This window comes from Metabacillus bambusae (assembly GCF_017497975.1).
Classification (GTDB): domain Bacteria; phylum Bacillota; class Bacilli; order Bacillales; family Bacillaceae; genus Metabacillus; species Metabacillus bambusae.
In genome coordinates, this window is record NZ_JAGDEL010000012.1 from 1 (window position 1) to 57,671 (window position 57,671).

Genomic DNA, 57,671 nt, shown 5'->3' on the forward strand with positions numbered 1-57,671 from the left:
GAGTTGACGAAGAGATTTGAAGCTTAACGGAAGCCGAAAACTAAATGGCTCGGTAGCTCAGTTGGTAGAGCAATGGACTGAAAATCCATGTGTCGGCGGTTCGATTCCGTCCCGAGCCACCATTTTTAAGATTAGACTTAGCTCATGTGGCGATTGTGGCGAAGTGGTTAACGCATCGGATTGTGGTTCCGACATTCGTGGGTTCGATTCCCATCAGTCGCCCCATTTACCTTGCGGGTGTAGTTTAGTGGTAAAACCTCAGCCTTCCAAGCTGATGATGAGGGTTCGATTCCCTTCACCCGCTCCAAATTTTAAAATGGGCCTATAGCTCAGCTGGTTAGAGCGCACGCCTGATAAGCGTGAGGTCGATGGTTCGAGTCCATTTAGGCCCACCATTTCATATTTTTATTCCGCAGTAGCTCAGTGGTAGAGCTATCGGCTGTTAACCGATCGGTCGTAGGTTCGAGTCCTACCTGCGGAGCCATATATATGGGGAAGTACTCAAGTGGCTGAAGAGGCGCCCCTGCTAAGGGTGTAGGTCGTGTAAGCGGCGCGAGGGTTCAAATCCCTCCTTCTCCGCCAGTTTATTAATATAGTTTAAGGCCCGTTGGTCAAGCGGTTAAGACACCGCCCTTTCACGGCGGTAACACGGGTTCGAATCCCGTACGGGTCATCAACAAAAAACACTGCAGATACGCAGTGTTTTTTTTGTTGGAATTTTTTAATGTGTTGGTGGCAATATAGCTGACCGTGGTCAGTCATTATTTAAAAAGACAAAAAACTAACAACTCACTTTTTCATTTTGATACCTTTAAGTTGGCAATCAAGGGTAAGGGACCTAATGCACGACGAACAGAATCCTTAAAACAATGGGTAAATCCATAACTACTACTTGTACTCTGCCTACATTTCATAGTTTGAAGTAATTCTCTATGGTCTTGCTACATCTAATAGGTATGATATTTATGACTTTCTTATTTTTAGCATCTACAATAATCGTTTGAAATTTCTCCTTATCTGCATTTCCCTAAAACTCATCAATCACAATTATCTATTTAAAGAACACGTTTAGCAGGTGCAATCCTTTTATCAAAAAACGTAAAACTAAGGAAGATGAGTGCATGACCACACTCACTTCATAATAAAAGAGACTGTTATTATTTTTCATGTGGATTTAGCATCATCAAATTTGGCAGAGAACCTCCAAAAGATCTCATTCCAAAAGCTTTTGGTTTCTATTTTCTATGCTATTAGAAGTGGTTTAAGCTTGAACAAATTGGGCTATGTATGAAAAGGTACAAGCTTAAATGTTGACTTGTCAATTGATAAACTATTATATTCAATTGTAGTTGCTCTATAAAAGTTAATTCTATTTTTCTCTGTAAATACAATAGATTTTCATACGCAAAATACATCTTATTTTTCTCAAAGCAAAAGTGAATGATAAGCACTTTCTTGATTTATTTATTTCAATCTTAAAATAAAGATTACCTCAAAATAACCCATATGCTATTTATTTCGAAAATCCTTCTTTTTTTTCTAAAAAAAACTTTCAACAAAAACCAACAAAAAGTCGAATAAAATATTTTTCTAATATAATGTTAGGTATTACAACTTGTCCACAATTCTACTAATTTAAACGCTTTCCTTACCTTAAATTAAATTATTCCAATTTCATCGACCATATTTCATACTACTAGTGTTTTAGTGCCTTTTTCGCCCGTTTATTAAATTTTCCTTTAATTTTTTTATATTTTAAAAGTATAACATTTAAATATTAATTTCATCTCATTGTAGGTTTATGTCGTAAAAAAGAAGCGTTTACATAAAAGGAATCTACGTGTAAGTCTTGAATGTTTAGCATAGAGATAATAAGAGAAAGGGTGACCTATGTGACTCTCATTTGTCCAACAGACTATGATATTCATTTATTTCATGAAGGACAGTCATTTGAAAGCTATGGGTTTTTAGGAGCTCATATACAGGAGCGAGATGGATTAATTGGTACAAATTTCTGTGTATGGGCACCAAAAGCAAAAGGAGTTAATGTTGTTGGTGATTTTAATGGTTGGTTTGGTCAAAATCATCAAATGGAGAAAATTAATGGGGAGGGGATTTGGAGCATATTTATACCTCATTTAGTAGATGGAGAGATATACAAGTATGAAGTTATTACAGCTTCTGGAGAGTCGTTATTGAAAGCTGATCCATATGCCTTCTTTTCAGAAGTTAGACCGAACACTGCATCCATTGTTCATGATTTATCAGGATATGTGTGGAACGATCAAAAGTGGAAGAGAAGAAAGCGTCAGAAGCCACCATATGATCGACCAATGTCTATTTATGAAGTGCATTTAGGAACTTGGAAAGTAAAAGACGATGAAGAGTTGTATAGCTACAAGGAATTAGCAGGGGAACTAATACCCTATGTATTAGATCATGGTTTTACCCATATTGAATTACTTCCTATTATTGAACATCCATATGACCGTTCTTGGGGATATCAAGGAACGGGCTATTTTTCTGCAACAAGTCGTTTTGGTAAACCGCAAGATCTAATGGAATTTATTGATGCATGCCATCAAGAAAATATCGGTGTCATTATTGATTGGGTTCCAGGTCATTTTTGTAAGGATGAACATGGGCTATATATGTTTGATGGTCAACCAACCTATGAATACAACAATTATAATGATCGTGAAAATTTGGATTGGGGAACAGCGAACTTCGATTTAGGTAAACCTGAGGTTCAAAGCTTTTTGATATCAAATGCGATTTTTTGGATTGAACATTTTCATGTAGATGGTTTCCGTGTTGATGCTGTTGCTAATATGCTGTACTGGCCAAATTCAAATGAGCTAGTAGAGAACCCATTTGCAGCAAGCTTTTTAAGAAAACTGAATGAAGCTGTCTTTGCAAAAGATCCAGATATCTTAATGATTGCTGAAGATTCAACTGATTGGCCAATGGTAACTGCTCCTACCTCGTCAGGTGGTCTAGGCTTTAACTACAAATGGAATATGGGTTGGATGAATGACATTCTTACCTATATGGAGGCTTCTCCAGAACATAGGAATGAACTCCACCATAAAGTAACATTCTCCCTATTATATGCTTTTTCAGAAAATTTCATTTTACCGTTTTCTCATGATGAGGTTGTGCATGGGAAAAAATCATTGTTAAATAAAATGCCAGGTGATTATTGGCAGAAGTTTGCTCAATTAAGGCTGCTTTATGGATATATGATCGCACACCCTGGAAAGAAGCTACTTTTTATGGGTGGTGAGTTTGGTCAGTTTGATGAATGGAAGGATTTAGAACAGCTTGATTGGTTTTTAGAAGATTATGAGATGCATAATAAAATGCGTGTCTTTTTTAAAGAATTGCAACAGGTCTATCAAAAGCAAAAGCCATTGTATGAATTAGATCATTCAGAAGAAGGTTTTGAATGGATAGATGTTGACAATAGGGATCAAAGTATTTTCTCTTTTATACGTAAAAGTCAAAAGGAAAATGATCTCTTAGTGGTAATTTGTAATTTCAAACCAATTGTTTATCACGACTACAAAGTTGGGGTTCCAATCGATACAGAATATGTAGAGATTTTAAATAGTGATGCAGGTGAATATGGTGGTTCAGATCAATTGAATAAAAAGAATTTGAAGGCATTAGAAGGTGAATATCATGGCAGACCATATCACCTATCTATGACAATCCCACCATATGGAGTTGTTATTTTACGTACAGTTAAAAAAAGAGGGGAGAATAAGAATGGGAAGAAAAAAGTGCGTCGCAATGTTATTAGCAGGGGGTAAGGGTAGCCGATTAAGCTCCCTTACAAAAAATCTAGCGAAACCTGCTGTTCCCTTTGGGGGCAAATATCGAATCATTGATTTTACATTAAGTAATTGTACGAATTCAAGTATTGATACAGTAGGGGTGCTTACACAGTATCAACCTCTTGTCTTAAACTCATATATTGGTATAGGCAGTGTATGGGACTTAGATCGTAAAAATGGCGGCGTAACAGTTCTTCCCCCTTATACAGAATCATCTGAGATGAAATGGTATAAAGGGACAGCTAGTGCAATCTATCAAAATATTAATTACATCAAGCAATATGACCCTGAGTATGTATTGATCTTATCAGGAGATCATATTTACAAAATGGATTATTCGAAGATGCTAGATTACCATATTGAAAAAAATGCTGATGCATCTATTTCAGTTATTGAAGTGCCTTGGGATGAAGCGAGTCGTTTTGGCATTATGAATACGAATGAACAGATGCAAGTTGTTGAATTTGATGAAAAACCTGCTAAACCGAAAAATAATTTAGCTTCTATGGGTATCTATATTTTTAAATGGTCAATTTTGAAAGAATATCTTGAAATGGATGAGAGAAATCCATATTCAAGTCATGACTTTGGAAAAGATATTATTCCTTTATTACTAGATGAAAAACGCAATGTTATAGCATATCCGTTCAAGGGCTATTGGAAGGATGTAGGTACGGTTAAAAGTCTTTGGGAAGCGAATATGGATCTTTTAAACGATGAATCAAAATTAAATATATTTGATCGCGATTGGAAGATCTATACAGTTAATTCCAATCATCCTCCTCAGTTTATTTCTGATGATGCAATAGTAACAGATTCCTTTGTAAACGATGGCTGTGTCATTATGGGCAATGTGAATCATTCTGTATTATTTCAAGGTGTAACAGTTGGAAAGAATACGGTTATTAAAAATTCTGTGTTAATGCCAGATGCAGTAATTGGAGAAAATGTTTATATAGAAAATGCGATTATCCCTAGTGGAATTGAAATTCCAAATGGTACAATTATTTGCCCTGATGCAAATTCAGAGGAAATTCTCCTTGTAACAGAAGAAATTATTGAAGAACTTAAAACACTTGTTGATAGCAAAATTATTTAATGTAGAAATATTTAGGATAAAGGCTTTGAAGTTATAAATCTACTATCATAGTATGGAATAAAGTTGGTTGGAGTATTAGCTTGTCTTACCAATAGGGTTACTGGATAAAATCATTTTGAATCCTAGTTGTGTAAGCTTGTTTTGTTGCTCTGACCTCTTTTCCACAAAAGGGGAGAATGGAATTGAATCAGAAAATGCTTGGTGTTATTGATGCAACAGCCTATAAACCGGAAATTGAAGATTTAACAGTACATCGTTCTTTAGCAGCGGTTCCTTTTGCTAGTCGTTACCGATTGATTGATTTTGTCCTTTCAAATATGGTGAATTCTGAAATTGAAAGTGTTGCGATTTTTCCTAAATACCAATATCGTTCATTAATGGACCATCTTGGTTCTGGAAAACAATGGGACCTAAACCGTAAAAAGGATGGATTATTCTTTTTTCCGTCTCCTCACTTGCATAACGAGTACGATGAGTTTGGATCATTTCGTCAGTTTTCAGATCATATCGATTTCTTTTTAAGAAGCACACAAGAATATGCTGTTATTACAAATAGCTATACTGTTTGTAATATTGATTATAAAAAGGTATTGTCATACCATCTGGAAAATGGCTGCGACATTACAGAAGTAAGAAAAGATGGAAAGTCATTACAAATGTATGTCATGTCTACAAAACTTCTTATAAATCTCATTGATGACAAAGAACAGACTGGTTCTAAGACTTTAACAGATGTGATTATTGAAAATCGAAATAATTTAACAATCTGTGATTATGAACATACAGGTTATGCTGCAGTTATCGATTCGATTAGTAGTTATTATAAGCATAGTATGGATATGCTTAATCCAACGATTTGGAATGAAATTTTTAAGAATAACCGTCCTATTTTAACAAAGGCAAAAGATGAGCCTCCTACGAAATATGGCAAAACTGCTCTAGTTAAAAATTCATTAATTGCAAATGGCTGTAAAATCGAGGGGCATGTAGAAAATAGTATCATTTTTAGAGGGGTTCATATTGGAAAAGATACAGTCATTAAAAATAGTGTGATAATGCAAAAGTCACAAATTGGAGATGAATGTTTATTAGACAATGTAATCGCGGATAAAGATGTCAAGGTAGAGCAATCGGCTGTAATTAAAGGGTCAGCATTATTACCATATATATTAAGAAAAAGAACGATTCAAGGAGCGTTGATGAACTCGTGAAAGTATTATTTGCAGTTTCAGAATGTGTACCATTTGTAAAATCAGGTGGGTTAGCCGATGTAGCAGGTGCCTTACCAAAGGAATTGAAAAAACTAGGAATGGATGTTCGTGTTATCCTTCCTAAATATAGTTTAATAGCAGAAAAGTTAAGAGATAAAATGGAAAAAATAGAGGAGATTACCGTGCCTGTAGGCTGGAGGCAGCAATTTTGTGGAATCGAATCTTTGGAATATGAAGGGATCACATACTACTTTCTTGATAATGAGTACTATTTTTATCGAGACTCACTTTACGGACATTATGATGATGCAGAAAGATTCTCTTTTTTCTGCAGGGGTGTTCTAGATTCATTGAAAGCAATTGACTTTCAACCTGATCTTATTCATTCACATGATTGGCATACAGGAATGATTAATTTCTTGCTGAAGGAGGAATATCAACAGCAACCATTCTATAAACATATCAAGAGTGTGTTTACCATTCATAATCTACAATTCCAAGGGATTTTTCCTTTTTCTATTTTAAAAGATCTCCTGAACATTGAAGAGGAAAAGTTCTTTGAATTGGAATTCCATGGACATGTGAGCTTTATGAAGGGAGCAATTGTTGCTTCTGATACCATTACAACGGTTAGTCCTACATATATGGAAGAGATTCAAACAGCTTATTATGGAGAAAGATTGGATGGTTTATTACGATCAAGGGCGTCATCTTTAGTAGGTATCCTAAATGGGATAGATGATGAATTATATAATCCAGAAACTGATCCAGTGATAGATGAACCATATACTGTTGACACTCTTAGCAGTAAAGCATTGAATAAAGCTGCTTTGCAGTCGGCATTTGGACTTCCAGTAGAAGAGGAAATTCCGCTAATATCGATGGTGACGAGGTTAACAAAGCAAAAGGGCTTTGATTTAGTTAAACGAGTTCTTGATGAAGTATTAAGCAAAGATGTTCAAATGATCGTTCTTGGAACTGGTGAAAAAGAATTTGAAGATTTCTTTAAACATATGGAATGGCTTTATCCTACTAAATTTAAAGCATACATAGGATTTGATGAAAGATTAGCACATCGCATCTACGCGGGCTCTGATCTTTTCTTAATGCCGTCAAAGTTTGAACCATGTGGATTAGGACAGCTCATTGCATTAAGGTATGGTACCCTCCCGATTGTAAGAGAAACCGGTGGATTAAACGATACAGTTTTCTCTTATCAAGAGGATACAGAGGAGGGGAACGGATTTTCATTCAGAAATTTCAATGCACATGACATGTTAAATACCATTTATCGTGCTGTAGATATGTATCAACAGAAAGATGTTTGGCAAGGAATTGTAGAAAATGCCATGAAACAAGATTATAGTTGGACACAATCTGCTTTGAAATATAGCCAGCTGTATGCTGATTTAATGACTAGGAGTGAAGAGCATGTTCTCCAACAAGGATCGGTTTAAGGAAAGCTTTCTAAAAAGATTAGAAAGTATGTGTGGCAAAGGATTTGAAGAATCTACAAAGCGTGATCAATATCATACATTAGGCAATATGGTAAGGGAATATATTAGTTCGAAATGGATTGAAACGAACGAGTTATACAGGTCGGAAAATAAAAAACAAGTTTATTATTTATCAATTGAATTTTTACTAGGCCGTCTGCTTGGTCAGAATTTGCTAAATCTAGGTATTAAAGAGATTGTTGAGGAAGGACTAAGTGAGCTAAATATCACATTAAGTGAAATTGAAGATTGTGAATCTGATCCAGCTTTAGGTAATGGTGGCCTCGGACGTCTTGCAGCATGCTTCTTAGATTCACTTGCAACGTTAAATCTACCTGGACATGGATATGGGATCCGCTATAAGCATGGGCTGTTTGATCAAAAAATAGTGGATGGTTATCAGGTCGAGCTTCCTGAGCAATGGCTAAGACATGGTAATGTTTGGGAGGTTCGAAAACCTGACGAAGCGGTTGAAGTTTCATTTTGGGGAAGTGTTGAAACAAGCTGTGATAACAAAGTTCTCTCCTTTAAACAAGTTGGTGATCAAAGGGTTTTAGCTGTTCCTTATGATATGCCTGTCGTTGGTTTTCATGTCAATACAGTTAATACGCTAAGACTATGGAATGCTGAACCATCCTCCTTTGGTCTCAATCAAGATATCCTGTCGTATAAGCGTGAAACTGAAGCGATTACTGACTTTTTATATCCCGATGATACACATGATGAAGGGAAAATATTAAGATTAAAGCAGCAATATTTTCTTGTTTCTTCAAGTATTCAAAGCATTTTAGCTTCCTATAAAAAGGAAAACTCAAATGTGAGAGAGCTACACCATTCTGTTGCGATCCACATTAATGATACACACCCAGCTTTAGCTATCCCTGAATTGATGAGGATCTTAATGGATGTTGAAGGATTGACATGGGATGAAGCATGGGAAATTACAAGTCATACAGTATCTTATACAAATCATACCATTTTATCTGAAGCGTTGGAAAAGTGGCCAATTTATTTATTTAAACCGCTTTTACCAAGAATCTATATGATTATTGAGGAGATTAACGAGCGCTTCTGTGCAGAGCTTTGGGATCGTTATCCAGGAGAGTGGCAACGTATAGAACATATGGCGATTATTGCACATGGATTAGTGAAAATGGCTCACCTCGCCATCGTTGGAAGTTGTAGCATTAATGGGGTTGCAAAAATTCATTCAGATATATTGAAAAACCGTGAAATGAAATCATTTTATGAGTTATACCCTTGGAAATTTAATAACAAAACGAATGGTATCACCCATCGCCGTTGGTTATTAAAGGCAAATCCAGAGCTAACAACGATAATAAAAGATGTAATTGGTGATGAATGGATAAAGCAACCAGAAAAATTGATAGATTTAAAGAGACATATTTATCATCCTGCTTTAAAAGAGAATTTTGCAGCTGTTAAAAGGAAAAGAAAAGAGATTCTTGCGAAAAAGATAGCTGAAAAGAATGGGATTATCGTAGATATTGATTCGATTTTTGACGTTCAGGTTAAGAGATTACATGCATATAAACGGCAATTATTAAATGTTTTACACATTTTGTATTTATATAATCGCATAAAAGAGGATGCGAATTATACGATCACACCTCGTACATTTATTTTTGGTGCCAAAGCGTCACCAACGTATTATTATGCAAAAAAAGTGATCAAATTAATTCATTCCTTAGCAGATAAAGTTAACAACGATCCAAGAGTCTCGAAAGTTATAAAAGTAGTCTTCATGGAAAATTACCGTGTTTCACTTGCCGAAGATATTTTTCCTGCTGCAGATGTAAGTGAGCAAATTTCAACGGCAAGTAAAGAGGCATCTGGAACAGGGAACATGAAGTTTATGATGAATGGAGCTCTAACGGTAGGAACTTTAGATGGAGCAAACATTGAAATCATGGAGGAAATTGGACGTGATAATATCTTCACTTTTGGATTAACCGCTAGCGAGGTTCTAAAATATGAAGAAAACGGTCGTTATCGATCGATGGAATATTATCACCATGATTTAAGAATTCGCCAAGTTGTCGATCAATTAACAAATGGCTTTTTCTCAGAAGATGAAGGGGAATTCGAATCAATCGCAGATTCACTATTGGTTCAAAACGATCAGTACTTCGTTTTACGTGATTTTGCTTCATATATAGAGGTGCAAGAAAAAGTTGGAGTTGCCTATCAAAATACTGATAAATGGCTTGAACAAGCATTAATCAATATTTCACACTCAGGCTTCTTTTCGAGTGATAGAACCATCCAACAATATGCCGATGATATTTGGAAAATTGGACCTGTTGCTTTAAAAATGTAAATATAAAAAATGGTGCTGCCTCGTTTGGGCTACACCATTTTTTGTTCGTTTTAGGAAATAAAAAGAGAAAAACGCATGTTGACTTAGCGCAAGATGTCAAAATCTTTTTCTCTACGTCGCTGATCAAAGCTCCCTAAGCTTTAGTTCTAATCAATCACCATCTAATAATCTACCTAAGCCACCAAGTAAACTTCCTTCTCCACGACCTTCTCCCCCAGAGGATGGTGCACTAGCCATAACACGATCTGCCAAACGGCTAAATGGAAGTGTTTGGATCCATACAGTACCTGGGCCTTGAACGGTCGCAAAGAATAAACCTTCTCCACCGAAGAACGCTGTTTTTACTTTACCTACAAATTCAATATTATAATCTACATCTTTTGTTAAAGCGACAAGACATCCAGTATCAATACGAAGCTTTTCTCCAGGCTGCAAATCTCTTCTAATAATTGTCCCGCCAGCATGTAAAAATGCTAACCCGTCACCTTCAAGTTTTTGCATAATAAAGCCTTCGCCACCGAAAAATCCAGTCCCTAGTTTCTTCTGGAAGTCAATGCCGATCGAAACACCTTTAGCTGCACATAGGAAGGAATCCTTCTGACAGATTACTTTGCCTCCAAGTTCACTTAAGTCAACAGGTATGATTTTTCCTGGATATGGAGCAGCAAAGGAAACACGTTTCTTACCTAATCCGTTATTTGTGAAAACGGTCATGAATAAGCTTTCACCAGTTATCACACGCTTGCCCGCGCCGACAAGTTTACCTAGAAAGCCTTTTTGGTTATTATCCCCATCACCGAAGATTGTTTCCATATCAATGCCATCTTCCATCATCATCATGCCACCAGCTTCGGCAACAACACTCTCTTTTGGATCTAATTCGATTTCAACACACTGCATATCGTCACCATGCAGTAAATAATCAATATCATGTGCGTTCAACAGGATCCCCCCAATTATGTAAATAACAGTTCAAAAGTAACTGTATCAGTTTCTATTTTACAGGTTTTTTACATTTCATAGAAGTCAATTTTGTTTTCTTTAACGAATGTTTTTGCCTTCAATCTCTAGTAAATACATACCTGTTCTTTTTCTATTAAAACAAAAGAGAGCCTCAAAGCTCCCTTTTGTTTTAACCTTTATGAGATTTGTCATTAGCTATGTCAGTACTAGTTTGAGAATCAGCCTTTTTCCCCCACCATGTAGCAAGGAGCGGTCCGGAAATATTATGCCACACACTGAAGATTGCACTTGGTACTGCCGACAATGGTGAAAAATGGGCAACAGCTAAAGCTGCACCTAAACCCGAGTTCTGCATTCCTACCTCAATCGAGATTGCTTTTTGATCTGCAAAATTCAGCTTTAACAATTTCGCTAAAACGTACCCTAAAAGAAGTCCTAACACATTGTGTAAAACAACAATTGAAAAGATTAAAAGTCCAGTTTCAGCAATTTTACCTGAATTAACAGCAACAACAGCTGCAGCCACTGCTACAATCCCAACAACTGAAATTAGTGGTAATACAGCAACACTTTTTTCGACCTGTTTACGGAATAATAATTTAACAACAATTCCTAAAACAATTGGTACTAACACAATCTGGACAATTGATAAAAATAACGAACCAGCAGATACCGGTAACCATTTACTTGCGAACAACAATGTAAGTGCAGGTGTTAAAATTGGTGCTAATAATGTTGAAACAGAAGTAACTGCAACAGACAATGCTGTGTTCCCTTTCGCTAAAAATGTCATAACGTTTGAAGCAGTACCACCTGGGCAACAACCAACTAAAATGACTCCTACAGCTACCTCTGGTTCTAATTGAAATAACGTAGCAAGACCGAACGCCAACAATGGCATGATCGTATATTGTGCTATCACTCCAACAATAACGCTTTTTGGTGCTTGAAACACTGCTTTAAAATCCTGTAGGGATAAAGTTAAGCCCATACCAAACATTATAATGCCTAATAAAAGTGCAATATGAGGGGCGATCCAAGTAAAGCCTCCTGGGATAAAAAACGCTAAAATGGCAAAAACAATAACCCATACAGCAAATGTGTCGCCAGCTTTTTTACTTAACTTCTCTAAAAAATTCATGTTTTCTCAACCTCCTTTTAAGAATTATATAATAGTATTCTGAAATTTCAATGTTTATTTATAAAGCGGGAAATTATTGCAAGTAATTTGTAAGGGATTGTTACAGGTTTTATAAAAGGTTTGAAAAAACAGGAAGGCATCGTCATTCTGGTTAGTGCTCGTTAATGTTAGATTGATCTCACCAAATTTAGCCTTTGACCCGCCAAATTGGAAGGGTATTCCGTAAAAGTAGAAAAGTCTAACTAATTTAAAAAGACTCCTCATAGAGGAGCCCGTCATCACACTTCATCTTCCGTATATGGATCTTTTTCATAACCAGGCAAATCACCAAAAATGGTCATCAATCCTTCTTCATCAAGCATATCTTCATACTTCTCATGCTGATTAGAAGGGTACACAGTGATTTCTTTTCCCTCAATATCAGTACCTACAAAATTTTCATAATCCTCTACATAGCCATCGGGTTCTTCTGATTCCATATACATATCGTTGTAGTGATCTTTTGGGTATGTTAAATCGGATGGTGTTTCAGATGAACCAAAGCTATTGACGATTTGATAAGCATCTTCGGCATCAAAGGCGACATTTTCATCTTGATCATCATAGTTGAATTTTCCGAATGGAGGCATAAGGACACCTTCTTCAATCGGTCGATTATGAGAGACAACCTGTTCTGGTGCATGCTCTTTACATGTTGTAGCTGTTGGTATTGCATCAAGTCGATCAAGCGGGATATCCATTCCGCATACTTCACATTTGCCATAAGTTCCGTTATCAACAGCCTGGAGAGCACGGTCTATATCAGTTAATTCCTCTTCAGTATGCTCATTTAGTGCAATGTCTTTTTCGCGCTCATATAATTCGGTTGCTTCATCTGCTGGGTGGTTGTCATAGCTTGAGAGCTCACCAACTGATTCATGTGCATGTCCTTCTTCTAAGCCGTAATGTCCATTCATTTCAAAGCGTTGTTCAATCTCATCCTTCATTTTTAATAGCTGTGAACGGAAGGTCTCTAGTTGTTGTGAACTTAGCATGCCATCCACGCTCCTTCCTTAATTATATTTCTACTACCTATTATGAGCAGTTAACATGAAATCATGATTGTAAATAATTACACACAAAAAAACACGGCTTTAATCCGTGTTTTTCATGTATTAGAAATAATGACCTATAAATAAACCGAGTGCTAACAAAAATCCAAATTGTACATTTGTTTGTGCCGTAGCCTTCATTGCTGGCATCATTTCTATTGGACGAACTTTTCCAATAAACTGCTTCACTGCTGATATAGCTTTTGGAATGCTTAACAATACAGCTAATGACCAGAAAGTAGCCAAACCGCTTAAGACTAGGATCAAGGTGATGATATAGGAAGCAATAAACATAAGAGCTAGAAAACGAATTGAATTTTTTCTTCCTAATAATATAGCTAGTGTTTTTCGTCCATTTTCTTTATCACCATCTAAATCGCGAATATTGTTAGCAGTTAAAATTGCTCCCACTAAAATCGCAATTGGAACAGAAAATAAAAAGATCGTAAATAAAAAGGTTTCTGTTTGAATAAAATAGGCAATTAATATGATAACAGTACCCATAAAGAAACCAGCAACAAGTTCGCCAAAAGGTGTGTAGGCAATGGGAATAGGTCCCCCTGTATAATAGTATCCTGCTGCCATACATACGATACCTATTAAAGCAATCCACCATGAAGACATCATGCAAATATAAATACCAATAACTGTTGCGATCGAAAGGAAAATAATAGCTAAGTATAGAACTGTTTGTGCCTTGATTCCATTACGAACAATGGCACCACCAATTCCTACAGATGATTCATTATCTAAACCGCGTTTATAATCAAAGTACTCATTAAACATATTTGTTGCTGCTTGAATAAGAATTGATGCAATTAGCATGGCAATGAATAATGTGAGCTTTATTGATCCTTCGTTCAAAGCTAACACAGTTCCAATTGTAACCGGGATAAATGCAGCAGATAATGTATGTGGACGAAGAAGTTTCCACCATATCCTCCAGCCTTTGTCCTGATTTATAGAAGGAACTTGCGGCGTTGTCTGAGGTTGCATATAATTACTCCTTTTTTGAAAGATAAAAAAGTATAAGTTTTTATACAATTGTTCATGTCTAGCGCTAGGAGACATCGGCATGTTCTATGTTTGTCTTACAAGTTTTATTTAAAAGTAACGACTCCCAAACAATAGTTTAGAAAAATAACATAGGGGTGTCAATCCTTTTCGGTACAACATTCCTAGCTTATTATTACCAGTAATACCTATAAAATGATTGTTCATTTCAATACGTTTTCATTTTAATCCTGAACGACAAGATATATAATAAGGATATATTACGATATTAAAGACAAATTTCATAAGACGAATCCATTCTATTGACACACCTATTCTGTAGGTGTATCTTAGTATAAGCAATTTTCGGTGTCGGGGGGATAAGCTTGATAACAACTTTGGATCATACAATAAAAGAATATATACAACATGCATTGGAAGAGGCAAAACAAACGAATCAATCGGTGATCGTTAGCCATATTAAAGAAGTGGATGCAATTGACCCCCTCCATTTTTTTGCCTTAGGTGAAGAAATATACTTAGGAGAACGTTTCTTTTGGTCTACGCCAACTGCAGATTTTACAATGGTAGGTTTAGGAAACGAGCTTGTGCTTGAAAATGAAATTCACACATCTGATCGGTTTCAGAAAATTGAAAAAGAATGGAAGCGTTTTAATAAGAAGGTAATTGCAGATCATAAGAAACAAGTTGGGACAGGCCCTCTTTTATTTGGTGGTTTTTCTTTTGATCCAATTAAAGAAAAGGATGAGCTTTGGGATGCATTTTCTGAAGCAAAATTTGTATTGCCTACGAATATGTTAACCGTTTTTAAAAACAAAACATATATCACAATAAATAAATTAATTACACCAATGGATCACTTGGACACGTGTATCAAACATTTCGAGCAGGTAGGTGAAAAGGAATTTACTCTGTTTCCTTATCAAATAGATTGTGAAAAAGGTAACGAATTCGCCTCGATCGAATTAAAAACAACTGAATGGGTAGAAGCAGTTCAACGAGCAACGGCTGATATTCGAGCTAGTGAAATAGACAAGGTAGTGTTAGCGAGAGAAGTTCATCTAGAATTTACTGAAAGAATCGATCCATATCAAGTAGTGGGGCGTCTACAAAAAGAACAACCTACAAGCTTCATTTTTGAATTCGAAAATGGTCTTCAGCATTTTGTCGGTGCTACACCTGAGAGATTAATTAAAAAAGAAGAAAATCAAGTTCTTTCTACATGTCTTGCTGGATCAATTAAAAGAGGGAAAACAAAAAATGAAGATAAATTGCTCGGTAACCAGCTATTACATGATGATAAGAACTTAATAGAGCATGATATTGTTGTGAAAATGATTAAAGATGCGTTTGAACATTGTTGCTTTGAGGTAAGTGCGCCTGAAGCTCCTGCTTTATTAAAAACAAAAAATATCCAACATTTATATACACCTGTTAAAGGCTTTGCAAAGAAAGGTCATACTTTGCTTTCTATGGTTGAAAGGTTGCACCCTACTCCAGCTTTAGGAGGATTTCCAAAGGAAAAGGCGATCGAAAAAATACGAGAACTAGAACCTATGCATAGAGGATGGTATGCTGCACCTGTTGGATGGATCGATCATGAAGACAATGGTGAATTTGTTGTTGCGATACGTTCGGGGTTGATTGAAGGCAACCGAGCAGCCTTATTTGCGGGTTGTGGTATTGTAGAAGAATCTGATCCAGAATCGGAATACTTCGAAACAAAAATGAAATTAAAGCCAATGTTATCAGCGTTAGGAGGGGTAGAAAATGAATGAAGTTGATTCATTTACACAGTATGTAGCAAGCTTTGTTGATGAATTAGTAAGCTCTGGTGTAGATAAGGTTGTTATTAGTCCAGGTTCACGCTCTACACCCTTAGCTATCCTAATGGCAGAGCATCCAGAGCTTAAGTGTTACATTAATATTGATGAGAGATCAGCAGGCTTTTTTGCACTAGGGATCGCCAAGTCGCAAAAAAAGCCTGTTGCCTTGCTTTGTACATCAGGAACCGCTGCTGCCAATTATTATCCAGCAATTGTAGAAGCACATTATGCTAGGGTTCCACTACTAATATTAACTGCAGACAGACCTCATGAACTAAGAGATGTTGGTGCACCTCAAGCAATCGACCAACTTCATATGTATGCTAACTACCCGAAATGGTTTGTTGACCTTGCATTACCAGAAGAACAACCTAATATGCTCCGGTATGCAAGAACAGTGGCAGCGAGAGCAGTTGGAACAGCAAAAACAAGTCCTGCTGGAGTAGTTCATTTAAACTTTCCATTTCGAGAGCCATTGATTCCTAATTTAAACATTCCTAACTTGTGGAGTAAACATGATTCAAGAAGTACCTATTTACATATATCACCGACAAATCCAATTTTACCAGAGGGTGAAATGGATAAAATTGCGAATCTTTTTGAAGAAACATCCAATGGCTTAATTATTTGTGGGGAACATTATGATCAGGAGTTTGTTGAGAATGTTCGAAAACTATCAGAGTATTTGAATTTTCCTGTTTTAGCAGATCCTTTGTCACAATTGAGAGCTGGTGTGCATAATAAGCGGGGGATTGTGGATAGCTATGACTCAATCTTAAAGGACAAAGAATTAGTAGAAGAGCTCAAGCCTGAAGTTGTCATTCGCTTTGGGGCAATGCCTGTGTCAAAACCACTTATGCTAATGTTGAAAAATAATCCTGATATTATCCAAATTGTCGTTGACCAGGGTGGAACCTACCGAGATCCAACGCTCAACGCTTCACACTTGGTAACATGTGATGAAAACGTTTTTTGTCAGAGCATAATCAGGAAAGTAAATAAAAAACAGGCTTCTCGTTTTTATCAATCCTGGATCCAAAGTGATAAGTTATATTGGGAAATGATAAACCAATTATTAGAACAAATAACAGAGTTGTTTGAAGGGAAAATTGTTCGAGAGCTTCAGCAGTTTTTACCAGATCGAAGCACACTTTTTGTAGGAAATAGCATGCCCATTCGCGATGTTGATACATTTTTTGGACATACTAACAAGGATATTACGATTATGGCAAATCGGGGAGCAAGTGGCATTGATGGGATCGTGTCGACTGCACTAGGAGCTAGTGTAGATGCGGAACAACCAACGTTCCTATTAATCGGTGATTTATCTTTTTATCATGATTTAAACGGACTTTTAGCTGCAAAAATGAACAATCTCGATCTAACGATTCTTTTGATTAATAACGATGGTGGCGGAATTTTCTCCTTTTTGCCACAGTCTAATGAAGAAAAACATTTTGAAACATTGTATGGAACGCCAATTGGTTTAGACTTTTCCAAAGTTGTTGACATGTATGATGGTTCATATCTAAAAGTCGAAAGCTGGGAAGAATTACATACATCTCTTCATTCAACCATGTCCAAGAAGGGTCTAAAGGTAATCGAAATACCAACAGATCGAAAAACTCGTGTCAAAGTTCATCGGGAATTGTTAGATCATGTTTCCCAGGAAATAAGAAAAGTGTTGAAATAATGAAAATAAGGGGCATACATTACCACGTAGATGTTTATTCTGAAGGAGAACCACTGGTTTTACTTCATGGTTTTACAGGATCTTCTCATAACTGGAAGACCGTTATGAATGATTTAAGGAATTGTACCTTTATATTGATCGACATTATTGGCCATGGGAAAACAGAAAGTCCTGAAGCTCCTTCTAGATATAGAATGGAGGAAGTTGTAACGGACATTGCAAGTATTTTAGACGAAATAAAGATCGAGAAAGCAAATTTCCTCGGCTATTCAATGGGAGGGCGGCTTGCTTTATCCTTTGCAGCAACCTATCCTAACAGAGTAAATAAATTAATTTTAGAGAGTAGTTCACCTGGTTTAAAGATTGTAGAAGAACGGGAAAAGCGGAAACTTAAAGATGAAAAGCTAGCTAGTGAAATTGTTAGAGAAGGTATCGTCAAATTTGTTGAAAGCTGGGAAAACATTCCGCTATTTGCTACACAAAAACGATTACCGATACAGCAAAGAAGTTTGATTAGGCAGCAAAGATTACAAAACTCACCTCTTGGCTTGGCAAATAGTTTGATTGGGATGGGGACTGGTGCTCAAGGTTCTTTGTGGGAAGAGCTTACGAATATAAATATTCCAGTTCTCCTCTTGTGTGGAGAATTAGATAAGAAGTTTTGTAATATAGCTAAAAACATGGACGAGCTTCTTTCTAAATCAGTCGTAAAACAAATAAATGACGCTGGTCATGCAATTCATGTGGAACAACCGCGAATTTTTGGTAAAATAGTAAATGAGTTTTTAAATACAGATGAGTCTGTTAACTAGGAGGATTAAATATGGCAATTGAATGGGTTACCGAACGCAAGTATGAAGAAATTATCTATCAAACATATAATGGAATTGCAAAAATCTCAATTAATCGTCCACACGTACATAATGCTTTTACGCCAAAAACAGTTATGGAATTAATTGATGCATTTGCATATGCTCGTGATGATGAGAACGTTGGAGTGATTATCTTAACGGGTGAAGGTGGAAAAGCATTTTGTTCTGGTGGAGATCAGAAAGTTAGAGGACACGGTGGATATGTAGGAGATGATCAAATCCCACGTCTAAATGTTCTCGATTTACAACGCTTAATCCGAGTAATTCCAAAACCTGTTATCGCAATGGTCGCTGGATATGCAATCGGTGGCGGCCATGTATTACATATTGTTTGTGACCTAACAATTGCTGCAGACAATGCAGTATTTGGACAAACAGGTCCGAAAGTAGGAAGCTTTGATGCGGGTTATGGTTCAGGCTATCTTGCAAGAATCGTTGGTCACAAGAAAGCTCGTGAAATTTGGTTCCTATGCAGACAATACAATGCACAAGAAGCGTTGGATATGGGATTAGTAAACACTGTAGTTCCACTCGATCAATTAGAAGCAGAAACAGTGCAATGGTGTGAAGAAATTTTGGAGAAGAGCCCAACAGCGATCCGCTTCTTAAAAGCAGCATTCAACGCTGACACTGATGGACTTGCAGGAATTCAACAATTTGCTGGTGATGCGACATTACTATACTATACGACAGATGAGGCAAAAGAAGGTCGTGACGCATTTAAAGAAAAGCGTACTCCAGACTTTAAGCAATTCCCTCGTTTCCCTTAATAAGCTAAATAATATGTGTTTGACAGCTTGATGATTAGCGACTCATCAAGCTGTTTTTATTAAAATTCTTTTCAAAATGTCTAGAGCCTTGAGTCTTGAATTAGTTTTTGTTTTAAAAGCAATCTCTTAGAAATCAGCCTTTTATTAAAGATTAAACAGAGAATTTACGCATTACTTATATTTGGTGGTGGAAACATGAATCAATTTATGCCTAATTGGTTAAAGCAACGTGCAGAGCTTACACCTGATCGACTCGCAATAAAAACAGATGAAGATGTGCTTTCCTTTCAGCAACTTTATACTAGAGTAAAACAACGTGCACACCTGTTATCATTATCTGGTGTTAAGTCAGGTCATCATACTGCAATATTAATGAAAAATAGTATTGAAATGGTTGAAACAATTTATGCGGTTATGTTTATTGGGGCAGTGGCTGTTATGTTAAACACTCGTCTATCAGATCATGAATTAGAATGGCAGGTTCTTGATGTAGAAGCAATTCATATAATTTGTAACCAAGTATTTCTGGATAAAATAAATGGTCTGAAGGACATGAAAAATATCATTGTAAGTGAAGATATTCATAAAGTAAATAATGAAGTACAAAGTGTCATAAATTTTGATGAAGATTATTCTCCAGACCAAGTAGCCACAATTATGTATACATCTGGAACAACAGGGAATCCGAAAGGCGTAATGCAAACATTCGGAAATCACTGGTCAAGTGCAATCGGTTCTGCTTTGAATTTAGGGTTACAGTCTAATGATCGCTGGCTGTTAGCAGTTCCACTTTTTCACATTAGTGGCTTATCAATTTTAATGCGTAGTGTGATTTATGGAATGGGGATTATCTTACTCGAACGTTTTGATGCTAATAAAATGAATGAAGCCATTATCCAGGATAAGGTTACAATTGTTTCAGTTGTTACAACGATGCTCCAACAGATGCTTGAAAAGTTGGACAAACAGCAATATCCTGATTCATTTCGTTGTATGCTTGCAGGTGGTGGTCCTGTCCCCAAAAGCTTACTTGAGGAATGTCAAAGACGACAAATCCCAGTCTATCAAACATATGGAATGACTGAAACCTCTTCACAGGTGGTCACTTTGACTCCTGAGCATAGTATGAAAAAGTTGGGATCTGCAGGAAAGCCATTATTTTCGTGTCAGATAAAAATTGTGAAAGACGGAAAAGAATGCCTAGCAAATGAAGAGGGAGAAATACTTGTTAAAGGTCCCAACATAACAAAAGGCTATTGGAAGAGAGCAGAAGCAACGGAAGAAGCTATTCAGGGTGGCTGGCTCTATACTGGAGACCAAGGATACAAAGATAACGACGGCTTTTTATTTGTACTTGACCGTCGTTCCGATTTAATCATCTCTGGTGGGGAAAATGTCTACCCTGCTGAAATTGAAGCAATATTGCTCTCACATCCTAAGATTAGGGATGCAGGGGTAGTCGGTGTTGAAGATGAAAAATGGGGGCAGACCCCATTTGCATTTGTAGTTTTATATGAAGAGCTATCTAAAGTAGAACTTGTAGAATATTGCAAAGAGCGTTTAGCCGCTTACAAAGTACCAAAAGATTTCAAGATAATGGATGAACTTCCAAGGAATGCGTCAAATAAGCTACTCCGTAGAGAATTAAAAGATTGGCTAAATAAGGGATGAAGCGATGAAATGATAAAAATTAAAACAGTCACGTTGCATCACATCATTCAAACTTTAAAAACTCCTTTTACCTCTAGCATTGGTCATGTTACCGATCGAGAGAGTATTCTAGTAGAAGTGACAGATCTTGATGGGATAAGTGGATGGGGAGAAGTTGTTGCATTCTCTACTCCTTGGTATACAGAAGAAACAATTTCTACAGCTTTTCATCTTTTAAAAGATTTATTAATTCCGTTACTAATGAAAGAATCCATTTCACATCCAGATCATCTTCAACACATATTTCACAATGTAAAGCGTAATTATATGGCAAAAGCTTCACTTGAAGGTGCGATCTGGGATTTATATGCAAAAAAACAAGGCGTATCTTTAGCGATTGCATTAGACGGTGAAAAGTCTGAAATTGAATGTGGAGTGGTTGTTGGTATATCCTCGATTTCTAAAATGACTGAGCAAATTAGCCAGTATGTAGAGGATGGGTATAAACGTTTTAAAGTGAAGATTTCCCCTGATCAGGATATTGAGTTAATTGAGGGGATACGAAAAAAATTCCCAAGCCTGCCTTTAATGGCGGATGCAAATTCTTCCTATTCATTAAATGATATCGACAGACTGAAAGAGCTAGATCAATTTGGGTTAATGATGATTGAACAGCCACTAGCTGCGGATGATATTATCGATCATGCGAAGCTCCAACAAAAGCTAACCACCCGTATTTGTTTGGATGAGAGCATTGTAACAAGTGAAGATGCTAGAAAAGCAATCGAACTTGGGAGCTGCGGAGTCATAAATATTAAACCAGGACGTGTTGGCGGGTTGTCAGAATCAAAAAAAATTCATGATCTTTGTAAAGTTAACAATATTCCGGTATGGTGTGGTGGTATGCTTGAAACTAGTATATCTCGTGCGCATAATATTGCACTTGCTTCACTTGCAAACTTTTCAATCCCCGGAGATATTTCTTCGTCCTCAAGGTACTGGGAGGTAGATCTCGTTTACCCAGAAATTAAAGCAGTAGATGGGAAAATAACAGTTCCTAGGGCTGAAGGAATAGGCTTTCATGTGCAAATGGACATTGTGAAAAAATATCGGGACTCAGTAACAGTAATTAAAAATTCTTACATTTAGTTTGAATTATTGAGTAAATTAAAAGTATATTTTTAACTGTGAAAATTAAAATATCAGTGTAAACTACAGATTAAAATGCAATTTCTTCAGGTGGTTAAAGGTCAAATTTAACCGTATACTTTTACTGAAAGGAATACTTTCAATATGTAAGAATAGTTTCTCTTTCTGCTCAGTATGCAATCCAGCCGTTAAGGCTGGATCTTTTTTTTGTCGATATAAAATAGTTGACAATGATGAAGATATGCATTAATTTTGTACTAGGGAAACTTTTTTAGATATATAAACAAAAAGTGCAATAAACTAAAATAGTGGCACATATACTAAAAAAGTTACATAAATTATTTCAATTACAATAGTTGAAAAAATTTTTTACAATAAAAGTTGCCTTAGGGAAACATCTTAAAGAATGAATGGAGGAGAAAAGGATGAAAAAGTGGTTTGCAAGTGTAGTAGCATTAGTAGCTATTTGCTTATTAGCAGCATGTGGTAGTGACCAAACAAATGGTGAAGTAAAAGACAAAGTTCATGTGACAACAACAACAGGTCAAGTTGCAGATGCTGTAAAGAGCATCGGTGGTGATAAAGTAGAGGTTGTTTCTTTAATGGGTCCTGGTGTTGATCCTCATCTTTATCAAGCTTCCCAGGGGGACATTCAAAAGTTAAATAAAGCAGACATCATTTTTTATAGTGGGCTTCATTTAGAAGGTAAAATGGGTGAAATTTTTGAAAAGATGGCTGATGATAAACCAACTGTGGCAGTTGCAGATTCCATACCAGAAAGTAAGTTGTTAAATGCAGATGGTTCAACATCATCACATGATCCACATGTATGGTTCGATATTCAAGCTTGGCTCTATGTCGTTGATTCAATTGAACAAGAGCTTACAAAACTTTCACCAGAGAATGAAAAACTGTTTAAAGAAAATGCATTAGCTTACAAAAAAGAGCTAGAAGAAATGGATCGATATGCAAAAGAACAAATTAAATTGATTCCAGAAGAAAGTCGAGTACTTGTCACTGCTCATGATGCCTTTAAATATTTCGGTCAGGCATATGGACTTGAAGTGATGGGATTACAGGGATTAAGTACAGATTCAGAATATGGATTAAAAGATGTTCAAGCACTAGTTGACACATTAGTAAATCGTAACATTAAAGCTGTATTTATAGAGAGTAGTATTTCGGAAAGATCGATTAATGCAGTTGTTGAAGGTGCTCAGAAACAAAACCATCAAGTTGTCATCGGTGGAGAGTTATTCTCAGATGCAATGGGTGAGGAAGGAACTGATGAGGGAACATATATCGGTATGTTTAAGCACAATGTTGATACGATTGTTTCATCTTTAAAATAGGTTCTGTTAAAGCTGATTGTTGTTTTTTTGAGCTATGTTGATTGGAGAGAAAGGCGTGACGACTCCTGTGGGAAAAGCGAGTCAAAGGGAGACCCCACAGGCGTAAGGCGCCGAGGAGGCTCCCGGACCGCCCGCGGAAAGCGAACGCCTCTCACTGCAATCAACAGTCAAGTTTAACAGAGCTTTAAAATAAGGAATGAGAAAGCAAAATTAAGGGTGGTGTTCTATAATGATTCCTGTTCAAGTAGAGAATTTAACGATAGCTTATCACCAAAAACCTGTCTTGCAGGAGGTAAGCTTTGAAGTTCCTGAGGGTAAGTTGATTGGGATTATCGGACCAAATGGTGCAGGGAAATCAACATTAATTAAGGGTATTTTAGGATTAATCCCAACGGCCTCAGGTGAAGTTACGATATATGGAAAAACATATAATAAGCAACGTAAACTTGTTGGCTATGTTCCCCAACGTGGTTCTGTTGATTGGGACTTTCCAACAAATGCATTAGATGTTGTGTTAATGGGGAGATATGGTCATATTGGTTGGTTGAAACGACCGCGTAAAAAGGATTTAGTGTTTGCGAAGGAATGTCTTGATAAAGTAGGGATGCTGGAGTATGGAAATCGCCAAATAAGTGAGCTATCAGGTGGGCAACAGCAGCGTGTTTTCTTAGCAAGAGCTCTTGCACAAGATGCAGATGTGTATTTTATGGATGAACCATTTGTAGGTGTTGATGCTGCGACGGAAAAAGCGATTATTGCTTTGCTAAACGAGCTTAAGGCAAAAGGTAAGACAGTTCTTGTTGTTCATCATGACTTACAAACCGTTAAGGAATATTTTGATTGGGTTTTGCTTTTAAATATGAGAAAGATTGCCTTCGGACCAACGAAAGAGATATTTACGATCGAGAATTTACAAAAAACGTACGGTGGGAAACTTACGTTTTTACAGGATCAATCTGTGTTGATTGAGGAGACATGATAGGGGTGAAGTAAAAATGCTTGAAGCAATTCTTTTACAACTTCAAAATCCAAATACACAATGGGTATTAATTGGTACAATGCTTCTAGGTATTGCAAGTGGTGTAGTTGGAAGCTTTACCTTGTTAAGAAAGCAAAGTTTAATCGGTGATGCGATGGCACATTCAGCATTACCAGGGGTTTGTATCGCATTTCTTTTGTATGGATCGAAATCATTAATTTGGTTTTTAATTGGAGCTGCAATTGCGGGCCTTGTCTCATCCTTTTTCATACAAATGATTATTAATCACTCTCGAATAAAGGAGGATTCAGCATTAGGAATCATTATTTCCGTTTTCTTTGGTTTTGGGATTGTTCTGTTAACATATATTCAGCACAATGGAGCGGGAAACCAAAGTGGATTGGATGACTTTATTTTTGGGCAGGCAGCTTCCATGGTTGCTGCAGACGTTCGCTTAATTTCGATCATTGCCTTTATTTTGATTACAATTACAGCCGTTTTTTATAAAGAGTTTAAATTATTAACCTTCGATCCTCAGTTTGCAAAAGGGATTGGTATTCCTGCAAAATTTTTTAACAGTTTGTTGCTTTTACTTATTGTTTGCTCAGTCGTCATTGGACTACAAACTGTTGGGGTTGTTTTAATGGCAGCTATGCTTATCACACCTGCAATTAGTGCGAGGTATTGGACAAATAAGCTTAGCTACATGATTATTATTTCAGGTGTCATTGGAGGGCTTTCTGGTGTTACGGGGACTTTGCTTAGTACGATCACAGAGGGTATGGCAACAGGCCCCCTTATTATCATTTCAGCAACCTTAATGTTCCTTTTTTCGCTCATTTTTGCCCCGAAAAGAGGATTACTTGCCAAGGCATTGAAACAACTTTCCTTACGAAAGAAAACGGCAGTTGAACAAATATTATTGAGCTTTTATGATCTTACTGAAAGTGGGAATTATCAAGGAATAACGGATAAACAGCTTCTTCAAAAGAGAAAAGTGTCAACTAGGCTTTATCAATATGCAAATGATGTCTTACAAAAGAAAGAGTATATTACGAAATTAATTGATGGGAAATGGATGCTAACAGAACAAGGGATAGAAGCTGGCTATGAGCTTGTTTTGAATCAACGATTATTTGAAATGTATTTAATGCACGAAATGGAGTTTGCTTATTTAAAGCTTAAAACGAAGGATGACCTAAATCTAAGTTCTATTTCTATGGAAGTAAAAAATCGGCTTTTTAACTTATTAACATTACACGATCGAACACCTTTGTTAATGCCAAAATCATCTAGTGCTGAAGATAGGAGGATGATGATTAATGACTTATGATGCTTGGATCATCGTTACAGGATCATTAGTTTCTATTACTTGTGCGATGATTGGATGTTTTTTAGTTTTACGTAAAATGGCGATGTTAGCGGATGCGATTTCTCATACAGTATTATTAGGAATTGTCGGTGGTTTTTTAATTACTCGTAGTTTAGAGGGACCTTCGTTATTAATTGGTGCTGTAGTTGTAGGACTTTTAACGGCATTACTTGTGCAAGTGCTAAGTGGTAAGGGGGTTCAAGCAGATGCCGCAATTGGTGTTGTCTTTACGTCGCTTTTTGCAGTTGGTGTTATCCTCTTATCGGTGTTTGCAGGCAACATCCATTTAGATGTTGATCATGCTTTAATGGGAGAAATTACGTTTATTCCTTGGGATACATTAGAGTGGAACGGGATGGATTTAGGACCAAAAGCAGTTTGGTTATTATCCTTCGTTTTTCTAGTTAATTTACTAATCATTGTCCTCTTTTATAAAGAATTTAAGATAAGCTCCTTTGACCCGGAGATGGCTGTGGCAATAGGGATACCTGTTTTATTCATTCATTATTTACAAATGGGGATGCTCTCCATTACTACAGTTGCTTCATTTGACAGTGTAGGTGCGATATTGGTTGTTGCGATGTTAATTGTTCCTGCATCAACTGCATATTTGTTAACAGATAAGCTGCTTTATATGTTATTTATAAGTGCAGGAATCGGAGTGGTTTCTGCGATAGGTGGTTATTACATGGCTACTTTATTAAATGTTTCAATTGCTGGTGCAATGGCAACCTCTACAGGAATATTGTTTGGGTTTGCATTTTTATTCTCTCCAAAGCATGGATTACTTGCTAAGAAACGCGCACAGCAAAAGCTTTCTAAAATAAGTAGTGGCCAAAGTTTAAGTAGTTAAATTTAAGGCTGACACAATAAAAATGTCAGCCTATTTGAAGTTACTCCATCAAACCATACTCTATGGCACTATTAGCCACAAGTCCATCTACATCATGGGGAAGGTCATCTAATGATCCAAATTCATAATCCCATAAGTTTGTAAAGGAATTGACGTACATTGGAAATGAGTCAGCACTCGAATTTTTCACATCGCTACGAAACGAATTAAGTAAGCTTTCCTTCAACATGATTACCCCCTTAGGATTTCTATAGATAGTTTGTGAAAAATAAGAAAAAATATGTAACCTTTTGAATAAAAATGAAAATCATTATCAATAATAAAAAGGGATGAACGAGTAGTTGCAGCTACTCGTTCAAGGTTGAGCTTAAGCTTCAGATGGTTCGAACGTTTTGCAATCAGTTTCTTTGCTGTTGCTAGCTTGCTCTCCCGTATGACTAACTACATAGATTGCATCAGCTTTACACTTGTTGCCTTTTGCCCAATAATTACAGTTATTCACTTCACATAATACATCTTGTGCCATGTATAAAACCTCCTTACTTAAAATGAGTTACATCATTAGTCTGCCATTTTCTACGTGTTTCATACCCATTTGTGTAGTGAAAGTAACATGAAAAACGTCGCGATATGCGACGTTGAATTTTAAGATTCATTTTGCTTCATATAACGCTTATCCTTCATAAATAGCTTCCAAAAGTAAACAAACCCTGGAAATAGAATGAGGAATCCGACAATATAAGTGATAAATAAAGCTCTAAATGTATTTGGATGAGTAAATCCAGATTGAATTGTCACATCAGGATAAATCATGTACGGTAAATGTGCTCTGCCATAAGCAAAGCTTGCAAGTAAATATTGAATTGTCACTGCAATAACAGCTAACCTTGGTCGACCAATACGGTGGTTATGTTTAGCGGATGGTAAAAATAATGCTGTTCCTGCAATAAAAAATGAAACAACTGAACCAATTAGATAAGGCATATAATCTAACATATTTGTATAAAGCCAATTCGCTTCATTTTTCAATGTTAGCATAATGAATATTGCCATGATCAAAGAAATTGGACCAAGAATAAGTGCATCACGTCGATAAACTCGGTATGCTTCTAATTCATCTGCAACATTTGAATAATCTGCAAGTAATAAAGAGGATAGGAAAAGGGTACTACTTACTGCAAATCCGATAAAGGCATATGTATTCGGGCTAGTTAACAAAGCATCAAATTTTAATTGATGAACATCGTTGATAACTTCAATATAACCACCGTGAGTAATTGGAAGCACTAGCATCAATAAAGCGGGAATAATAAAGCCTGAGATTCCAGAAACATATGTTAAAGCTTTTTCATAATCCTTTGCTACATGGGAAAATACTAAAAATCCACTTCGTAATGCAAGTAAAATTAAAATAAAGCTTCCCGGCAAAAGTAAAACCGTCCCAAGAATAAATGTTGCCCCAGGAAAAAAGCTAACGAGCGCAATGACGATTGCTACAATAAATACATTGGTTACCTCCCAAGTTGGTGAGAGATAACGATTTGCGATATTTGTTGCATTTGTCTTTTCTTTATTTATATAAATCATTGACCAGAAACCCGCGCCAAAATCCATTGTTGCCATTACGGCATAAATAAAAACAAAGCCCCATAATACCGTAATGGCCAGTAATGAATCTGCTGTCATATTGATTCACACCTTCTCTTTAGATTAATAAACACTCATACTTCCATTAGGAGGTAAATCACCATCAAGTTCGTTTTCAACTGGATGTCTTTTAAAGTAATATTTAAGGACAAGTAAAACTGCCACCCCTAAAATCACATAAATCAATGTGAATAGAATAAATAACACGCCAATTTGGGTTGATCCTGTGACAACATCAGCTGTTTTTAAAATTCGGTAAATAACCCATGGCTGTCTCCCTGTACAAGCAAAAATCCAGCCAAACTCAATTGAAAGGAGTGATAGTGGTCCTGCGATTACAAAGGCAAACATAATAGGCTTTGGAAAGTGTGTTTTTTTCAAAAGCTTATTCCAAACAAATCCAACCATCGATAAAAAGATTAAAAAACTTCCAATTAATACCATTCCATTGAAAAGGGTGTGAACAAATAAGGGAGGCCAATATTCTTCAGGGAAATCATTCAATCCGATTACTTTTGTTTCGAAGCTATTACCTGCTAAAAAGCTAAGGGCCCAAGGTATTTCAATCCCGTATTTAATTTCTTGCGTTTCCTTATCAGTAAAGCCGCCGATTGCAAGTGGTGCATAATCTTGTGTTTCGAATAATCCTTCAGCAGCTGCAAGCTTCTCAGGCTGATATTCATGCAGCATTTGTGCAGATTCATGTCCATTTAATGCAGTTAAAAGTGAAAAGATCCCTCCAATAGCAAGGCTTAGCATAAGAGCTTTACGATGGAAGCTGAATACTCGTTGGTTTTTTCTGTTTTTTAGCATTTTAAAGGCAGAAATTGTACAGATGATAAAGGCACCAGTCATATATGCTGATACGGCAACATGTGCAGCGGAAATGAAGAAGCTGGGGTTAAAGAATGCAGCCCAAGGATCAACATCAACTATTTCACCATTTTCAATCCGAAAACCAGCAGGAGTACCTTCAAAGGCATGGACATTCGTAATTAATACAGCTGATGCACTAGCACCTAATAACACAAGAGATACACTTAAAATCCTCATTTTTGGAGAAATCCGATCAGCTGCATACACATAAATCGACATAAACAATGCTTCTATAAAAAACGCATAGATTTCGATTTGAAATGGTAAAGCCATTACTTTCCCGATCACTTCCATAAAGCCAGGCCACAATAATGCAAGTTGAACACCCGCAATTGTTCCGGTGGGTATAGCTACACCAAGTAAAACTGCTTGACCCTTCGTCCATCGCTTCGCCATAATTGCATAGTCATGATCTTTCGTTTTTTGATAAAGAAGCTCTGCACACAAGATCATTAACGGTAGGCCAACACCTAATGTGGCAAAAATGATGTGAAAGCCCATCGTGGTCCCAAAGAGTGAACGTGCCAATACTAAATCATCCATCAAGATCCGCCTTTCTATTTCTTACCTATGTAAGCACACTTAGTGTCCACTATTTTCTAGATAATATTCTTTTTTCCTATTTTGGGAAAAACCAGCTTATGAATAAACAAAAGCTATTGGTGCCTATTTAGCGACAAAGAAAAAAGAGCACGAGCGTTGGATGTTGACTTAGCTTATATAGAGGGAGTGCTGCTGGATGTCAAAGCGCTTATCCTAAGTACAAGAATTTTATGATTTTCTAAACAATAAAAAAAGTGAGCGAATTTCGCTCACCATTTTACTCTATTTACTTGAAAGTGCCTTTTTCAATGTTTCTAGGTTTTTTTTCATAATGCTAAAATAATCTTCATTATTTTTAATATCTTCATCTGTCACTGTCTCTAAGTTGCTTAATGTTAATGCTTCGGCACCGATTTGCGCTTGAACAATATCTGTAACATTACTGCTAACATTTGATTCAAAGATAACATAGTTTATTTCATGCTCTGTTGCTGTCTCAATTATTCTTTGTAATTCTTTTTGTGAAGGCTCCTCAGTAGGCGATAGTCCAAGTACACTAATTTGTTTAATGCCATATCTCTTTTCCCAGTAGCCATATGCAGCATGTGAGACGAGAATTTCTTTTTTATCTGATTGATTAACTACATCTTTAAATGACTTATCCAAGTCTTCTAATTGTGATTTTAATTGTTGGAAATTTTCTTCAAATGTTTGTTTGCCATCAGGATGTAATTCGACGAGCGCATTTTTAATATTTTCAGCTAATGTAATAGAAAGAATTGGATCAATCCAAACGTGTGGATCAGTGTCACCATGATCATGTTCTTCTTCGTGAGTATCTTCCTCATCAACATGTGCTTCATCTTCATGAGTATCTTCTTCTACTGTATGAGCTAAAAGTTCAATTCCTTCTCCAGCATTAATAAAGGCAACATTTTCTTTTGCTAATGATTCTTCAATTTGTTCTGCAAAGCTATCAATTCCAACACCTGAATAAATAAAGCCATCAGATTTAGCGATATCAACCATTAATTTAGACGTAGGTTCGTATGTATGGGCATCTGCTCCTGGTGGTAAAATGCCTTCCACTTCTACTAAATCTCCGCCAATTTTCTTTGTGAAATCCTCTAAAGGATAGATTGTTGTATAGATTTTCAACTTGTTAGAATCAGTTGTTTCCTCGTTTGTAGATTGTGTGGAAGCATCGCCACCATTACAGGCTACTAGCGAAACGGCTATTAATAAAATAATACTTATAAGTAATGATTGTTTTTTCATTTTCTTTCTCCCTTCAATAAATCAGCATGATTACGATTAAGCCTTTTTTATTATATCTTAATCATTCCGTTTTGAGAATATGTTTTTTAATAAGTTGTTCAAGATACATGCATAGTATTAGCTATATGTTGATTTGGTTTGCATTATTTTTAAAAAATGAGTAATCTAAACTATACAAACGAAACAAATAGTAATTATTACGATTTATATAATAGTATATAAATAGTGAAAAAACAAGAGTTATGATATATTTAGATAAATCAAAAAATACTGGAGGATTAACTATGAGAATCGTTGATGAAATTTTAGTTCACAATGAAAAGTTTGTGACTAACAAAGAATTTGTACAGTTTGAGACAACAAAGTTTCCAGAGAAGAAACTGGTAATCCTATCCTGTATGGATACTAGATTAGTTGAGCTTTTACCAAAGGCAATGAACATTAGAAATGGTGATGTGAAACATGTTAAAAGCGCTGGAGCGATTGTCGCCCATCCATTTGGGAGTATTATGAGAAGTATTTTGGTTGCTGTATATGAATTAAATGCTGATGAAATTTGTGTCATTGGCCACCATGATTGTGGGATGAGTAAATTAAATGCTGATTCTTTTCTAGGACATGCAGTTGAAAGAGGAATTTCAGAAGAAACAATAGAGACACTGAAATATTCAGGGATTGATTTAAATCGCTGGCTAAAAGGTTTTGACAAAGTAGAGGATAGTGTTCGAGATAGTGTAGAGCGAATCAAAAATCATCCACTTCTAGCAGAGAATATACCAGTTCACGGTTTGGTTATTGACCCTGCAACAGGGAAATTAGATGTGGTTGTAAATGGGTATGAAGATTAAAATTTTTTCTATGTTTCATTTGGAAAATAGGTGTTAACGATCATAAAGCAGTGGATTTCATAATCGAAATCACACTGCTTTTTTCTTACTTAATGAACGGCAAACGGTATAGAATATCCCCTGATAAAGGAAGGAGTAGAGATGTTTTTTCTATTTCTCGTTTTTTTCCGGAACAGGATCAACACCACCAGGATGAAAAGGATGGCATTTTAAAATCCGTTTTATCGTTAAATAACTTCCTTTGAACACACCGAAGCGGCGATATGCTTCTAACCCATAATGTGAGCAGGTTGGATAAAAACGACATGTTGGAGGCGTAATTGGTGAAATGAATTTCTGATAAAAACGTATTATAGCTATAAACAAATGCTTCATCTTAGCTTCATACTCTCCTAATCCTTCTTTTCTTTTAGTATACGTTTTTTTTAGTGAAAGCCAAGTTTTTTGATCTACGAAGTTGTGCTTAAGTGAATTTAACCCTAGTTGTTTCTCTTGATTAAGAAGGCTCTTTTCTAAAAGAATTGTTGCTTTTAAGACAAAAACTAATTCAGGTTGATTGGAGCGGAAAGCGAGCATCTGGAGAGGAAATCAACCACATTGTATTACTTGGTAAATAGCAGCAAAGTTTGCGAAAACAGCCATTAAGACAAACTACCTTGGTTAAAATGAATACGAATTTTGAGTTAATATGTTACAATGATAAAAGAATTTTACATTAGGAGTGAAGAGAATGCCTTCAGTTGAAAGCTTTGAATTAGATCATAATGCAGTAAAAGCACCATATGTTCGTCATTGTGGTGTTCATAAGGTTGGCAGTGATGGAGAAGTAAATAAGTTCGATATTCGTTTTTGCCAGCCAAATAAACAAGCGATGAAGCCTGATACGATTCATACACTTGAACATTTATTAGCATTTAATATCCGTGAGCATGCTGAAAAGTATAATCATTTTGACATTATTGATATTTCTCCAATGGGTTGTCAAACTGGTTATTATTTAGTTGTAAGTGGAAATCCAGAAGTAACAGAAATCATTGATTTATTAGAAGATACGCTTAAATCAGCTGTTGAAATAACAAAGATTCCTGCTGCTAATGAAACACAATGTGGCCAAGCGAAGCTTCATGATTTAGAAGGTGCTAAACGTTTAATGCGTTTTTGGCTTGAGCAAGATAAAGAAGAATTAGCAAAGGTATTTGGATAAGAACAAAAGCGTAAGTGCCCGTTTAGCGATGTATGAACTTGAGCTGGATGATAGACTGTTATCCAAAGTACAAGAATTGTCCTAAACGATAAAAAATCGGTGTCCCTTTTGGGAACACCGATTTTTTAATCTTTACGATAACTTAAACTAGCAATGGCATCATGTAAATGAATAGATTCTTCGTTGCGGCATTCAACTGTAAATGCTTGGACAAAATCCAATTCATATAAATCAGCAGCAACTAGTCTTACCATATCTTCAACAAATCGTGGGTTTTCATAGGCTGTCTCTGTTACCATCTTTTCATCAGGACGTTTTAGTACAGGATGAATCATCGCACTCGCATTTGATTCTGCAGCGTTTAATAAAGCTGCTTTCCAATCTTTTTCCTCAATGTAATCTTCGGTGAACTCCACATTCATGGTTACATATCCACGCTGGTTATGTGCGCTATATTCACTTATTTCTTTAGAACATGGACAAAGGGTTGTAACAGCACACGTTAAAGAAGCAGAACTAATAAATCCAACATCTTCAACATAGGAAACGGAAATTGTTGCATCTGCATGGTTTAAACCAATTAATTCAGAGCTTGGTCCTTTACGCTCGTAAAACCATGGGAATGCTACTTCAATGCTTGCATCTTTTTGTTTAAGACGTTCAGCAAGTTCTTTTGTGAAATCATACAGACTTTTAATAGAAGGGGTAAACCCTCCATTTTGACGATATGTTTCAAGCTGTTCCGTAAATCGACTCATATTTGTTCCTTTTGAATCATGGAAGATTTTACTAGTCATTTTAAAACTAGCTATCGTCGTTTGTTGTGTAGGGTTTAGATCAGATTTTAACATAATAGGATGTTTCACATTGCTAATTCCTACAGAGTCTATAGTAAAAAGGAAGTCCTTTTTAGCATTTTGTAAATCTGGCATTTGTTCCTTTTCAGTAGGTTTAAGTTTTAAACCTGGTTCAACAGAGCCAAATAGCTTATGACGTTCCTTTTTCGGTGGCAAGTTTATCTTTCTTGTCATCATGGTCTCCTCTCACTTACTCGATATTGAGAGTATACTGTATGAAGATAGGTAACATCAATGATTATATCTTGTAAATTGTCGAAGATTGTAAGAATTTTTATTATATTACCACTTCATTGAATGTAATAAGACTTGACCCTTTTATAACTATTAATTTGAGAGATGCAATTCGATTTCTCTTTCAATAAAAACAAACACATTTATTAATCTATTTGTCCAATCTTTCTTAATTAAAAGGAAGTATAATATATTAACTCTTTTATATACGTTCTCTTGTCAAATTAGCAACAAACCTCAAGGGATAGCAAGGATTAGTCAACGATTGATATGGAAAATAATAATAAGGGAAGTGGTTGATTAATTTGGGAATAATAGGTAACCTTCAATTTGATTGGATAATCAATTTATTAAGAGGGAAGGAGAAGAAAAATCCGCAAAAAAGCAAATTATTTTTAGTGTTATCTCTCCATAGATCTGGGTCAAGTGCAACAGCTGGGGTGTTACACCATTTAGGCGTCCATATGGGGGACAACTTATTGGATGCAGATTATTCAAATCCAAAAGGACATTTTGAAAATCTTGACTTTCTAAAAATAAATGAAAAAATCCTTGCCTCTGTAGGTGCAAAATGGTCTGCACCACCTTTAAGAGAAACAATTATCTCTTCTAACTTTTCTAAATGTGAAATCAGGTCGTTCTTACTTAATCAAAAAAAACCTATTTGGGGATTAAAGGATCCCAGAACCGTCTTAACATTTGATATTTGGAAATCACATTTAGAAGATATTGCCGATGTTACTTACGTGTTTGTTTGGCGTTCCTTAGAAGAGTCAGCTCAATCGCTTGCTAACAGGCATAAATACGATTTGATAGCTGCAAGAGAGATTTTAGCTGCTTACTTTGAAAACCTAATGTACTTTCGAGAAAAGCTTGAAAAGGAAAATAGAGACATTATTGACGTTCAGTTTAATAATCTTTTGGATAGACCAGAAGATTTTATTAAAGAAATTAATCTTAGAATAAATCAACCGTCTGATCATAATCTTGATGTAATTAAGAAGTTTTTAGATAAACGATTAAAACATTTTTAAAATATTATAAATGAATTGTGTTAGTCAATTTTAAATAAACATACCTATACTAACAAAGGATTAATAGGGTAAAAACCAACCAACTAATAATGGTTGAGTGAGACTAGGGACCGTTCCCTCTGGAGGTTCAATAATGAGTGAAGATATTTTACAGGATGACTTCTCTAAACAATCTATTCCTCATTTTTTGATTATTGGTGCCCAAAAATGTGGGACCACTTCTCTTTATAACTATTTAATTCAACATCCTCAAATAATTCCTGCTTTAAGTAAAGAGGTACATTTTTTTGATATCTACTTTGAAAAAGGTATGGATTGGTATCGCAATCAATTTCCCTCGTTAGAATCTAAAAGATGGATTACAGGGGAAGCTAGTCCATACTATTTATTTCATCCACATGCACCTAAAAGAATCCATCAATTCATTCCGAAAATAAAATTGATCGTTTTATTAAGAAATCCTGTTGATAGAGCATATTCCCATTATCATCATCAAGTCCGGATGGGAACAGAACCGTTATCTTTTAATGAAGCCATAAAAAAGGAAGAGTCAAGATTAAAACCGGAACGAATAGAAATTTTGAAAAATGAAAATTATCACAGTCCAATCTATCAGAATTGTTCTTATTTGGCGAGGGGGCGCTATGTGGAGCAATTAAAGAATTGGATGAATTTTTTTTCAATGGAACAATTCTTGATAATAAGAAGCGAGGACTTCTATTCAAATCCGACATTAATCTTTCATCGTGTTTTGGATTTTTTAGGCGTACAAATGCTTGAGCTCAAACAGTATACAAAACATAACTTTGGTGATTATCCAAAGCTAAATTCTCAATTTAGAAATGAACTTTTGACTTATTTTGAGCCTTATAATCGAGAGCTTTATGATTATTTAGGTGTTGATTTTGGTTGGGACAAATAAAACGCTTAACAAGATAAACTGTTAAGCGTTTTACGAAAATGGTATATTTTAGGCTTTTTGAATCTGTTTTTTCTCTCATTTATCTATCTATCATCATGTGTGAATTAATGGTAAATATGTTCCGAAAAGCTAAGTTCTATATAACAGGACGTGAATTAGGTTCCCAAATAAATAAATCACCATATTTAAATGTAGCGTTATTATCGACACTTCCAGTAATAGTAATCCCAGAAATATAAGGCACAATATTTAGATCGTTTGATCGTACAAGAACTTCGTACCGATCAGGAAAGAGAGCAGGAGTAATTTCTCGAAAATCCCCACTGCTTGGGGGAATTGTGAAAGTTTCATCAAATACAGTAGTCTTAGGTGATGTTGATGTGTCAAATAACAAAACTTGAACTGTTTGTGTATCTGGGGTTTTATTCATTAGATCAACTCGAACAGAACTAAGATTTAGTAATGTGCCACTTATTTGGCCTGTAGAGTATGCAAACATAAATCATAACCTCCCTTTTCTTATAATGTAATAACAATATATTAAAGTTTGCTTCTTTTCTCTTGTGTATGTATCTAGCAAAAAAAAATTTTAATAGTTTTTTGTATCTTAGCACATATGGAGACTTATTAGATCTAAAGTTTGGACGGGTATGTGGCCTTCTAAAGTGTCTTACCTTAGTAAATAAACCAGCATTTCTTATACAACAATGTGTAAAATGATAGGGTAAGAAAAAAGTTTCATCAGTGCAAAAATAGTATAAGCTAAAATAAGAGTCATAATCTCTTAACTAAACTAGTATGCTATACTACATAATGAATAAAAGGATAGGAGTTTAAAAGATGAATAAACCTGTATTACCTTTATTTCGAGAGGTTTTTGCTCTAGGGTTAATAGGATTGTTTTTTTATTTATTTTTGTTTGTAGATTTCCAGGACATATCTTTCAATGTACCTTCTGAATTATTGACAGTGAATACAATGTTTTTAAGCATATTATTAGAGGCAATTCCATTTATCTTATTAGGTGTGTTTATTTCAGCCTTGATTCAAACCTTTGTGTCAGAAGATTTTATTAAACGTGTGTTACCAAAGAATGCTATTGTCGCCCTTTTACCTGCAGCTTTATTGGGTGCTATTTTTCCGATTTGTGAATGTGCAATTGTACCCATAGTGAGACGCTTAATGAAAAAAGGGATGCCACTACATCTTGGCGTTGTCTTCTTGGTTGGAGCTCCTATATTAAACCCTGTCGTATTTGCTTCTACTTTTTATGCATTTGGGGCAGAAAAGCATATTGCCTATGCAAGAATGGGACTAGCATTTGTTCTTTCCATTGTGATCGGGTTTATTATTTATCTTATCTTTAAAAATAAAGACCAATTGAAGATAAAACAAGAGATTATAGTAGGTCATTCTCATGGAAGTGAGAGTGTTGGAAAGTTAAAATCAACATTATTTCATGCCAGTGATGAGTTTTTTGAAATGGGCAAGTTTTTAATATTAGGAGCTTTTATTGCTAGTCTTTTTCAAACATTTCTTGACCGTACCCTTTTAACAGAGATTGGTTCAAATGAGATCCTTTCTCCTGCAATTATGATGGCATTTGGATACATACTCTCTTTATGCTCTGAAGCTGATGCTTTTGTAGCAGCTTCCTTTAGTGGTTCGTTTACAACAGGATCACTTTTAGCATTTTTAGTGTATGGGCCGATGCTTGATTTAAAGAATACTATTATGTTGTTTGCGTTTTTTAAAGCAAGGTTTGTCGCTACATTTATCGTAATCGTAACAATTGTTGTTTATCTATCGATATTAGTTTATCAGCAGTTTTTCCTGTAGAAGGGTGGGGGAAGAAATGGAAAAGCATAACGATCAGAATCGTTTTCATCTTTATTTACGCGGGATTATTTTAGTCGGGTTTACATTGTTAATGTTGAAGCTTGTTTTGACAGGAAACATGACCAACTTTATTGCTCCGAAAATGCTGCCCTTCATCTATTTTGCGATGGTTGTTTTCTTATTGCTAGGGGTCATGCAAATCTGGAGAAGTGGATCGAAGAAAGAAGCAGAACTTTCTTGTAATTGTGGGGTCGATCATTCATCATCACAATTTCCGTTTCGCTCGTTTTTCGTTTATTTAGTATTTATTATACCGATAATCACTGGTTTTTTGTTCCCAGAGGTTGTATTAGATAGCTCTGTTGCGGCAAAACGTGGGTTTAAATCAATGACTGCAGACGAAGAGCAGTCTATAGAGAAGAAGGGTGGATCAACTGAAAAAGCTGAAGCCTATTTAAATGATCCAGAAGCATATATGGAAGAATTAGACGAGCGGGTCGGTGACAAGGTTGCAAACTCTTCAAATCTTCCTGATGTACCTCTTGAACACCCTGAAGGATTTGAGCTACAAGCACCACCTGAGGATTATTATCAACATTTAGAAAATGAAATGCTAAAAAAGGACACCATTACACTAACAGAAGAGAATTATATCGCAATGACATCAATTCTTGATGAAAACCCAGAAAAATTTGTTGGGAAAACAGTAGAAATCATGGGCTTTGTTTATCGAGAGGATAATTTTAAAGAAGATCAATTTGTTATCGCAAGATTTGGTCTTTCGTGTTGTGTAGCCGATGCATCAGTTTATGGTACACTAGCAACATTTCATGAAGCGAAACAATATGGTGATGATCAATGGATCAAAATAAAAGGGACATTGACCACAATCAAATATCAAGATTGGACACTCCCCTATGTTAAGGTAACGACAGTTGAAACAGTTGAGCAGCCTGATGAGCCATATGTGTATGAAAGTTATTAAAAGAAAATATAGTTTAAATGAAAAAAGCACGGGTTCCGTGCTTTTTTCTATTTATCTCATTATGTATCCTTTTCAGTAACCTTTTCGTTTGATGGTAGTTCATCAGGTTTTTTAATCGGATCAACTGTATGCTTATATTGATAAGCTTTACTAGTTGTTAAAACACTTAGTAAAAGAACAACAATGACAATAATAATACAAATGATAAAGATAGTTTTCATGTATACTCCTCCAATGTTTCTAAAAGGCTCTTTTCTATGAGATTGTTGCTTTTAAAACAAAAACTAATTCAGGTTGATTGGAACAGATTGCGAGACTCCTGCTTAGAGCAGCGGGACAGGTGAGACTCATGCAGGCGTTTACGACGAGAAGGCTCACCGCCCGCCCCGCGGAAAGCGAGCATCTCTCGCTGCAATCAACCATACCGCTTTACTTGGTTAATAGCAACAAAGTTTGGCGAGTCAGCCTTCTAAAAAGAACAATCGAACATTTTTTAGTGTTCTTTTATTTTAACATGAAGAATATCAACGATTAAGAAAAAGATAGTCAGATAAAATAAATTGTTTTGGTGAAAGCTATATAGGGTAATGAACGTACAAGATTAAAAGGAGGAGTTTTAATGTCAGAAAAATTGATAAGTACAGTAAATAAACAAGTAGCGAATTGGACAGTACTTTACGTAAAACTACATAATTACCACTGGTTTGTAAAAGGAGAAAATTTCTTTACACTTCATGAAAAGTTTGAAGAGTTTTACAATGAAGCAGCCATTCATATTGATGAATTAGCTGAAAGATTATTAGCCCTAGAAGGTGCTCCAGTTGCGACAATGAAAGAATGTCTGGAGCTTTCCTCTATAAAAGAGGCAGAGGGAAAAGAAACAGCAAAACAAATGGTTCAAAGTGTACATGATGATTTCGCCTTACTTGCCGAGGAATTAAAAGAAGGTATGGAGCTTGCTGCTGAGGTAGGCGATGAAACAACGGGAGATATGCTATTAGCCATCCATCAAGGTTTAGAGAAACATAATTGGATGCTGAAGTCATTCCTAGGAAAATAACTAAGAAAAGCGCAAGCGCCTTGAACAGACCCGACAGGCAAAAGACGCTCAGGAATAGAAGACGTTCTTTGTCTTCAATTCCTGAGTGGCTTATGACCCCGAGGGTCTAGGCGCTGGAGCTAGACACCAAAACTGAGTAGAAAAGTTATAAATTCTGATACTAAAATAAAGGTGGAATCTTCGTGATTTCACCTTTTGTGATTGGATACAGAAAGAAATCTGCAAGTTATTAATAGATAATACTTTATGAAAGTTCTTCCTCAGTCAATTCCTCAGTCATTTTATCAGTTATGTAGGGAGTGATTAAGGAATGTAAATCATGATCTGATAAATGGTTGATCCATGAAAGGATTTCCTGCTTATTTGTATTTCTAATAATTGATTGTACATATGCATTTACGTCCTCATCATCTGCTCGAAATCTACTTATTTCTGGATGTTTAAAAAAGTCATGTTTCATCTTTTTCATTAACCTCCGTTATTTACACTTTCTTATAGAAGTTCTTTTTACTTTCTGCATGAAATCATTAAACTATTCACAACTAACTAAATTTGAATAAATAAAAGACTATGAGCAAAAAATAAGCGAAGGATTATATAAGGAGTTGTAATCATGGAAAATTCAAAGAAACCATATTATATTACAGTTGCCAATGGAGAGATTTCTCAATTTAGTACGGTATCTCCTTGGGATTTTAAAATTGAAGCAACTGACGATGAGATCATTAAACTACGTCAATATTTCGATCAGGTTTATTCTTCAGATATAAAAGGTTTTTATCGTGCTCATACACCATATGTTCAATATCATTATGATCGTGAAAATGATGCGATTGATGATGCAAATAAGCTTATTTATAAAATGATTTATGAGCTTGGTGATGAGGAGGCGAAAGAGCATATTCGTACACAAGGACTCATTTCAAGAATAGAAGAACGAGAATAAACCTTATACAGAGATAAAACATTGTGATAAGATTTGAATAGATTAGGAAAAAATTGAGGGATATATTATGTATCGGTTTATCGATTATTATCACAATGAAGTACAATTATCATTTGAAGACCATCCTTTTGCAGCTAACCCTAAGCATGTCTGGGTTGTTTGTCGGTATGAAGATCAATGGTTATTAACAAAGCATTCAGACCGAGGATTTGAGTTTCCAGGGGGAAAGGTCGAATTAAACGAAACAGCAAATGAAGCTGCTATTAGAGAAGTAAAAGAAGAAACTGGCGGCATTGTTAAAACCATTGAATATATAGGTCAATACAAGGTTATGGGAAAAGAAAAGATTATTGTGAAAAATATTTATTATGCAACGATAAGTGAGCTTATAGAACAGGAAGGTTATTTTGAGACCTACGGTCCTGTTCTTATGAAAGAAATTCCAGAAGGTGTACAAAAGGACAGAAGGTATAGCTTCATAATGAAGGATGAAGTATTGAAAAGAAGTCTTAAAGAAGTTAAGAAGAGATTTAAAATGTGAAAATAAGGCTCTTTTTTCTGAGGTTGTTGCTTTTAAAACGAAAACTATTTATGTTGAGTGGAACGGATTGCTAGACTCCTGCGGGAGTAGCGGGACAGGTGAGACTCATGCAGGCGTTTACGCCGAGGAGGATCATCGCCCGCCCCGCGGAAAGCGAGCATCTCTCGCTGCAATCAACCAAACCGCACAACTTGGTAAATAGCAACAAAGTTTGAGAAAATAACCAAAAATAAAAATAAGGACTGACCTACGACTGACCCTCAAATTGAAATTGAGGGACTGCCCTAAGTCAGCCTTTTTTTTCGGTCTTAACAAAGTGTCTTTCTAAAAGCTCTACACCTTGGTACATAATCGTTGCAAAAAACGCAATGATGAGAAGACTTAAAAGGACTAACGTAAAATTAAATACTTGAAAGCCATATATAATCATATAGCCAAGTCCTTTTGCAGAAACAAGAAATTCTCCAACAATGACCCCTACCCACGACAATCCAACATTCACTTTTAAGGTTGATACTATTGTTGGAAATGATGCTGGAAGTACTGCCTCTTTAAAAAGCTGCATTTTAGATGCGTCAAAAGTTTTGAGTACCTTTAAATAATTAGAATCAACCTCTTTAAACGATGTGAACACAACAATTGTTGTAATTATAACGGATATAATTGTACCCATTGCGATAATGGATATAAACCCTGGTCCTAAAGCAACAATCAAAATAGGACCAAGTGCTACCTTTGGCATTGCATTTAGAATAACGAGATAAGGATCTAAAATTTTTGAAAGCCGAGCAGACCACCATAACAATGTAGCAAGTAATGCACCAAGTAATGTGCCCAATATAAAACCTAAAACTGTTTCAAATAGAGTGATTCCTAAATGTGAGAGAAGGGTACCGTCATTTAGTTTTGTCACAAATAGATTCCATATCTTAGAGGGTGAACTAAACAATAACGGATCAATCCATTCTCTACGACCCGCAATTTCCCATAAGCCAAAGAAACAGACAAAAATGAGGATTTGATAAAATCGTATCCATTTCTTTTCTTTTTCAAGACCACGTTTGTAATTTTTGTGAAGGAAATCAATGGTTTCATTCGGTTTCAAACTGATCCAACTCCTTCCATATTTGTTGAAATAGACATGAAAACGAAGGGTGTTGTCTAGCATAAAACGGTGCTAGTTCTCTCAGTTCCTTTGGTATCAAATATGTCCGGTTGATCCTTCCTGGCTTAGCGGAGAATACATAAATACGATCACTCATCGCAATTGCTTCGCCAATGTCATGTGTGACGAGGAGTGCTGTTTTCTTATAATCTTTTAACGTTTGTACAACCAAATCCTCAAGTCTTAGCTTTGTTTGATAATCCAATGCTGAAAAGGGCTCATCAAGTAAAAGTATTTTTGGATTTGTTGCTAATGTTCGAACTAGTGCTGCTCTTTGCCTCATACCGCCTGATAATTGACTGGGATATTGATTTTCAACATTTTCAAGACCCATCTCTTTTAAAAGAGCTAACGTTTTTTGTTTATTTTCAGTTGTTTTTTGTCCAATTATTTTTAGCCCTAAAGTGACATTTTCTTCGATTGTTTTCCAAGGGAAAAGATAATCCTGCTGCAGCATATAGCCAATAATTGAATCAGGTTTTGTAATGATTTTATTAGCGATAGTTACTGTACCTTCCACTGGCTTAATAAGACCAGCAATGATTGATAAAAGAGTTGTTTTTCCACAGCCACTAGGGCCAAGAAAGGAGACAAACTCCCCTTCCTCTACATTTAGTTTTACATCTTCAAGGGCAACAGTTGCTGAATCCCTTGAAAAATAAACATGATGAACATGTTCTACTGATAAGAATGACATGAAATAATCCTCCTTATTTTTCTACCACTTCTTCTGCATATGTGGTATTCACTAGTGTGTCATGGTCAATTCGTGTTGGTAGCTCTCCAGCCTCATCCATAATATTTTGTAGATTATCCCATTCGTTTACATCTAGGATAGGATCTGTTGCAAAGGAGCCTTGTTCCTTGTAACGTTCCACAACCGTTTCAATGAGCTCAAGCTCTGTATCCTCAAATTGCGGGGCAATTGATTTAGCAATCTCTGCTGAACTTTTTTCTTGTACCCATTGCTGTGCTTTATATATTGCTGCTGTAAATTTTCTAGCTGAACTTTCATTTTCTTTTAAAAAGCTCTCCTTGCTCATAAATGTTGTATAAGGAACTTTACCGGACTCTGTTCCAAAGGAAGCAACAATATGACCAGTGCCTTCTTTTTCAAAGATACTAGCTGTTGGTTCAAATAATTGAACAAAATCACCAGTACCTGAAGCAAATGCACTTGGGATGTTGGCAAAATCAATATTTTGAATAAGCTCTAGATCAGTTTTTGGATCAATATCATGTTGTTTTAAGACAAATTCACCAACCATTTGTGGCATTCCACCTTTTCTTTGTCCTAAAAACGTACTATCTTTTAATTGACCCCATTCAAAATTGTCTATTTTTTCACGACTTACAAGGAAGGTGCCATCTGTTTGTGTAAGTTGAGCAAAATTTATTACAGAATCACTTGACCCTTGTGCATGAACGTAAATCGATGTTTCAGAACCAACTAATGCAATATCTGCTCCATCCGAGAGAAGGGCAGTCATCGTTTTATCTCCACCCCATGTTGTCGTTAATTCGACATCAAGGCCTTCCTCTTCGAAAAATCCTTCTGCCATCGCGACATATAAAGGCGCATAAAAAATGGAATGTGTAACTTCAGCAAGTTTAATTTTTTCAGTCTTTTGTTGATTACATGCTGAAAGTGGTAAAACAATAATAAGCGGAAGAATAACTAATAGCAGCCATTTTTTCATGTTGTAAACCTCCTAGATGCACAGCATCTTAAAATTTTTACTTTCACCGGAACTTAATTAAAAAATAGACGATAGTTGCAGAAAAACTAGAGCTTAAGCTAGTAGGAGATCTAAGCTTTTCTATACATGATGAAAATACTCTAGTCTTTGTTTGAGTATAATTAGTGAAAGTGATGAACTTAGGATAATTTATGAATTTCAAGAAAATGTGTGAATGCCCAAAATTCTTATAGTAAGGTTCTTTTCTAAGAGATCGTTGCTTTTAAAACGAAAACTATTTAAGGTTGATTGGAGCGGATTGCGAGACTCCTGCGGGAGCAGCGGGACAAGTGGGACTCATGCAGCGTTGCTCACCGCCCGCCCCGCGGAAAGCGAGCATCTCTCGCTGCAATCAACCACACCGCACTACTTGGTAAATTGCAACAAGTTTGCGAAAACAGCCTTTAGTAACGTTAAGAAATAGGGTATGTTATTAAATATCGATGAATTTGCGACAGAAAGAGTGAACAGTAGATGAATGGCGAAATACTTAGTAAGGTAAAATATCCATCTCCAAATCCAAGCATTCGACTTTGGATGGTGACCTATCTTTCAAATCATTTAAAAGTAAAAGGACTTTTGGCAGAGCCGACTACCCCTGGGTGCTATGATGGATTATTATATCTGCGAGGTGGGATTAAAAATGTTGGTACGGTAAGGGTAGGACGAATAATTCAGTTCGCCTCAGAAGGCTTTATCGTCATGGCACCATTTTATAGAGGTAATCAAGGTGGTGAAGGAAATGAAGACTTTGCTGGAGATGATCGTTATGATGCCATCTCAGCAATCGAACTTTTAAAAAGTCATCCAAATGTGCATTCCCATCGTATCCATGTTTTTGGATTTTCAAGAGGTGGTGTGATGGCATTATTAACTGGTATTTTAGCTGAAAATGTACGTTCTGTTGTAACATGGGGTGGAGTCTCTGATATGTTTTTAACATATATTGAGCGTGAGGATTTACGTCGAATGATGAAAAGAGTTATTGGAGGTACACCAACAAAATTTCCGAATCGATATTTGTGGAGAACACCTTTGTACGAATTAGAAAAAATGAATCCACCTGTATTAATTATACACGGAGTTAAGGATAAAAATGTCTCTGTTGAGCATGCATACAGGCTTGAAAAAAGATTGAAGGAATTAAATAAACAAGTTGAAAGCTGGTATTTTAAAGAATTCACTCATTATTTTCCTCCTAAAATAAACCGTGAAACACTATATAGACTATGTTCGTGGATGAAAAAACAATAAATTAGTTTTTCTTGTCTGGACAAGGTGGTAAAATAAAATAAAATGAAATGTGACAATAAGGAGGTTTTCTTTTGGGAATGCCTGTTGAATTCAATACAATGATTGTAACAAAAGGAAAAGAACAACGTATGGAAGAAAATATTTTTCTTTTAACGAAAGAAGGATATAGAATATATCCGATTGATATTCCGATAGAGGTTAGAAAAACGAAGGATGGAGAAATTGCTGGAGAGGCTATTGTAGAAAAACTTCAGCTTCATGAAAATAAAACAGTTGTAACATATCGGTTGGTCGCCCTAAATTCAACGAATTAATTAGACAAAAGACAAACCAGGTGAAAATGGATTAGCTTTTCACCTGGTTTATTTGTATTTAAATTGATGCAGAAGTGGAGTTTGAAAAAGTTATTACAATATCATAATTTTTAGTTTTTAATATCTCTTTTAATAAAAGGGGGCTGACTCATTAGCTTTTGAGTCAGCCTCCATTTCTTTTATCCTATAGGTCCACCAAATTGTTGGATTTCAGGAGAGACATGTGCAAATTTTTCAAAGTTTTTCTTAAACTGTGCAGCTAGCTCTTTTGCTTTCTTTTCATAAGCTTCCTTAGAGCTCCAAGTAAGATGCGGCTGCAACTTATCATCAGGAACACCTGGAACGTGTATCGGAATGTTGAGGCCGAATACTTCATCGGTTACTGTCTCAATATGATCAAGATCCCCTTCAATGGCAGCTTGAACCATTGCTCTTGTATATTGTAACTTTATCCGATTTCCTACCCCATATTCACCGCCGGTCCAGCCAGTATTGACTAAAAATACTTGAACTTCATGTTCATCAATTTTTTGTCCGAGCATGTTGGCATAGCGAGTGGCTTGTAATGGTAAGAATGGTGAACCGAAGCAAGTTGAAAAGGTTGCCTCAGGAGCGGTAATTCCTCGCTCAGTTCCTGCTAGCTTACTAGTATAACCGCTCAAAAAATGGTACATTGCTTGTTCTCTCGTTAACTTACTAATCGGAGGAAGAACCCCAAATGCATCTGCAGTTAAAAATACAATTGCTTGTGGATGTCCTGCTATACTTGGTGTAATAACCTTATCGATAGCATCTAACGAATATGCAGCCCTTGTATTCTCAGTGAAAAAGGAATTATCATAATCAGCTTCACGAGTTTCATTATCAACAACAACGTTTTCTAAAACAGCACCATAGCGAATGGCATTGAAAATTTGGGGCTCTTTTTCTTCCGTTAAATTAATACATTTTGCATAGCAACCGCCTTCAATATTAAAGATGCCTGAAGTAGACCAGCCATGCTCATCGTCACCGATTAAGCGTCTGTTAGGATCAGCAGACAAGGTTGTTTTTCCAGTTCCAGATAAACCGAAAAATAGAGCAACATCACCTTCAAAACCAACATTTGCTGAACAATGCATTGAAAGAATATTGTTTTCTGGTAACAAAAAGTTCATAACTGAAAAGACAGATTTTTTCATTTCACCAGCGTATTCAGTCCCACCGATTAAAATTGTTCTCTTTTCAAATGAAATAATAATAAATGTTTCAGAATTTGTACCATCAACAGCAGGATCCGCCTTAAAATGTGGTGCACAAAGAATAGTAAAAGGCTTCTCATTTGTAATCGCTTTTTCATTGTCTTTAATAAAAAGCTGCTGTGCGAATAAATTATGCCAAGCATATTCATTTATGACTTGAAGAGGCAATTGATAGCGTTTATCTGCACCGGCAAAACCATTGAAAATGTATAGTTCTTCTCTTTCCTTTAAATAGTTGATCATTTTACTATAAAGCTTATCAAAGTCAGCCTCTAAAATAGGTTGATTAACAATTCCCCAATCAATTTTATTTTCGATAGAACTTTCTTTCACGATAAATTTGTCTTTTGGAGACCTGCCAGTATATGCTCCAGTAGTTGCTCGTATTGCACCAGTTGAGGTTAAAATTCCCTCCTTGCGTTTAAGTACTTTTTCCACAAGTTGAGCAACTGATAAATTATGTCTTGCATTATCCCCTTTAAGCAACTGTGCTAATTCATTTGTCATCTCCGCAATATTCATCCCAATTACCATCCTTTTCGCAAAAATTAACGTATAAAGATATATTACAATATTCTGACTTAGTTTTAAATAGTATAACACATTATATTTAATTGAACATACTAATCGTGTGTGTTTTTTTTTTAAAAGTTTAGAATGTAATTTCATACTTCAAAAGAAGTTTAATAATATGTTTAAAAAATGGGTAAGACTAATGAATAGATTAATCATGAAATTTAATAGGGAATAATCTCTGATAACTTGTTGATTTTTTGTTGACACCATTACCCTAGTGCGCTATGATATGTCCTTGAACGGATTCTCTTATCCCGAGCTGGTGGAGGGACAGGCCCTATGAAACCCAGCAACCTGCTATCAAAGGAAAGCGGCGATTACGCCCCTAATTATAGAGATACTATTATTTAGCAGTTTTTTGCCCTATCAAAGAGTAGCACGTTATGAAGCAGAACGCATTTTGCTTCATCTTGTGTTTTCTAAAGAAGAAGACATGTGAAACATGGTTAAGGCAAAAAATATCTATAGGTGGTTCTTATGTTAGAGGTGCAAACTCCCAATGACATTTTCCGACGCAAAGGTGCTAACCTGATGCAAGGCGAAAGCCCTTGATCGATAAGAGCGAAAGGCTATGAACGATAACAAACCTTTCCTCATTTAGGGAAAGGTTTTTTTGATAACAGAAAATAAGTGTATCTTCTTCATTAGAGTTTTTACTAGGACAAGCATGTGGTAGAGGTACATAATAATTCTGTTCATAAAACATGCCAGCGTGATTCTTTTAGGTAAAAGGAAGAGTTCCGGATCAATTTGAACATGAGTATGAGGAGGAAACTTTAACATGACTAAAAAACGTCTATTTACTTCTGAGTCTGTAACAGAAGGCCATCCAGATAAGATTTGTGACCAAATTTCAGATTCAATCCTTGATGCAATTATTGAAAAAGATCCAAATGCACGTGTAGCGTGTGAAACGTCTGTTACGACAGGCTTAGTTTTAGTTGCTGGGGAAATTACAACAACTACATACGTTGATATCCCAAAAATTGTTCGTGAAACAATTAAAGGTATTGGCTATACACGAGCTAAATATGGTTTTGATGCAGAAACTTGTGCAGTTCTAACTTCAATTGATGAGCAATCAGCCGATATCGCTATGGGTGTTGACCAAGCACTTGAAGCTCGTGAAGGTCAAATGTCTGATGAGGAAATTGATGCAATCGGTGCAGGAGACCAAGGTCTAATGTTTGGATTTGCATGTAATGAAACAAAGGAATTAATGCCACTGCCAATTTCATTAGCTCACAAACTTTCTCGTCGTTTAACAGAAGTGCGTAAAGAAGATATTCTTCCTTACTTACGTCCTGACGGTAAAACACAAGTTACGGTGGAATATGATGAAAATAATAAACCAGTTCGTATTGATACTATCGTTATTTCTACTCAGCATCACCCAGAAATTTCATTAGAACAAATTCAGCGTAACTTAAAAGAGCATGTTATTAACCCAGTTGTGCCTGCAGAATTAATTGATGAAAATACAAAGTATTTCATTAACCCAACTGGTCGCTTCGTTATTGGAGGACCTCAAGGAGATGCTGGTTTAACTGGACGTAAAATTATCGTTGATACGTACGGTGGTTATGCACGTCACGGTGGTGGTGCATTCTCTGGTAAGGATGCTACAAAAGTTGACCGATCTGCGGCTTATGCTGCTCGTTATGTAGCGAAAAATATTGTAGCTTCTGGATTAGCTGATAAATGTGAAGTTCAATTAGCATATGCAATTGGTGTTGCTCAACCTGTATCTATTTCAGTTGATACATTCGGAACTGGAAAAGTATCGGAAGAAGTTTTAGTAGATGTTGTAAGTAACAACTTTGATCTACGTCCAGCAGGTATTATAAAAATGCTTAATCTACGCCGTCCGATATATAAGCAAACTGCTGCATATGGACACTTCGGTCGTAATGATCTAGATCTTCCATGGGAAAGAACAGACAAAGCTGAAGCGTTAAGTAAAGAAGCTCTAAATCAATAATTTATAAAAGAAGAAAAGGGTCTGATGCATATTGCATCAGACCTTTTTATATAGCAGTGTATAAGCCTTAGTAAGTGAATATTTTTTCTTCTAAATGTGAATAAATATTGAAGCATTAAAGAAAACGTATCAAATAATGTTAGTCATGATATATCATAGTATGAGTGACGATTTGGAGGTTATACAATATGAAAAATGGAATAATCACTTGCTCCTTCATTTTCCTTTCTTTTGTTTTGAGTGGATGTCAAGAATCAGAAAATCATCAAGAACATCAAGTTGCTTCTGAAGAGGAAGTAAAAGCACCAAAGGTTGAAATTATTGCTAATAAACATGTTAATAAAAATGAAGAAGTACCAATTGCTGCAAAAGTATATTATGGAGAAGACCTAGTGGATAATGCAGAGGTAACGTTTGAGATAAAACTAGATGATGTTTCAGAAAAAATTGAAGCAAAACTAATTGAAACAGGTACATATGGAATTAATTATCAATTTAAGGAAGATGGGACATACAAAATAACCGCACATACAAATGTAGAAAGTTATCATACGATGCCAACATTAGAAATTCAGGTAGGAGAAGGCTCAGCAGCAACGATTACTGATAAGAATGATGAAAAAGAAAGTGAGAATGAGCACCAGCATCATGAACAGACAGAAGCGGGGCACCAACATAGTAGTGTAACGATCACTGTAGATGATTTAACGGGTTTTAAGGTAAATGTCGAGGAGCAGTTATCAACAACAATTCAAGATGGGGATCAACCATTTTCTGATGCCACGGTGAGATTTGAAATTTGGAGGGATGGAGAAGAAGAACATAAGTATATTGATGCAGAAGAAGCATCGACTAAAGGTATGTACACATCTTCCTATCAATTTGAAAAAGATGGTATGTATAAGATAGTCGTTCATGTTGAAAAAGGAGAGGTTCATGACCATATTGAGACTTCGGTTGAGGTTCAATAAGAGGTAGGCTGGTCGCATGATAAAGGTCCATTCACTTGACCTCTAACGAATCATGAAACACATAGGACATGCATAAAAATGAAATTAGTTAATAAATTTGAAAGAAGGCGTTTGCTTAATTGCATGCCTTCTTTTTTTGTGGTTAACTAAACACGGAAAATTGTCAGGATTTACAATTTCTTCACTCGATATCAACTAAAATAATGATAAAATAGTTCATATTAGCAAAATTTTGAACTATTTTTAGGGAGGAAAACAAAAGTGAACACACAGTTTAATAAACCGAAAGGATTCGGAGAAATTCTGGATCATACATTTCGATTAAGTAAAAATCGCTTTTCTGACTTTTTTATGATTTTACTCCTCTTAATTGGACCTATTTATGTATTAGAAGCAATTATTCTAATGGTTGCAGGAACAAGCTTTTTTAGGGAAGGTGGTACGGGAAGTGTTTGGTATGAACGAATGATTTCACGTCTTGATGAAACAGCATACACAAGTTCAAGTAGCTTGGGAGCTGATATCGGGTTCATTGTTATAGCACTTGTTGGTTTCATTTTATTTCCAGTAGCTCAGGCAGCTATTTTATTTGCTGTAAATCATATTAGAAAAAATGAAGAATATACAGTTGGTTCTGTCATTAAAAAAGCATTTACACGTTTTTGGCCGATCCTAGGCAGTAGTATTCTATTTGGACTTATTGTATTTGGATTAGTAATTGTTCCAATAATTGTTGTCAGTCTGGCTGGCTTCATAGGAGCAACAACCAATCCTGTAGTAGGTATTTTATTAGCTATTTTACTATTTCTCGGATTTGCTGTTGGAGTTGCCTATTTATTAACCCGTTGGAGCTTCTATTTTTGTTCAGTTGTCCTTCAAGAAGGTACTCCCGGTTTTTCGAGAAGTTGGCGATTAACAAGTAAGCGTACATGGGTTTTACTAGGCCTCTACATTATTTTTTCACTCATTATTAGTAGTATTAGTGCTGCCGTAGAACTTTCATTTGGAGCATTTCTAGGATATAGCGTGTTATTAACAATGATTGTGAATGTTGTAAGCTTATTTACAACGATGATTTTCTCTGTAGGTTATGCTGTTATGTATTTTGATTTAAAAATAAGACATGATGCTGACGATTTAAAAGAAATGATAGAGGATTATAAAGAGATATAGGTAGTTTACAACCTTTGTAGATTACTTTTTAGAACCATTATCTATTGAAATTTTATCTTAAACGATACAAGGAATATATTTGACTTCGCACACGACAATAGTTCATATCTATGACTCTTCACTAGAAGTTCGTGCGAAATAGGAGGAGTTGTATGCTTAATGAGGAGAAAGCAAGAGAAGACCTCCAAGAGATTTTAAAGGGCAGAGAGTATCAGATTTATCAAAACGATTCTGCAGGACTACTCGAGACTTGGTGGAATCAAGTGAAAGAATGGTTTGCAGATCTGTTAGCGGATATGTTTCCTTCTCTAGAACCATCAAAGAATTTTGCAGGAACAACTTTAACAATCATCATCATCATTTTTAGTATTCTTTTGCTTCTATTAATATTTATACTTGTTCGAAATGGAAAACGACGGAAAACACTTCGTCAAAACAAGCCGCTTCAAACAATAAATGAAATGCATTGGTCATATCATAAACACTTAGCTGAAGCAAATAAGCTTGAAGCATTAAATGATTATACAACTTCAACACGTCATATGTTTTTAGCGCTGCTCCTTTATTTTCATGAAAAGGAATTGTTAAAAGCAAGAATTTGGAAAACAAATTGGGAGTATTACGATGAACTTAAAAAAGTAAATCAACAATGGGCAAGTCAGTTTTATCATCTAGCGCTTATTTTTGATGAAGTAACGTACGGGAAGCGCGTCATCTCTAAAGATGAGTATATTCAGTTCAAAAATGAAGCAATGAAGTGGTTAATTGAGGATGAAGAACTAAGGAAAGATAACCGCAAATGATAGGGAGAAAGGAGGGGGAAATGAATTTTGCAAAATTCAACATCAACTCGAAGGAAGTGGATATGGCTTCCGATTCTTGTTCTCATCTTAATGTTAAGTAGTTATTATATTGTAACGGGTGAACCAAAGAATTACCCACAATATGATACACAATCTCCATCTCCTACTGGGATAAAAGCTTTTTATACATATGTAGAAAATGAAATGGATTTAGTTAACAGATGGTCACATCCACCTAATCTATTACCAAAAGCTGATGAAAGTCAATTATTAGTAATGATTGAGCCTGCCATCATACCTAATTCTGAAGAGATGGAAGCTTATGAACAATTTATGGAAGCAGGAAACACGATTCTATTATTAAAGGTAAACCCTAAAGGGATGTTTGACCAAAGAATTATCTTTACTGAAGATGGAGTGACATCATTACATAACATAACCGATCAAAATGAGCATATCTACAATGCGGTAATAGAATCTCCCGTGATTCTAGAAGCAGATGAGCATGATGATATTTTATTACAAAGTGAAAACAAAGGTACTATTGCATTAAAACGAGCCTATGGAGACGGCCAATTAATTGTTGCAAATTCTCCTAAATGGATAACAAATGGAAACATTTTAAAAGATGATCATCTCCCGCTCCTACTTACTCTTTTTAATGAAGTTAATTCTCAAACAGTACTATTTGATGAATACTTACATGGTAAGCAAGATGCTTCATCAATTCTGAACGTGTATCCAAGATGGTTTATTCTTTTCCTATTTCAAGGGATCATCCTTACTTGTTTATTCCTTTGGTATCAAGGAAAACGCTTTGGACCTCTGCTTGTACCAAGAGAAGAAACAGTCCGTTATAGTGATGAAAGAATAAAGGCATTGGCTGCTTGGTATATGAGAGGATATCATTATAAAGATTCACTCCATATACAAGCAGATTATGTAAAACTACTTTTGCAGGAACGCTGGGGCATTCCATATAGTAAGGAATGGGAAGATATAGACATATACCTCGAAAAAAGATTGAATAAAATTCCTGAATTGGAAGTTAATTCTTTCGTAGTAGAGTTAACAAAGGTGTTAATGAAAGAAAAAGTAACCAAGCAGGATTACTTAGTATGGTCGAAAAAGCTAGATCAATTAAGGAAAGAGGTGGAGGATAATGAACACACAATTGGCATCCCTACTAGAGAGTTATGAACAAAGAATAATCGGACAAAGTATAAATCTTAAACTATTGTTATCTTCGATTTTAGCAGGGGGACATGTTTTGCTAGAAGGTGTTCCAGGAACAGGTAAAACACAAATGGTTAAAACGCTTGCTAGTCTTTTAGGTGGGACATTTACACGTATTCAGTTTACACCTGATTTACTTCCAAGTGATATTACAGGTAGCACCATTTATAATATGAAGGATAGTACATTTCAAACCTTAAAGGGCCCGATTTTTACAAATATATTATTAGCAGATGAAATTAACCGTACACCAGCAAAAACACAGGCTGCACTCCTTGAAGCAATGGAAGAAAAGCAAGTAACGATTCAGGGTGAAACCTATCAATTGTCAGATGTATTTTTTGTTGTAGCTACCCAAAATCCAATTGAGTTTGAAGGGACCTATCCATTACCTGAGGCACAACAGGATCGTTTTTTATTTAAGCTTCACATTGACTTCCCCTCGTTTGATGAAGAAAAAAGTGTGCTAAAACATGTTCTTGAAGATAGCTTTGGTGCAAATCAGGTGGGGCAAGTGTTAGACATTGAAACATTTTTAGCGATAAAAAAGGAAATTGAACAGGTAACGATCAGTGATAGTGTACTAGACTATCTGATGCAGCTCGTTCGAAAGACAAGGGAATCTGATTCAATACGTTTTGGTGCAAGTACTAGGGCGGGAATATCGATTGGGAAAGCTGGGAAGGCCTGGGCTTATTTATCTGGTCGAGATTATGTCACACCTGATGATATTAAGATGGTTGCTAAACCTGGATTAAGGCATCGAATTCAATTATCCCCACATATAGAATTGGAGGGAGCAACCGTTGACCAAATCATTGAAGAGCTTGTGGGGGCGATTCCTGTTCCAAGATAGGGGGATCTTACCTACAAAGCGATTACAATTCATTTTCCTAATTCTGACGCTCGGATTGTTGATCGGAACTACTTGGGAGATTTCATGGACAGTAGTCATTCTGCTCAATCTCATTGTCTTTTTCATAAGTTTACTAGACTTACTGCTTTCACCGAAAAAAAATCAACTGATTATTAAACGTTCGATCCCTACTGAAATAGAGAGAGGACTTTCAAATGAAGTTCAAATTAAAATAACGAACAATTCTCCATATCAAATGAACTTTCGGCTTGTAGACGGAATTCCTCAATCCTTTCAAAAGGCGTTTCCTATACATGGAACGGTTTATAAAGAAACAATATCGGTTGTGACATATGAGACCATTGCCCAAATTAGAGGGAAATATGACATCTACAAACTTTATTTTCGGTATAAGAGTCTCTTAGGTTTGTGGGAAAAGCAAACGACTTTAGTCTTAAATGATACAGTAAAAGTGATTCCTGATTTAACAGAAACAAGGAACTATTTAGAAAATGCACAGCAATTTTTATTATATGAAGGAATGAAAATTCGAAAACATCAAAGTGGTTCCGGAGAATTTACGAAGATTAGAAGTTTTGCTATCGGTGATGATCCGAGAAAAATTAACTGGCGTCAAACAGCTAAGCTACAAGAGGTCATGGCTAATGAATATGAACCAGAACATGGAAAATATATGACCGTATTAATTGATTGTGGGAGAATGATGGGCGCGGAGCTCTCAAAGGGTAACAGATTAGAAAGGGTGTTAGAAGCAGCTTTAACGGTAACAGCAGCAGCATTAAAAAAAGGTGATTATGTTTCCGTTCTAGCCTTTTCAAAGAATGTAAAAGTCTATGTTCCACCAGGTAAGGGAATGGCCCATTTACAAACAGTTTTGCAGGCTATCTATCATTTGGAGGTAGATGCAGCAGAGTCTAATTATGCAGCTGTTCTAACTTATTTACAAACAGTTCAAAAGAAACGGAGCCTTATTTTATTATTTAGTGATGTTCAAACCTTTCTTCATGAAGAGAGTGCACTAACCTATTTGAAAAGACTCAGACAGCGGCATCTATTTTTAATGATCGGGATTGAGGACAAGATGCTGTTATATAAAATAAGAGAGAAGCCAGTAACAGTACAAAATGCGATGATGAAAAGTATTGCCCAGCAGCATATGCTTCTAAAAAAACGTGAAAAAATCAAGTGGGAGGCTCAGGGCCTCCAGATGATAGAGGCTCGTGAAGAAAAACTTGCGATAGCAGCAGTTTCTTATTATATTGATGTGATGAATCGTGGGCTCCTTTAAAGAGTAAGAAAAAATGCTTGCTCTATTATCCAGGAAATATTAATCAACTAATACTCATGATTTGAAGAAAGAACAGCTTCAAGTCATGAGTGTCCTAAGCTAATTGAATCTGGATAAGGATCTTGCACTTTTCATATTGTTTTGCTCTAGTACTAAAGTAGAAATGAACTTCATACGTTAATCAACATCGAACGCTCGTGCCCTTCGTGTTTCCTTCATCTCATCGTCGCTAAACGTGCATTTGCGCTTTTCTTATCAAGAAGGAGTTTTCCGATCATAATGTAAAGGAGCAATCCAATAACAGTTAAGAATGCAACGATATATTTTACTTCTAATGAAATTGCTGCAGGAGTGATAAATCCTTCAATTATACCGGCAATCACAAATAACGGTAGAGTACCAAGTAATAGTTGGACAGAACGCTTTGCTTGTTGCTTTAATTGGTAGCCTCTTGAATAAGCTCCTGGAACAAAAAGCTTATAGCCCATCAATAAACCGGCGCCACCTGCAATGAAAATTGCAGTAAGTTCAATCATGCCATGGGGAACGATATACGCCCAAAAATCATAAGCCTTTCCATGCTGCCAAAACAATGCTGCAAGCGCACCGATGATGATGCCATTATAAATTAATAAATAAACAGTTAATAATCCAAATGTAACACCACCAGCAAATGCTAAAATTGCGACTTGGATATTGTTTGTCATAATTGTAGCTGACATTAATGGAGAGTCAACGGCTTCATGACCCTTACCTAATTGCTCTGGGTCAACACCTTGAGCAATATCTGCAGGCAGGACAGAGTAAAGATGTAGTGAATCATTCAATATCGCAAAATAGCTACCTAAAGCACCAACAATAAACAAAATCATCGCTACAATGACAAACTTCCATTGTTCCAAAAGTAACCTAATGAATGTTGTACTAAAGAAGTGATGAAGTTGTTTAAAGCTTGTGATTTGATCCTTATACAAAAGATTATGTGCTTTCGAAACAAGTCCATTTAAGTATGCCGTGACATCCTCTTTTGGAAAATAAGTTTGACTGTAAGAAAGATGTTGTGCAGCTTTTTGATAGAGGCGATGAAATCGATTTATATCTTCACTAGTCATAGATCGCCGTTTTTTATGTAAGATAGTTACTAATTGTTCTAGCTGTGTCCAATCATCGCGATGTTGTTTTACAAATTGCTTTACATTCATTTTGACACCTTCTTCATCTAACCGTATTTTTAGCATGATATAAGTTCACTTTATATTATAGTAATTTTCTAGAAAAATAGAAACAACTACAGGAAAAATTAACCATGAAATGAGTGACCAAGATGGACCAAGAACAAGTGGATATTAAAACTCCTGAATTTGTATCGCTTCAATTTCAGTCAGCAGGTCTAGGAAGTAGAACGGCGGCATTTATCATTGACCAATTAATCTTAATGACAATTAATATTTTAATTATATTGGGACTATTTCTCTTTTTATATGATCTAGATCGTTTATTCTTTATGACTGAATTTATGTCATTCCCG

At 35.8% G+C, this 57,671-nt stretch carries 53 protein-coding genes and 7 tRNA genes (1 of these 60 running past the window's edge); 41 read left to right on the forward strand and 19 right to left on the reverse strand.

Annotated features, from left to right (window positions below):
• Positions 1-46 precede the first annotated feature (46 nt).
• From I7822_RS15705 to I7822_RS15760, 12 genes are all read left to right on the forward strand, one after another.
• Positions 47-122: transfer RNA gene (locus tag I7822_RS15705), tRNA-Phe, on the forward strand.
• Between the two features lie 27 nt (positions 123-149).
• Positions 150-225: transfer RNA gene (locus I7822_RS15710), tRNA-His, on the forward strand.
• Positions 226-233: 8 nt separating this feature from the next.
• A tRNA-Gly gene (locus I7822_RS15715) sits at positions 234-307 on the forward strand.
• Positions 308-318: 11 nt separating this feature from the next.
• Positions 319-395: transfer RNA gene (locus tag I7822_RS15720), tRNA-Ile, on the forward strand.
• 14 nt (positions 396-409) lie between these two features.
• Positions 410-484: transfer RNA gene (locus tag I7822_RS15725), tRNA-Asn, on the forward strand.
• A 7-nt stretch (positions 485-491) separates the two neighbouring features.
• A tRNA-Ser gene (locus I7822_RS15730) sits at positions 492-582 on the forward strand.
• Between the two features lie 19 nt (positions 583-601).
• A tRNA-Glu gene (locus tag I7822_RS15735) sits at positions 602-673 on the forward strand.
• A gap of 1,180 nt (positions 674-1,853) precedes the next feature.
• Positions 1,854-3,815, forward strand: a complete 1,962-nt coding sequence (gene glgB / locus I7822_RS15740) for a 1,4-alpha-glucan branching enzyme (RefSeq protein WP_207979865.1) — start codon at positions 1,854-1,856, stop codon at positions 3,813-3,815.
• Entirely contained in the window at positions 3,772-4,938 is a 1,167-nt protein-coding gene (locus I7822_RS15745; protein ID WP_207979867.1) for a glucose-1-phosphate adenylyltransferase, read from the forward strand. The genes glgB and I7822_RS15745 overlap by 44 nt, the downstream gene beginning before the upstream one ends.
• Positions 4,939-5,114: 176 nt before the next feature.
• Positions 5,115-6,149, forward strand: coding sequence for a GlgC family sugar phosphate nucleotidyltransferase (locus I7822_RS15750; protein ID WP_279381984.1), 1,035 nt, complete (start codon positions 5,115-5,117; stop codon positions 6,147-6,149).
• On the forward strand, positions 6,146-7,606 hold the full coding sequence (gene glgA, locus I7822_RS15755) for a glycogen synthase GlgA (RefSeq protein WP_207979871.1): 1,461 nt from the start codon (positions 6,146-6,148) through the stop codon (positions 7,604-7,606). The genes I7822_RS15750 and glgA overlap by 4 nt, the downstream gene beginning before the upstream one ends.
• Positions 7,581-9,986 (forward strand): glycogen/starch/alpha-glucan phosphorylase, encoded by a 2,406-nt coding sequence (locus I7822_RS15760; protein WP_207979873.1) that lies wholly within the window; start codon positions 7,581-7,583, stop codon positions 9,984-9,986. The genes glgA and I7822_RS15760 overlap by 26 nt, the downstream gene beginning before the upstream one ends.
• 150 nt (positions 9,987-10,136) lie before the next feature.
• Here I7822_RS15760 and I7822_RS15765 read toward each other — a convergent pair whose 3' ends face one another.
• The 4 genes from I7822_RS15765 to I7822_RS15780 form a co-directional block, all read right to left on the reverse strand.
• A complete protein-coding gene (locus I7822_RS15765) occupies positions 10,137-10,928 on the reverse strand; it encodes a TIGR00266 family protein (RefSeq protein ID WP_207979875.1) in 792 nt (263 codons plus the stop codon).
• A gap of 190 nt (positions 10,929-11,118) precedes the next feature.
• A complete protein-coding gene (locus I7822_RS15770) occupies positions 11,119-12,090 on the reverse strand; it encodes a bile acid:sodium symporter family protein (RefSeq protein WP_207979877.1) in 972 nt (323 codons plus the stop codon).
• A 278-nt stretch (positions 12,091-12,368) separates the two neighbouring features.
• Positions 12,369-13,124 (reverse strand): yteA family sporulation protein, encoded by a 756-nt coding sequence (locus I7822_RS15775; protein ID WP_207979879.1) that lies wholly within the window; start codon positions 13,122-13,124, stop codon positions 12,369-12,371.
• A gap of 120 nt (positions 13,125-13,244) precedes the next feature.
• Positions 13,245-14,177 (reverse strand): 1,4-dihydroxy-2-naphthoate polyprenyltransferase, encoded by a 933-nt coding sequence (locus I7822_RS15780; protein ID WP_207979881.1) that lies wholly within the window; start codon positions 14,175-14,177, stop codon positions 13,245-13,247.
• 383 nt (positions 14,178-14,560) lie between these two features.
• On the opposite strand from I7822_RS15780, the gene I7822_RS15785 reads away from it, so the two are divergent.
• The 10 genes from I7822_RS15785 (at position 14,561) to I7822_RS15830 (ending at position 26,711) form a co-directional block, all read left to right on the forward strand.
• The gene (locus I7822_RS15785) at positions 14,561-15,973 is read left to right on the forward strand and encodes an isochorismate synthase (protein ID WP_207979883.1); all 1,413 of its coding nucleotides are present in this window, start codon (positions 14,561-14,563) and stop codon (positions 15,971-15,973) included.
• Complete coding sequence (gene menD, locus I7822_RS15790; protein WP_207979885.1) at positions 15,966-17,714, forward strand: 2-succinyl-5-enolpyruvyl-6-hydroxy-3-cyclohexene-1-carboxylic-acid synthase; 1,749 nt, start codon at positions 15,966-15,968, stop codon at positions 17,712-17,714. Before I7822_RS15785 ends, menD begins: the two co-directional genes overlap by 8 nt.
• Positions 17,714-18,526, forward strand: a complete 813-nt coding sequence (gene menH / locus I7822_RS15795; RefSeq protein ID WP_207979887.1) for a 2-succinyl-6-hydroxy-2,4-cyclohexadiene-1-carboxylate synthase — start codon at positions 17,714-17,716, stop codon at positions 18,524-18,526. The genes menD and menH overlap by 1 nt, the downstream gene beginning before the upstream one ends.
• A gap of 11 nt (positions 18,527-18,537) precedes the next feature.
• Positions 18,538-19,356, forward strand: coding sequence for a 1,4-dihydroxy-2-naphthoyl-CoA synthase (gene menB / locus I7822_RS15800; protein WP_207979889.1), 819 nt, complete (start codon positions 18,538-18,540; stop codon positions 19,354-19,356).
• Positions 19,357-19,551: 195 nt separating this feature from the next.
• The gene (locus tag I7822_RS15805; RefSeq protein ID WP_207979892.1) at positions 19,552-21,027 is read left to right on the forward strand and encodes an o-succinylbenzoate--CoA ligase; all 1,476 of its coding nucleotides are present in this window, start codon (positions 19,552-19,554) and stop codon (positions 21,025-21,027) included.
• A gap of 9 nt (positions 21,028-21,036) precedes the next feature.
• Positions 21,037-22,155, forward strand: a complete 1,119-nt coding sequence (menC, locus tag I7822_RS15810; protein ID WP_207979894.1) for an o-succinylbenzoate synthase — start codon at positions 21,037-21,039, stop codon at positions 22,153-22,155.
• Positions 22,156-22,580: 425 nt separating this feature from the next.
• The gene (locus I7822_RS15815) at positions 22,581-23,507 is read left to right on the forward strand and encodes a metal ABC transporter solute-binding protein, Zn/Mn family (RefSeq protein ID WP_207979902.1); all 927 of its coding nucleotides are present in this window, start codon (positions 22,581-22,583) and stop codon (positions 23,505-23,507) included.
• A 229-nt stretch (positions 23,508-23,736) separates the two neighbouring features.
• Positions 23,737-24,486, forward strand: coding sequence for a metal ABC transporter ATP-binding protein (locus I7822_RS15820; RefSeq protein ID WP_207979903.1), 750 nt, complete (start codon positions 23,737-23,739; stop codon positions 24,484-24,486).
• Between the two features lie 16 nt (positions 24,487-24,502).
• Positions 24,503-25,819 (forward strand): metal ABC transporter permease, encoded by a 1,317-nt coding sequence (locus I7822_RS15825; RefSeq protein WP_207979905.1) that lies wholly within the window; start codon positions 24,503-24,505, stop codon positions 25,817-25,819.
• A complete protein-coding gene (locus tag I7822_RS15830; protein ID WP_207979907.1) occupies positions 25,809-26,711 on the forward strand; it encodes a metal ABC transporter permease in 903 nt (300 codons plus the stop codon). The genes I7822_RS15825 and I7822_RS15830 overlap by 11 nt, the downstream gene beginning before the upstream one ends.
• A gap of 40 nt (positions 26,712-26,751) precedes the next feature.
• Here the strand turns inward: I7822_RS15830 and I7822_RS15835 are convergent, their stop codons facing one another.
• The 5 genes from I7822_RS15835 to I7822_RS15855 form a co-directional block, all read right to left on the reverse strand.
• Positions 26,752-26,940 carry a hypothetical protein gene (locus I7822_RS15835; protein WP_207979909.1) on the reverse strand — a complete coding sequence of 63 codons (189 nt, stop codon included), beginning with the start codon at positions 26,938-26,940 and terminating at the stop codon, positions 26,752-26,754.
• Between the two features lie 138 nt (positions 26,941-27,078).
• Entirely contained in the window at positions 27,079-27,237 is a 159-nt protein-coding gene (locus I7822_RS15840; RefSeq protein ID WP_207979911.1) for a DUF1540 domain-containing protein, read from the reverse strand.
• Positions 27,238-27,356: 119 nt separating this feature from the next.
• Positions 27,357-28,397, reverse strand: coding sequence for a cytochrome d ubiquinol oxidase subunit II (locus I7822_RS15845; protein WP_207979913.1), 1,041 nt, complete (start codon positions 28,395-28,397; stop codon positions 27,357-27,359).
• Positions 28,398-28,421: 24 nt separating this feature from the next.
• The gene (locus tag I7822_RS15850; protein WP_207979914.1) at positions 28,422-29,777 is read right to left on the reverse strand and encodes a cytochrome ubiquinol oxidase subunit I; all 1,356 of its coding nucleotides are present in this window, start codon (positions 29,775-29,777) and stop codon (positions 28,422-28,424) included.
• 282 nt (positions 29,778-30,059) lie between these two features.
• Positions 30,060-31,055 (reverse strand): metal ABC transporter solute-binding protein, Zn/Mn family, encoded by a 996-nt coding sequence (locus I7822_RS15855; protein ID WP_207979922.1) that lies wholly within the window; start codon positions 31,053-31,055, stop codon positions 30,060-30,062.
• A gap of 284 nt (positions 31,056-31,339) precedes the next feature.
• Between I7822_RS15855 and I7822_RS15860 the strand changes: the two genes are divergently transcribed.
• Positions 31,340-31,903 carry a beta-class carbonic anhydrase gene (locus I7822_RS15860; RefSeq protein ID WP_207979924.1) on the forward strand — a complete coding sequence of 188 codons (564 nt, stop codon included), beginning with the start codon at positions 31,340-31,342 and terminating at the stop codon, positions 31,901-31,903.
• A 150-nt stretch (positions 31,904-32,053) separates the two neighbouring features.
• Here I7822_RS15860 and yidD read toward each other — a convergent pair whose 3' ends face one another.
• Positions 32,054-32,278, reverse strand: coding sequence for a membrane protein insertion efficiency factor YidD (yidD, locus tag I7822_RS15865; RefSeq protein ID WP_207980218.1), 225 nt, complete (start codon positions 32,276-32,278; stop codon positions 32,054-32,056).
• 355 nt (positions 32,279-32,633) lie between these two features.
• Here yidD and I7822_RS15870 point away from each other — a divergent pair, with 355 nt between their 5' ends.
• Entirely contained in the window at positions 32,634-33,107 is a 474-nt protein-coding gene (locus tag I7822_RS15870) for an S-ribosylhomocysteine lyase (RefSeq protein WP_207979926.1), read from the forward strand.
• 125 nt (positions 33,108-33,232) lie between these two features.
• Here I7822_RS15870 and folE2 read toward each other — a convergent pair whose 3' ends face one another.
• Complete coding sequence (gene folE2 / locus I7822_RS15875; RefSeq protein ID WP_207979927.1) at positions 33,233-34,141, reverse strand: GTP cyclohydrolase FolE2; 909 nt, start codon at positions 34,139-34,141, stop codon at positions 33,233-33,235.
• 362 nt (positions 34,142-34,503) lie between these two features.
• Here folE2 and I7822_RS15880 point away from each other — a divergent pair, with 362 nt between their 5' ends.
• Positions 34,504-35,232, forward strand: a complete 729-nt coding sequence (locus I7822_RS15880) for a sulfotransferase family protein (protein ID WP_243459496.1) — start codon at positions 34,504-34,506, stop codon at positions 35,230-35,232.
• A gap of 133 nt (positions 35,233-35,365) precedes the next feature.
• A complete protein-coding gene (locus I7822_RS15885) occupies positions 35,366-36,154 on the forward strand; it encodes a sulfotransferase family protein (protein ID WP_207979929.1) in 789 nt (262 codons plus the stop codon).
• 136 nt (positions 36,155-36,290) lie between these two features.
• On the opposite strand, the gene I7822_RS15890 is transcribed toward I7822_RS15885, so the two are convergent.
• A complete protein-coding gene (locus tag I7822_RS15890; RefSeq protein WP_207979931.1) occupies positions 36,291-36,653 on the reverse strand; it encodes a hypothetical protein in 363 nt (120 codons plus the stop codon).
• A gap of 341 nt (positions 36,654-36,994) precedes the next feature.
• Between I7822_RS15890 and I7822_RS15895 the strand changes: the two genes are divergently transcribed.
• Together I7822_RS15895 and I7822_RS15900 are read left to right on the forward strand one after the other, a co-directional pair.
• Positions 36,995-37,993: a permease gene (locus tag I7822_RS15895; RefSeq protein WP_207979933.1), complete on the forward strand. Its 999-nt coding sequence runs from the start codon at positions 36,995-36,997 to the stop codon at positions 37,991-37,993.
• A gap of 16 nt (positions 37,994-38,009) precedes the next feature.
• On the forward strand, positions 38,010-38,978 hold the full coding sequence (locus I7822_RS15900; RefSeq protein ID WP_207979935.1) for a TIGR03943 family putative permease subunit: 969 nt from the start codon (positions 38,010-38,012) through the stop codon (positions 38,976-38,978).
• Positions 38,979-39,037: 59 nt separating this feature from the next.
• Here the strand turns inward: I7822_RS15900 and ytzI are convergent, their stop codons facing one another.
• Entirely contained in the window at positions 39,038-39,199 is a 162-nt protein-coding gene (gene ytzI / locus I7822_RS15905) for a YtzI protein (protein WP_207979937.1), read from the reverse strand.
• Positions 39,200-39,597: 398 nt separating this feature from the next.
• On the opposite strand from ytzI, the gene I7822_RS15910 reads away from it, so the two are divergent.
• On the forward strand, positions 39,598-40,038 hold the full coding sequence (locus tag I7822_RS15910) for a Dps family protein (RefSeq protein WP_207979939.1): 441 nt from the start codon (positions 39,598-39,600) through the stop codon (positions 40,036-40,038).
• A 244-nt stretch (positions 40,039-40,282) separates the two neighbouring features.
• Here the strand turns inward: I7822_RS15910 and I7822_RS15915 are convergent, their stop codons facing one another.
• The gene (locus tag I7822_RS15915; RefSeq protein ID WP_207979941.1) at positions 40,283-40,507 is read right to left on the reverse strand and encodes a hypothetical protein; all 225 of its coding nucleotides are present in this window, start codon (positions 40,505-40,507) and stop codon (positions 40,283-40,285) included.
• Positions 40,508-40,651: 144 nt separating this feature from the next.
• Between I7822_RS15915 and I7822_RS15920 the strand changes: the two genes are divergently transcribed.
• A complete protein-coding gene (locus tag I7822_RS15920; RefSeq protein ID WP_207979943.1) occupies positions 40,652-40,984 on the forward strand; it encodes a hydrolase in 333 nt (110 codons plus the stop codon).
• Positions 40,985-41,051: 67 nt separating this feature from the next.
• Positions 41,052-41,525 (forward strand): RNA deprotection pyrophosphohydrolase, encoded by a 474-nt coding sequence (gene ytkD / locus I7822_RS15925; protein ID WP_207979950.1) that lies wholly within the window; start codon positions 41,052-41,054, stop codon positions 41,523-41,525.
• Between the two features lie 289 nt (positions 41,526-41,814).
• Here ytkD and I7822_RS15930 read toward each other — a convergent pair whose 3' ends face one another.
• The 3 genes from I7822_RS15930 to I7822_RS15940 are packed head-to-tail and all read right to left on the reverse strand — an operon-like array spanning position 41,815 to position 44,390.
• Positions 41,815-42,630, reverse strand: coding sequence for an ABC transporter permease (locus I7822_RS15930; RefSeq protein ID WP_243459497.1), 816 nt, complete (start codon positions 42,628-42,630; stop codon positions 41,815-41,817).
• On the reverse strand, positions 42,617-43,387 hold the full coding sequence (locus tag I7822_RS15935; RefSeq protein WP_207979953.1) for an ABC transporter ATP-binding protein: 771 nt from the start codon (positions 43,385-43,387) through the stop codon (positions 42,617-42,619). Before I7822_RS15935 ends, I7822_RS15930 begins: the two co-directional genes overlap by 14 nt.
• Before the next feature lie 13 nt (positions 43,388-43,400).
• Entirely contained in the window at positions 43,401-44,390 is a 990-nt protein-coding gene (locus I7822_RS15940) for an ABC transporter substrate-binding protein (RefSeq protein WP_207979955.1), read from the reverse strand.
• Positions 44,391-44,903: 513 nt separating this feature from the next.
• On the opposite strand from I7822_RS15940, the gene I7822_RS15945 reads away from it, so the two are divergent.
• Both I7822_RS15945 and I7822_RS15950 read left to right on the forward strand, forming a co-directional pair.
• Positions 44,904-45,683, forward strand: coding sequence for an alpha/beta hydrolase family protein (locus tag I7822_RS15945; RefSeq protein ID WP_207979957.1), 780 nt, complete (start codon positions 44,904-44,906; stop codon positions 45,681-45,683).
• 71 nt (positions 45,684-45,754) lie between these two features.
• Positions 45,755-45,997, forward strand: coding sequence for a DUF2584 domain-containing protein (locus tag I7822_RS15950; protein WP_066326386.1), 243 nt, complete (start codon positions 45,755-45,757; stop codon positions 45,995-45,997).
• 179 nt (positions 45,998-46,176) lie between these two features.
• Here the strand turns inward: I7822_RS15950 and pckA are convergent, their stop codons facing one another.
• Entirely contained in the window at positions 46,177-47,760 is a 1,584-nt protein-coding gene (gene pckA, locus I7822_RS15955) for a phosphoenolpyruvate carboxykinase (ATP) (protein ID WP_207979959.1), read from the reverse strand.
• 835 nt (positions 47,761-48,595) lie between these two features.
• On the opposite strand from pckA, the gene metK reads away from it, so the two are divergent.
• The 7 genes from metK (at position 48,596) to I7822_RS15990 (ending at position 56,143) form a co-directional block, all read left to right on the forward strand.
• Positions 48,596-49,795 (forward strand): methionine adenosyltransferase, encoded by a 1,200-nt coding sequence (metK, locus tag I7822_RS15960; RefSeq protein WP_207979961.1) that lies wholly within the window; start codon positions 48,596-48,598, stop codon positions 49,793-49,795.
• 188 nt (positions 49,796-49,983) lie between these two features.
• Entirely contained in the window at positions 49,984-50,766 is a 783-nt protein-coding gene (locus I7822_RS15965; RefSeq protein ID WP_207979963.1) for a FixH family protein, read from the forward strand.
• Between the two features lie 261 nt (positions 50,767-51,027).
• Positions 51,028-51,939, forward strand: a complete 912-nt coding sequence (locus I7822_RS15970; RefSeq protein ID WP_207979965.1) for a hypothetical protein — start codon at positions 51,028-51,030, stop codon at positions 51,937-51,939.
• A 152-nt stretch (positions 51,940-52,091) separates the two neighbouring features.
• Positions 52,092-52,742 (forward strand): DUF4129 domain-containing protein, encoded by a 651-nt coding sequence (locus I7822_RS15975; protein ID WP_207979967.1) that lies wholly within the window; start codon positions 52,092-52,094, stop codon positions 52,740-52,742.
• A gap of 27 nt (positions 52,743-52,769) precedes the next feature.
• Positions 52,770-53,942 carry a DUF4350 domain-containing protein gene (locus I7822_RS15980; RefSeq protein WP_243459498.1) on the forward strand — a complete coding sequence of 391 codons (1,173 nt, stop codon included), beginning with the start codon at positions 52,770-52,772 and terminating at the stop codon, positions 53,940-53,942.
• On the forward strand, positions 53,905-54,834 hold the full coding sequence (locus I7822_RS15985) for an AAA family ATPase (protein ID WP_207979969.1): 930 nt from the start codon (positions 53,905-53,907) through the stop codon (positions 54,832-54,834). The genes I7822_RS15980 and I7822_RS15985 overlap by 38 nt, the downstream gene beginning before the upstream one ends.
• Positions 54,785-56,143, forward strand: a complete 1,359-nt coding sequence (locus I7822_RS15990) for a DUF58 domain-containing protein (RefSeq protein ID WP_207979971.1) — start codon at positions 54,785-54,787, stop codon at positions 56,141-56,143. Before I7822_RS15985 ends, I7822_RS15990 begins: the two co-directional genes overlap by 50 nt.
• A 215-nt stretch (positions 56,144-56,358) precedes the next feature.
• Here I7822_RS15990 and I7822_RS15995 read toward each other — a convergent pair whose 3' ends face one another.
• Positions 56,359-57,345 carry a stage II sporulation protein M gene (locus tag I7822_RS15995; protein WP_207980221.1) on the reverse strand — a complete coding sequence of 329 codons (987 nt, stop codon included), beginning with the start codon at positions 57,343-57,345 and terminating at the stop codon, positions 56,359-56,361.
• Between the two features lie 122 nt (positions 57,346-57,467).
• On the opposite strand from I7822_RS15995, the gene I7822_RS16000 reads away from it, so the two are divergent.
• Positions 57,468-57,671, forward strand: partial view of an RDD family protein gene (locus I7822_RS16000; RefSeq protein WP_207979973.1) — the start only. 600 nt of this gene lie beyond the right edge of the window; only the first 204 of its 804 coding nucleotides appear in the window; the start codon lies at positions 57,468-57,470; its stop codon lies beyond the right edge, outside the window.

Bases quoted from the DNA above. Each gene is read 5' to 3' on its own strand.
- I7822_RS15815 (WP_207979902.1), top strand. From the start codon at position 22,581: ATGAAAAAGTGGTTTGCAAGTGTAGTAGCATTAGTAGCTATTTGCTTA.
- folE2 (WP_207979927.1), bottom strand. From the start codon at position 34,141: ATGATGACAAGAAAGATAAACTTGCCACCGAAAAAGGAACGTCATAAG.
- I7822_RS15870 (WP_207979926.1), top strand. From the start codon at position 32,634: ATGCCTTCAGTTGAAAGCTTTGAATTAGATCATAATGCAGTAAAAGCA.
- I7822_RS15985 (WP_207979969.1), top strand. From the start codon at position 53,905: ATGAACACACAATTGGCATCCCTACTAGAGAGTTATGAACAAAGAATA.
- I7822_RS15885 (WP_207979929.1), top strand. From the start codon at position 35,366: ATGAGTGAAGATATTTTACAGGATGACTTCTCTAAACAATCTATTCCT.
- I7822_RS15995 (WP_207980221.1), bottom strand. From the start codon at position 57,345: ATGAATGTAAAGCAATTTGTAAAACAACATCGCGATGATTGGACACAG.
- menC (WP_207979894.1), top strand. From the start codon at position 21,037: ATGATAAAAATTAAAACAGTCACGTTGCATCACATCATTCAAACTTTA.
- I7822_RS15825 (WP_207979905.1), top strand. From the start codon at position 24,503: ATGCTTGAAGCAATTCTTTTACAACTTCAAAATCCAAATACACAATGG.
- I7822_RS15775 (WP_207979879.1), bottom strand. From the start codon at position 13,124: ATGCTAAGTTCACAACAACTAGAGACCTTCCGTTCACAGCTATTAAAA.
- I7822_RS15920 (WP_207979943.1), top strand. From the start codon at position 40,652: ATGGAAAATTCAAAGAAACCATATTATATTACAGTTGCCAATGGAGAG.
- pckA (WP_207979959.1), bottom strand. From the start codon at position 47,760: ATGAATATTGCGGAGATGACAAATGAATTAGCACAGTTGCTTAAAGGG.
- I7822_RS15780 (WP_207979881.1), bottom strand. From the start codon at position 14,177: ATGCAACCTCAGACAACGCCGCAAGTTCCTTCTATAAATCAGGACAAA.
- I7822_RS15910 (WP_207979939.1), top strand. From the start codon at position 39,598: ATGTCAGAAAAATTGATAAGTACAGTAAATAAACAAGTAGCGAATTGG.
- I7822_RS15860 (WP_207979924.1), top strand. From the start codon at position 31,340: ATGAGAATCGTTGATGAAATTTTAGTTCACAATGAAAAGTTTGTGACT.
- I7822_RS15900 (WP_207979935.1), top strand. From the start codon at position 38,010: ATGGAAAAGCATAACGATCAGAATCGTTTTCATCTTTATTTACGCGGG.
- I7822_RS15895 (WP_207979933.1), top strand. From the start codon at position 36,995: ATGAATAAACCTGTATTACCTTTATTTCGAGAGGTTTTTGCTCTAGGG.
- I7822_RS15850 (WP_207979914.1), bottom strand. From the start codon at position 29,777: ATGGATGATTTAGTATTGGCACGTTCACTCTTTGGGACCACGATGGGC.
- menH (WP_207979887.1), top strand. From the start codon at position 17,714: ATGAAAATAAGGGGCATACATTACCACGTAGATGTTTATTCTGAAGGA.
- menD (WP_207979885.1), top strand. From the start codon at position 15,966: ATGAATGAAGTTGATTCATTTACACAGTATGTAGCAAGCTTTGTTGAT.
- I7822_RS15770 (WP_207979877.1), bottom strand. From the start codon at position 12,090: ATGAATTTTTTAGAGAAGTTAAGTAAAAAAGCTGGCGACACATTTGCT.
- I7822_RS15940 (WP_207979955.1), bottom strand. From the start codon at position 44,390: ATGAAAAAATGGCTGCTATTAGTTATTCTTCCGCTTATTATTGTTTTA.
- I7822_RS15820 (WP_207979903.1), top strand. From the start codon at position 23,737: ATGATTCCTGTTCAAGTAGAGAATTTAACGATAGCTTATCACCAAAAA.
- I7822_RS15750 (WP_279381984.1), top strand. From the start codon at position 5,115: ATGGAATTGAATCAGAAAATGCTTGGTGTTATTGATGCAACAGCCTAT.
- I7822_RS15945 (WP_207979957.1), top strand. From the start codon at position 44,904: ATGAATGGCGAAATACTTAGTAAGGTAAAATATCCATCTCCAAATCCA.
- glgB (WP_207979865.1), top strand. From the start codon at position 1,854: ATGTTTAGCATAGAGATAATAAGAGAAAGGGTGACCTATGTGACTCTC.
- I7822_RS15935 (WP_207979953.1), bottom strand. From the start codon at position 43,387: ATGTCATTCTTATCAGTAGAACATGTTCATCATGTTTATTTTTCAAGG.
- I7822_RS15835 (WP_207979909.1), bottom strand. From the start codon at position 26,940: ATGTTGAAGGAAAGCTTACTTAATTCGTTTCGTAGCGATGTGAAAAAT.
- I7822_RS15975 (WP_207979967.1), top strand. From the start codon at position 52,092: ATGCTTAATGAGGAGAAAGCAAGAGAAGACCTCCAAGAGATTTTAAAG.
- metK (WP_207979961.1), top strand. From the start codon at position 48,596: ATGACTAAAAAACGTCTATTTACTTCTGAGTCTGTAACAGAAGGCCAT.
- I7822_RS15845 (WP_207979913.1), bottom strand. From the start codon at position 28,397: ATGACAGCAGATTCATTACTGGCCATTACGGTATTATGGGGCTTTGTT.
- I7822_RS15805 (WP_207979892.1), top strand. From the start codon at position 19,552: ATGAATCAATTTATGCCTAATTGGTTAAAGCAACGTGCAGAGCTTACA.
- I7822_RS15840 (WP_207979911.1), bottom strand. From the start codon at position 27,237: ATGGCACAAGATGTATTATGTGAAGTGAATAACTGTAATTATTGGGCA.
- ytzI (WP_207979937.1), bottom strand. From the start codon at position 39,199: ATGAAAACTATCTTTATCATTTGTATTATTATTGTCATTGTTGTTCTT.
- ytkD (WP_207979950.1), top strand. From the start codon at position 41,052: ATGTATCGGTTTATCGATTATTATCACAATGAAGTACAATTATCATTT.
- I7822_RS15965 (WP_207979963.1), top strand. From the start codon at position 49,984: ATGAAAAATGGAATAATCACTTGCTCCTTCATTTTCCTTTCTTTTGTT.
- I7822_RS15760 (WP_207979873.1), top strand. From the start codon at position 7,581: ATGTTCTCCAACAAGGATCGGTTTAAGGAAAGCTTTCTAAAAAGATTA.
- I7822_RS15745 (WP_207979867.1), top strand. From the start codon at position 3,772: ATGGGAAGAAAAAAGTGCGTCGCAATGTTATTAGCAGGGGGTAAGGGT.
- yidD (WP_207980218.1), bottom strand. From the start codon at position 32,278: ATGAAGCATTTGTTTATAGCTATAATACGTTTTTATCAGAAATTCATT.
- I7822_RS15890 (WP_207979931.1), bottom strand. From the start codon at position 36,653: ATGTTTGCATACTCTACAGGCCAAATAAGTGGCACATTACTAAATCTT.
- I7822_RS15830 (WP_207979907.1), top strand. From the start codon at position 25,809: ATGACTTATGATGCTTGGATCATCGTTACAGGATCATTAGTTTCTATT.
- menB (WP_207979889.1), top strand. From the start codon at position 18,538: ATGGCAATTGAATGGGTTACCGAACGCAAGTATGAAGAAATTATCTAT.
- I7822_RS15915 (WP_207979941.1), bottom strand. From the start codon at position 40,507: ATGAAAAAGATGAAACATGACTTTTTTAAACATCCAGAAATAAGTAGA.
- I7822_RS15855 (WP_207979922.1), bottom strand. From the start codon at position 31,055: ATGAAAAAACAATCATTACTTATAAGTATTATTTTATTAATAGCCGTT.